48 protein-coding genes (1 of these 48 running past the window's edge) are annotated in these 57,671 nt (G+C 56.8%); 38 read left to right on the forward strand and 10 right to left on the reverse strand.

Annotated features, from left to right (window positions below; translation table 11 throughout):
* The first annotated feature begins 339 nt into the window (after window positions 1–339).
* Window positions 340–1,047 carry a DcrB/PsbP domain-containing protein gene (locus DFP98_RS06335; RefSeq protein WP_116059732.1) on the forward strand — a complete coding sequence of 236 codons (708 nt, stop codon included), beginning with the start codon at window positions 340–342 and terminating at the stop codon, window positions 1,045–1,047.
* A 40-nt stretch (window positions 1,048–1,087) separates the two neighbouring features.
* Here the strand turns inward: DFP98_RS06335 and DFP98_RS06340 are convergent, their stop codons facing one another.
* The gene (locus DFP98_RS06340) at window positions 1,088–1,639 is read right to left on the reverse strand and encodes an ImmA/IrrE family metallo-endopeptidase (protein WP_116059733.1); all 552 of its coding nucleotides are present in this window, start codon (window positions 1,637–1,639) and stop codon (window positions 1,088–1,090) included.
* A gap of 78 nt (window positions 1,640–1,717) precedes the next feature.
* Window positions 1,718–2,110, reverse strand: a complete 393-nt coding sequence (locus DFP98_RS06345; RefSeq protein ID WP_116059734.1) for a helix-turn-helix domain-containing protein — start codon at window positions 2,108–2,110, stop codon at window positions 1,718–1,720.
* Window positions 2,111–2,371: 261 nt separating this feature from the next.
* On the opposite strand from DFP98_RS06345, the gene DFP98_RS06350 reads away from it, so the two are divergent.
* From DFP98_RS06350 to DFP98_RS38940, 21 genes are all read left to right on the forward strand, one after another.
* Window positions 2,372–2,938 carry a sigma factor-like helix-turn-helix DNA-binding protein gene (locus tag DFP98_RS06350; protein ID WP_116059735.1) on the forward strand — a complete coding sequence of 189 codons (567 nt, stop codon included), beginning with the start codon at window positions 2,372–2,374 and terminating at the stop codon, window positions 2,936–2,938.
* 108 nt (window positions 2,939–3,046) lie between these two features.
* Window positions 3,047–3,892 (forward strand): hypothetical protein, encoded by an 846-nt coding sequence (locus DFP98_RS06355; RefSeq protein ID WP_116059736.1) that lies wholly within the window; start codon window positions 3,047–3,049, stop codon window positions 3,890–3,892.
* Between the two features lie 16 nt (window positions 3,893–3,908).
* The gene (locus tag DFP98_RS06360; RefSeq protein ID WP_116059737.1) at window positions 3,909–4,094 is read left to right on the forward strand and encodes a YqzN/YkzM domain-containing protein; all 186 of its coding nucleotides are present in this window, start codon (window positions 3,909–3,911) and stop codon (window positions 4,092–4,094) included.
* A gap of 1 nt (window position 4,095) precedes the next feature.
* On the forward strand, window positions 4,096–5,544 hold the full coding sequence (locus DFP98_RS06365) for a phage tail sheath family protein (RefSeq protein WP_116059738.1): 1,449 nt from the start codon (window positions 4,096–4,098) through the stop codon (window positions 5,542–5,544).
* Between the two features lie 15 nt (window positions 5,545–5,559).
* Window positions 5,560–5,967: a phage tail tube protein gene (locus DFP98_RS06370; RefSeq protein ID WP_116059739.1), complete on the forward strand. Its 408-nt coding sequence runs from the start codon at window positions 5,560–5,562 to the stop codon at window positions 5,965–5,967.
* A gap of 19 nt (window positions 5,968–5,986) precedes the next feature.
* Window positions 5,987–6,391 carry a phage tail assembly chaperone gene (locus tag DFP98_RS06375; protein WP_116059740.1) on the forward strand — a complete coding sequence of 135 codons (405 nt, stop codon included), beginning with the start codon at window positions 5,987–5,989 and terminating at the stop codon, window positions 6,389–6,391.
* A gap of 23 nt (window positions 6,392–6,414) precedes the next feature.
* On the forward strand, window positions 6,415–6,558 hold the full coding sequence (locus DFP98_RS38935) for a hypothetical protein (RefSeq protein ID WP_181917514.1): 144 nt from the start codon (window positions 6,415–6,417) through the stop codon (window positions 6,556–6,558).
* Between the two features lie 4 nt (window positions 6,559–6,562).
* The gene (locus tag DFP98_RS06380; RefSeq protein WP_116059741.1) at window positions 6,563–8,059 is read left to right on the forward strand and encodes a hypothetical protein; all 1,497 of its coding nucleotides are present in this window, start codon (window positions 6,563–6,565) and stop codon (window positions 8,057–8,059) included.
* 38 nt (window positions 8,060–8,097) lie between these two features.
* Window positions 8,098–8,727, forward strand: a complete 630-nt coding sequence (locus tag DFP98_RS06385) for a LysM peptidoglycan-binding domain-containing protein (protein WP_116059742.1) — start codon at window positions 8,098–8,100, stop codon at window positions 8,725–8,727.
* Window positions 8,724–9,689 carry an XkdQ/YqbQ family protein gene (locus DFP98_RS06390; RefSeq protein ID WP_116059743.1) on the forward strand — a complete coding sequence of 322 codons (966 nt, stop codon included), beginning with the start codon at window positions 8,724–8,726 and terminating at the stop codon, window positions 9,687–9,689. The genes DFP98_RS06385 and DFP98_RS06390 overlap by 4 nt, the downstream gene beginning before the upstream one ends.
* On the forward strand, window positions 9,682–10,101 hold the full coding sequence (locus DFP98_RS06395) for a hypothetical protein (RefSeq protein ID WP_116059744.1): 420 nt from the start codon (window positions 9,682–9,684) through the stop codon (window positions 10,099–10,101). The genes DFP98_RS06390 and DFP98_RS06395 overlap by 8 nt, the downstream gene beginning before the upstream one ends.
* Window positions 10,094–10,543, forward strand: a complete 450-nt coding sequence (locus tag DFP98_RS06400; protein ID WP_116059745.1) for a DUF2634 domain-containing protein — start codon at window positions 10,094–10,096, stop codon at window positions 10,541–10,543. The genes DFP98_RS06395 and DFP98_RS06400 overlap by 8 nt, the downstream gene beginning before the upstream one ends.
* Entirely contained in the window at window positions 10,543–11,655 is a 1,113-nt protein-coding gene (locus DFP98_RS06405) for a baseplate J/gp47 family protein (RefSeq protein WP_116059746.1), read from the forward strand. The genes DFP98_RS06400 and DFP98_RS06405 overlap by 1 nt, the downstream gene beginning before the upstream one ends.
* On the forward strand, window positions 11,648–12,217 hold the full coding sequence (locus DFP98_RS06410) for a YmfQ family protein (protein ID WP_425455514.1): 570 nt from the start codon (window positions 11,648–11,650) through the stop codon (window positions 12,215–12,217). The genes DFP98_RS06405 and DFP98_RS06410 overlap by 8 nt, the downstream gene beginning before the upstream one ends.
* A complete protein-coding gene (locus DFP98_RS06415; RefSeq protein WP_116059748.1) occupies window positions 12,217–14,823 on the forward strand; it encodes a hypothetical protein in 2,607 nt (868 codons plus the stop codon). The genes DFP98_RS06410 and DFP98_RS06415 overlap by 1 nt, the downstream gene beginning before the upstream one ends.
* 15 nt (window positions 14,824–14,838) lie before the next feature.
* A complete protein-coding gene (locus DFP98_RS06420) occupies window positions 14,839–15,240 on the forward strand; it encodes a hypothetical protein (protein ID WP_116059749.1) in 402 nt (133 codons plus the stop codon).
* 52 nt (window positions 15,241–15,292) lie between these two features.
* Window positions 15,293–15,400 (forward strand): CD1375 family protein, encoded by a 108-nt coding sequence (locus DFP98_RS39445; protein WP_220377056.1) that lies wholly within the window; start codon window positions 15,293–15,295, stop codon window positions 15,398–15,400.
* Window positions 15,401–15,985: 585 nt separating this feature from the next.
* Window positions 15,986–16,246: a hemolysin XhlA family protein gene (locus DFP98_RS06425; protein WP_116059750.1), complete on the forward strand. Its 261-nt coding sequence runs from the start codon at window positions 15,986–15,988 to the stop codon at window positions 16,244–16,246.
* Between the two features lie 7 nt (window positions 16,247–16,253).
* Window positions 16,254–16,559 (forward strand): hypothetical protein, encoded by a 306-nt coding sequence (locus tag DFP98_RS06430; RefSeq protein WP_116059751.1) that lies wholly within the window; start codon window positions 16,254–16,256, stop codon window positions 16,557–16,559.
* A complete protein-coding gene (locus DFP98_RS06435; RefSeq protein ID WP_116059752.1) occupies window positions 16,498–17,301 on the forward strand; it encodes a glycoside hydrolase family 73 protein in 804 nt (267 codons plus the stop codon). The genes DFP98_RS06430 and DFP98_RS06435 overlap by 62 nt, the downstream gene beginning before the upstream one ends.
* A gap of 298 nt (window positions 17,302–17,599) precedes the next feature.
* Complete coding sequence (locus DFP98_RS38940) at window positions 17,600–18,427, forward strand: hypothetical protein (protein ID WP_181917515.1); 828 nt, start codon at window positions 17,600–17,602, stop codon at window positions 18,425–18,427.
* On the opposite strand, the gene DFP98_RS06445 is transcribed toward DFP98_RS38940, so the two are convergent.
* On the reverse strand, window positions 18,396–19,040 hold the full coding sequence (locus tag DFP98_RS06445; protein WP_116059753.1) for an NUDIX hydrolase: 645 nt from the start codon (window positions 19,038–19,040) through the stop codon (window positions 18,396–18,398). The genes DFP98_RS38940 and DFP98_RS06445 overlap by 32 nt on opposite strands.
* 6 nt (window positions 19,041–19,046) lie before the next feature.
* Window positions 19,047–19,556, reverse strand: coding sequence for a large conductance mechanosensitive channel protein MscL (mscL, locus tag DFP98_RS06450; RefSeq protein ID WP_116059754.1), 510 nt, complete (start codon window positions 19,554–19,556; stop codon window positions 19,047–19,049).
* 109 nt (window positions 19,557–19,665) lie between these two features.
* Here mscL and DFP98_RS06455 point away from each other — a divergent pair, with 109 nt between their 5' ends.
* Window positions 19,666–21,429, forward strand: a complete 1,764-nt coding sequence (locus DFP98_RS06455; RefSeq protein WP_116059755.1) for an ATP-binding protein — start codon at window positions 19,666–19,668, stop codon at window positions 21,427–21,429.
* Here DFP98_RS06455 and DFP98_RS06460 read toward each other — a convergent pair.
* The gene (locus tag DFP98_RS06460) at window positions 21,396–22,316 is read right to left on the reverse strand and encodes a diacylglycerol/lipid kinase family protein (RefSeq protein ID WP_246016438.1); all 921 of its coding nucleotides are present in this window, start codon (window positions 22,314–22,316) and stop codon (window positions 21,396–21,398) included. The two genes, DFP98_RS06455 and DFP98_RS06460, sit on opposite strands and share 34 nt — an antisense overlap.
* Window positions 22,317–22,427: 111 nt before the next feature.
* Here DFP98_RS06460 and DFP98_RS06465 point away from each other — a divergent pair, with 111 nt between their 5' ends.
* Both DFP98_RS06465 and DFP98_RS06470 read left to right on the forward strand, forming a co-directional pair.
* Complete coding sequence (locus DFP98_RS06465) at window positions 22,428–23,540, forward strand: DNA alkylation repair protein (RefSeq protein WP_116059756.1); 1,113 nt, start codon at window positions 22,428–22,430, stop codon at window positions 23,538–23,540.
* Window positions 23,537–24,616 carry an FUSC family protein gene (locus tag DFP98_RS06470; RefSeq protein WP_116059757.1) on the forward strand — a complete coding sequence of 360 codons (1,080 nt, stop codon included), beginning with the start codon at window positions 23,537–23,539 and terminating at the stop codon, window positions 24,614–24,616. Before DFP98_RS06465 ends, DFP98_RS06470 begins: the two co-directional genes overlap by 4 nt.
* A gap of 54 nt (window positions 24,617–24,670) precedes the next feature.
* Here DFP98_RS06470 and DFP98_RS06475 read toward each other — a convergent pair whose 3' ends face one another.
* The 5 genes from DFP98_RS06475 to DFP98_RS06490 all read right to left on the reverse strand — a co-directional run bounded on the left by DFP98_RS06475 (window position 24,671) and on the right by DFP98_RS06490 (window position 28,141).
* Window positions 24,671–24,949: a transposase gene (locus DFP98_RS06475; RefSeq protein WP_116059758.1), complete on the reverse strand. Its 279-nt coding sequence runs from the start codon at window positions 24,947–24,949 to the stop codon at window positions 24,671–24,673.
* Between the two features lie 13 nt (window positions 24,950–24,962).
* The gene (locus DFP98_RS38945; protein WP_181917516.1) at window positions 24,963–25,106 is read right to left on the reverse strand and encodes a hypothetical protein; all 144 of its coding nucleotides are present in this window, start codon (window positions 25,104–25,106) and stop codon (window positions 24,963–24,965) included.
* Between the two features lie 73 nt (window positions 25,107–25,179).
* A complete protein-coding gene (locus DFP98_RS06480) occupies window positions 25,180–25,755 on the reverse strand; it encodes a TVP38/TMEM64 family protein (protein WP_116059759.1) in 576 nt (191 codons plus the stop codon).
* 45 nt (window positions 25,756–25,800) lie between these two features.
* On the reverse strand, window positions 25,801–27,006 hold the full coding sequence (locus DFP98_RS06485; RefSeq protein ID WP_246016439.1) for an MFS transporter: 1,206 nt from the start codon (window positions 27,004–27,006) through the stop codon (window positions 25,801–25,803).
* The gene (locus tag DFP98_RS06490) at window positions 26,987–28,141 is read right to left on the reverse strand and encodes an MGDG synthase family glycosyltransferase (protein ID WP_116059760.1); all 1,155 of its coding nucleotides are present in this window, start codon (window positions 28,139–28,141) and stop codon (window positions 26,987–26,989) included. Before DFP98_RS06490 ends, DFP98_RS06485 begins: the two co-directional genes overlap by 20 nt.
* A 355-nt stretch (window positions 28,142–28,496) precedes the next feature.
* On the opposite strand from DFP98_RS06490, the gene DFP98_RS06495 reads away from it, so the two are divergent.
* The 13 genes from DFP98_RS06495 to DFP98_RS06555 all read left to right on the forward strand — a co-directional run.
* Window positions 28,497–31,913, forward strand: a complete 3,417-nt coding sequence (locus tag DFP98_RS06495) for an amino acid adenylation domain-containing protein (RefSeq protein ID WP_116059761.1) — start codon at window positions 28,497–28,499, stop codon at window positions 31,911–31,913.
* Window positions 31,910–33,010, forward strand: coding sequence for a saccharopine dehydrogenase NADP-binding domain-containing protein (locus tag DFP98_RS06500; RefSeq protein ID WP_116059762.1), 1,101 nt, complete (start codon window positions 31,910–31,912; stop codon window positions 33,008–33,010). The genes DFP98_RS06495 and DFP98_RS06500 overlap by 4 nt, the downstream gene beginning before the upstream one ends.
* Window positions 33,007–35,304 carry a bifunctional Gfo/Idh/MocA family oxidoreductase/class I SAM-dependent methyltransferase gene (locus tag DFP98_RS06505; RefSeq protein ID WP_116059763.1) on the forward strand — a complete coding sequence of 766 codons (2,298 nt, stop codon included), beginning with the start codon at window positions 33,007–33,009 and terminating at the stop codon, window positions 35,302–35,304. Before DFP98_RS06500 ends, DFP98_RS06505 begins: the two co-directional genes overlap by 4 nt.
* Window positions 35,305–35,355: 51 nt before the next feature.
* Window positions 35,356–39,765 carry a non-ribosomal peptide synthetase gene (locus tag DFP98_RS06510; RefSeq protein ID WP_220377065.1) on the forward strand — a complete coding sequence of 1,470 codons (4,410 nt, stop codon included), beginning with the start codon at window positions 35,356–35,358 and terminating at the stop codon, window positions 39,763–39,765.
* A 1-nt stretch (window position 39,766) separates the two neighbouring features.
* The gene (locus DFP98_RS06515; protein WP_116059764.1) at window positions 39,767–41,932 is read left to right on the forward strand and encodes an AMP-binding protein; all 2,166 of its coding nucleotides are present in this window, start codon (window positions 39,767–39,769) and stop codon (window positions 41,930–41,932) included.
* A complete protein-coding gene (locus DFP98_RS06520) occupies window positions 41,922–49,796 on the forward strand; it encodes a non-ribosomal peptide synthetase/type I polyketide synthase (RefSeq protein WP_220377057.1) in 7,875 nt (2,624 codons plus the stop codon). Before DFP98_RS06515 ends, DFP98_RS06520 begins: the two co-directional genes overlap by 11 nt.
* Window positions 49,793–50,548 carry a thioesterase II family protein gene (locus tag DFP98_RS06525; protein ID WP_116059765.1) on the forward strand — a complete coding sequence of 252 codons (756 nt, stop codon included), beginning with the start codon at window positions 49,793–49,795 and terminating at the stop codon, window positions 50,546–50,548. The genes DFP98_RS06520 and DFP98_RS06525 overlap by 4 nt, the downstream gene beginning before the upstream one ends.
* A gap of 20 nt (window positions 50,549–50,568) precedes the next feature.
* A complete protein-coding gene (locus DFP98_RS06530; RefSeq protein WP_116059766.1) occupies window positions 50,569–51,555 on the forward strand; it encodes a helix-turn-helix transcriptional regulator in 987 nt (328 codons plus the stop codon).
* A 107-nt stretch (window positions 51,556–51,662) separates the two neighbouring features.
* A complete protein-coding gene (locus DFP98_RS06535; protein WP_181917517.1) occupies window positions 51,663–52,283 on the forward strand; it encodes an ECF transporter S component in 621 nt (206 codons plus the stop codon).
* Window positions 52,259–54,025, forward strand: coding sequence for an ABC transporter ATP-binding protein (locus DFP98_RS06540; RefSeq protein ID WP_116059768.1), 1,767 nt, complete (start codon window positions 52,259–52,261; stop codon window positions 54,023–54,025). Before DFP98_RS06535 ends, DFP98_RS06540 begins: the two co-directional genes overlap by 25 nt.
* A 14-nt stretch (window positions 54,026–54,039) precedes the next feature.
* The gene (locus DFP98_RS06545) at window positions 54,040–54,846 is read left to right on the forward strand and encodes an energy-coupling factor transporter transmembrane component T family protein (protein ID WP_220377058.1); all 807 of its coding nucleotides are present in this window, start codon (window positions 54,040–54,042) and stop codon (window positions 54,844–54,846) included.
* A 92-nt stretch (window positions 54,847–54,938) separates the two neighbouring features.
* Window positions 54,939–56,777, forward strand: coding sequence for an ABC transporter ATP-binding protein (locus DFP98_RS06550; protein WP_116059769.1), 1,839 nt, complete (start codon window positions 54,939–54,941; stop codon window positions 56,775–56,777).
* A protein-coding gene (locus DFP98_RS06555) for an ABC transporter ATP-binding protein (protein ID WP_116059770.1) crosses the window boundary here: on the forward strand, window positions 56,746–57,671 show its 5' portion. 811 nt of this gene lie beyond the right edge of the window; 926 of the gene's 1,737 nt are visible here — the first part of the coding sequence; it begins with the start codon at window positions 56,746–56,748; its stop codon lies off the right edge, out of view. Before DFP98_RS06550 ends, DFP98_RS06555 begins: the two co-directional genes overlap by 32 nt.

Raw genomic sequence — 57,671 nt, forward strand, 5'->3', positions numbered from 1 at the left:
GAATGGGTCATGAGTCTAGATGACCGGTCAAAATTCTTCTGGCCGAGAAAGAACGTGAAATAAAGAGCATAACTGCGACATGAGTCGGTTTGATATGGAAGACTCCGGAATTAGGGGGTCGCACCGATAAGGCGGAATAACCGCTTTAATTTACCTGAAAATGGAGGGATGCAGGAAATAGGGCGGAATATCCGCTTTAAAAAACTGCTCCTGTCGACCCAATTCCATGAAAAAGGTCGAGTTTTGTTTACATTAGGAGCGAAATCATGTATCCTTGTCGATAATGTCTGAATAAGGCATATATTTCCTAGAGTGGGATAGAGAGAGGTATGGGGAGAAATGAAAAAATCATCTGCTAATCTATTGAAAACGTCGTTGTTTCTGGCTATTCTAGCGTTGGCGCTAAGCGCTTGCGGAGGCAAGGGAGATAAGAACGATGCTTCTCCGTCGGCATCGCCATCCGCATCCGCAACATCGTCCGAATCGCCATCGGCTTCGCCTTCCGAGTCGCCATCCGCATCTCCGTCGGCAAGTCCGTCCGAATCGCCGTCCGCTGAAGCAAGCCAACCGGCGGCTGAAGGCGTTCCGGCAGGCTACAAATTGTTTGAAGATAAAACTTTCGGCACGACTATTCACTATCCGGAAGATTGGACGCTGCAAGAAAATCTGGTCGGTATCGCGATTTTTCTCGCTCCGCTGGAGGGAGCGGATGATAAATTCGCTGAAAACGTCGGCTTCATCATCGAGGACTTGGGCGGTCAAGCGGTTTCCGCAGCCGATTACTTGGAAGTCACCAAACAGCAGCTTCCTAACATGCTAGAAGACTTCGAAATCGTAGAAGAAGGCGCTGCGCCTGCGGAAGAAGGTATCGACGGCTCGTATATTATATATAAAGGCGCTCAAGGCGGCAACGAGCTGAGCTGGCTCCAGACGATAGAGGTAAGCGACGGTAAAGCTTACATCATGACTTACACGGCCAGCCGCGACAGCTTTGATAAATATCTCGATCAAGTCGGAGTAATCGCCGATTCTTGGACTGTACACTAAAACGAAACGTTCTATTATAAGTATAACGCTAGCGCGGCCCTCAACGGGTCGCGCTTTTTCCGTAGGCGTACAGGTTGGCCTGCGTTTCCAGCTTGATCGCTTCCTCCCACAAAATAGCCGCGAATGTGCGTCTTTGCAACTGCTCCAGCCGCTTGCGGGCCAATTCGAACGTAACGCCAAAGTGCAGAGCGATCGTCTCCGCAGCTTCGTCAATTCTAGCCGGAAGCTTCAATTTTCGCAGCATGAAGAAAGGGATGGCGGCGTATAAGACGAAACGGTTAGCCTCGGCCTCCTGGCCTTCGCAGAACAGCTTGGGCATCACGGTCTGATTGCCCGCATGACGAAGAATATGGCACAGCTCGTGCAGAAAGTCCTCCCATTGGGCTTCCCTGCCCAATCTGCGGTCGACCAAAATCGATCTCATCCCCATGTAATCGAGCGCCCGACTCGTATCGTTCATGAAGTGAACCCACACGTCCAGTCGCGAAGCGACCTCCTCGACGTTAAGCTGGGAAGGCGTCAAGATTCCCGATCTGATCCACAAATGCTCGACCCATTGCTCGAACGGAGTCGTTCGGTAATAGTTGTACATGGCTATACCTCGTCTTTTTGCGAATGTATGTTCGTGTGTAAGGCGAAAAGAAAAGCCCGTTAGGGCGGTGGTTGATGGCTAATTTTGCGGATCTCCGGGCTTGCGGCCCTTCTCTTTCTCCATAATAAACTCCCAGAAGCGTCTCATCTCTTCCTTGCGTTCCTCGGGAGCGTTCAAATAATCCTTAAAAAATACGCCATGCTCCGGGTTGCTGATAAACTCCTCGAACGCCGGATATTCACGGGGCGCGCGGACCGCATCGATCGCAGCGTTATCGGTGCGTCCGAGCAAATAATCGGTCGTCGTGCGGTAATATTCCGCGAAGCGCGCAAGCATATCCGGGTCCGGCTTGCGATCATCGGATTCGTAACGGGAAAGTTGGACGTTGCTGATGCCGAGTCCTCGGGCCGCATCCAATTGCGTCTTGCCCAGCTTCTCCCGGCGTTCTCGAAGGCGATTACCAAGTGTCATCCCGATCTTCCTTCTTCAATTAGGTTAACTTTATTATATCATCTATTTCCAAAATGGTAAACAGATTGGTTTACCAAAATGGCAAATATAAGATTGACATTGCCTTAATGGTAAATTATGATGGTTACATCTCCTTTAATACGAACATAAGTTCCTATTAATTAGAAATGGGGAGAAGAAAGATACAATTGGAAGCGACAGTTAGAAGTTCTTTATCTTTTTAGTTTACCAATTTGGCAAAATTATAAAGGGAGTGATTCTATGAAAAGCAACCGTATTACGAATCTTGGAGCGGCGACTTTGGAGAATTACGTAGAGACGAGGCGCCAACTGCTTCGCCAAGCGGACGAGCTGACCGTGCGCATTGCACGAATGGAGCCAATTCGGACGATGGACGAGATGAACGCGCTGCTGGATTTGGATCGGGATCGCGGTTTAGTAATGGAAATGATCGCGAGCTGCTCCTATGTAATCGAGTGGCTGGAGACGGGAAGAAGGCCGGGCAACCGGCGGGGCATCGAAAGGCGGTCCGGCGCCCAGCGCGAAGTGCCGACCGATCCGGCCCGTCTGCCCTCCGCTTCATTATGGGAGAGAGCGGAGGCGGAGCGTCCCTCCGACGAGGCCGAGCGATTTCGCCTCGAAGCCGCCCTTCGAGGACTGACCGAACGCGAGCGCAGCTGCTACACCTTAGCCCGCGGTGAAACCTTCTCCCATTCGGAGATCGCCGCGATGCTGAACATCAGCAAATCGAGCGTCGGCACCTACATCATCCGCGCTCAACGCAAGGTCGACGGCAACATCGGCAGCATCCACATTCTCGTCGGATAGAAAGCTTGTCGTACGATTGCCACCTATAGATGAGAGGAACATTTTGAAAGACCAGGAGGTTGAAAACATGGCCATGATCTCATCTTTCGACAGCCGTGAGGTACTCACATGAGGGCCGGCATTCGAGAGCGGCTGAGTCAGCAGATTCCAACCATCGGAGGGCGCATCTACGAAGCCCACGAATCGGCGGCGACCTTGGACAAGCCTTACATTCTTCTCATCCAAGGAACCGAGTCGACGGATACCGACTGGACGGGATACAGCGCTTTGTTCGAATGCTGGCCGAGCGTTTCGCAACAGTCCGATTTTGCCGATGTGGACGAGCTGGCGAATCTGATTGTTGAAGCGTTGGACGGGCAGGCTCTTGTCGATCCCGTATCGCAGGCCGAGTTCACATGCCGCTATGAAGGCACAGTCGGCGCGGATAAGGTTGATGCCGATCGGGATGTAATCACTCGGGGGCTTCGGTTCTTGGTAATCGGAGCCCGAGCCGCCGAGGAGACCGTGCAGGACGATTGGTTGGACGCTTTGTGCGACTGGACGCTAAGTACGCTGGGAGAGCCAGAATGGCAGGCGTACGGCAACCAGTGGCCGGCGAACTATACGCGTCCTTCCGTCCTCTGGAGATGGGATAGCTTCGAGACGGTTGCGGGCTCCAGGGTTTCTACGGTAGAAGTGCGCAAGAAAGCGATCGGGCACGTGGTTGGTCGATCGCTGAACGAGCAGACGACGACGGTCGCCTCCCTAACGCAAAGCTTGAGCGAGGCTGTAAAAATTCCGCTTAATCCGCTTGAGCGCCGGTTCTTGACCGTAAGCGCGCCGAACGTCGATCTGACGCGGGATGCGGTGACCGAGGGGCAGATTTACGCCACCTTCTCGCGCAAAATCGAACGCTATGCCGAACAAGGCCCGCTGATGCGGGAAGTCAGGATTCAGCCGAATCCAAATTCATAAACGAGGTGGTACACAGATGGCAAACAAGAAGAACCCCGAGGCGGTTTATTCCCGGGACGAACTGATTCATCATGCAGTCGAGCTGTTTCAGGCTAAGCCTGAGGCTGTAATCGGGGCGCTGCACTCTGCAGGCAAAAACGAATTTACCGTCGACGAAGCGAGACGCTTGGTCGGACAATTTCTGAAAGGGAAGGTGCTGTAACATGGCGGGAGGAACTTGGAGCGCGACGGACAAACCGGTATTGCCGGGATTTTATATGACTTTTCAAGCTGCTGCGGCAGCTGCGATTCAACCGGGGGCAAGGGGGACGGCCATCGTTCCGGTGAGGGCGCATTGGGGCCCGGCGAATGAATTTGTGGAGATTTCCAGCGAGGCCGATGCTGCGAAGGCATTCACGCGATCGGAGTCGGACGGCGCAACTGCGTATCGTACCATTCGATTGGCTCTGCTCGGCGGAGCGAAGAAGATCATCGCTTATCGTTTGGCGGCAAGCAGTGCGGTTGCATCTGCACTGACTTTGGCCGATACGGCTGGAACCCCTGCGAATGTGCTGAAGCTGACGGCGAAGTATTCGGGCGCTCGGGGCAACGACTTCAAGGTAACCGTTCAAGCGAATGCGGTCGATGCTGCGAAAAAGGATCTTAAGCTGTTTGAAGGAACGACGCTTCTGCGCACGTTTACATTTGACGGCGATTCGATTCAAGCGGCGGCGGACGCCATTAATGGCGATTCCGGCAACCTGTGGGTCGTAGCCGAGAAGCTGGCCGAGGGTAGCGGTACGCTCGCTAACGTCTCTGGCGTTTCTCTGAGTGGCGGCGACTCCGGCATTTCCGGCGTGTCGAATGCTGACTATTTGGATGCGCTGGCCGCTTTTGAGACTCGTGAGTTTAATGTGATCGCGCTAGATGGCGTATCCGACGCCTCTCTTCACGCCAGCGTTGCGGCTTGGGTAAGCCGATTGCGCAATGAAGGCAAAGGCATTGTTGCGGTTCTCGGCGGCACTGCGGCGGACGATACGGCGGCGGATGCAGTCGCGAAAGCAATCGCTCGCAGCGCTTCGCTGAACCATGAAGGAATCGTAAATGTCGGTACGGGCGCCAAGCTTGGCGACACAGCATACAGTTCCGCTCAAATTGCCGCATATGTTGCCGGCTTGATTGCAGGCCAGGGCTTGAGCCAATCTACCACTTATGCGCCGTCTCCGTTCGAGGACGTTACTCGTCGCTGGACGCGGGCGGAGCAGGAGCAAGCGGTTCGCGGCGGCGTTTTCTTGCTTGTACATGACGGACGTCTCGTTAAAGCGCTCCGGGGAATCAACAGTCTCGTTACGCTGCGCGAGGGCCAGAACCATCCGTGGAAAAAAATCCGTACGATTCGCGTCATGGACAGCATCAACTCCGACTTGCAGCGTACGGCCGAGGATTCCTACATCGGTAAGGTGAACAACACCGAGGAAGGCCGTCTGGCGCTGATCAGCGCTTGTAAGCAATACATGCAGTCGCTGGCGCAAGCCGGCGTCATTGAATCCGATGGTTACGACGTATACGTCGATCCGGAGTTTACTCCGGAGCCGGACCAGGTTTTCCTGAAATGGGAAGCTCGTCTGACCGACGTTATGGAACAAATTTTCAGCACGTTTATCGTGCGATAAGGGGGAACGAGGAACATGATGGATCCGACAAGAGCGATTTTGGGTACGTACGGGCAAGTGTTTATCGACGGGGTGTGGCAGACGAACATCAACAAGCTGGAAGCCTCCGTCGAGGTGGAGAAGCGCGAGCTGAAGCTGGCGGGACAGGAATGGACCGTTCATAAGCTCGGCACGAAGAAGGGCACGGGGACGATGAGTGGTTATAAGCTGACCAGCGATATGATCAGCCGCGGCTTCGTGAAGTTTAACATCATTAACAAGCTGTCCGATCCGGAGTCTTACGGCTTCGAGCGCATCGAGCTGATCAACTGCGTTCCTGACAAAATTCAACTGGCGAACTGGACGGCCGGCGAGGAAGTGACGGAGGAGACTGCGTTCACCTTCGAAGGATATCGTCTGCTTGATCCGATCGTAGCCAATTAAGAAGAGGAGGAACGAAAACATGTCTTTCGAACAATTGACGGAAGAACAGATTTTGCAGCGCCTTCTGGGCGCAGATACGCTTCCTGAACGTGCCGTTCGCTTGGAGCGGCTGGACATTCCGGTTAAGCTGCGTGGCCTGACAGGCAAACAAGTGTTCAGCATTCGCGAACGCTGCACGGAGCGCAAGGAGAAGCGGGGGCAGACGATTGAGCGTTTGGACGAGGAATTGTTTAACGTATCGTTGATCGCCGCTTCGACCATTTCCCCGAACTGGGGTAATCCGCAGCTGCTGGCCAAGTTTTCTGCCAGCGGACCGGAAGAAGTGATCAAGCGTATTTTGCTGGCCGGCGAAATGTCCGCGCTCGGCGACGTCGTGCTTGATCTGTCCGGCTTCAATACAGAGCTGGAAGACGTAAAAAACTAATCCGATCCGGGGCGCTCGCCGGCATGATTCATGCGTTGTGGGTTCGCCACCACCTGCGCCCCGGACAGTTCTGGAACCTGCCTCGCGGCGAGCAGCTGTTCCTAATGGCCAGCATGGAGCTGGAGTGGGAAGCGGAAAGAGCGATGTCGGCGAAGGAAGGAGGATGATGGAATGGCAGGCGAGCAAATTGAAATTATTATAGACGCGAATGGCTTGGCAAGAACGGAACAAGTATTCCGTTCTCTGGACCGATATATGGAGCGGCTGCATGTGCGGGCTTCGCGGCTGGCGCGGATGCAGATCCGCCCTGTCATTCAATTGATCGATCGAGTAACGGAACCGCTGGAGAGAATTAAAAACACATTACAAGCAATATCTTCTACAAATTGGACACCTTTGATTGAGCTAAATCCTAAGATGGACAGTGCGGTTTTTGCTCTCAAAGGCACGGAGGCTGGGATGGCTTTTTCGGACAGCTTCTTAGCCGAATTTGACTCGGACAAGCTTGCGGATAAGGTGAAGCAATCTCTTGAAGGCGTTTCCGTAGACGTAAATGTTAATCCATCTGAGGGTGGCGGCAGTGGTGGCACTAGCGTAGGTGATATTGCTCTAGCTGTCGGTACCGGTGTTGCGGGTTCGGCTATATGGTCTGGACTTGCGAAATACGTTCCTAAAATCTTTGGAGCTATAGTAACTAAAGGAAAGGTCAAGTTTAATCCACCTGTTATAGCACCTCCCCCCTCTAATGGTGGTGTAACTAAAGTACAACAAAAGAAGATCGAAAAAGCAAAACGAAAGCAAGGTAGTTCTAAACGTAATGAAAATAAGAGTGACTCCGGGAAGCGGAATAATGCACAACGAGTTAAGGGGAAAAAAGCGAATACAGCCCGACCCTCAGTGCCAGACGCAAGTAAAGTACCTGAACCTAAAGGTTCGAAGTTTGGAAGAGTTTTGGGTTTGGGGAAGAAGGTGCTGTCCAAATTTGGCGGTGCCAAAGTAAATTCAATCGTAGGCTTATCTGCCGTGAGTAGCTCAGGTATATTAGGCAGCTCTCCGATTGGTAAAGGCACAGCTAAAGCTGCTGGTTCTATCGCTAAAACCGCTCTAAAGATAGGTGGAAAGGCATTTGCTCCGCTTGGTCTAGCCACCAGAGCAATTTCAATCTTCAGTGCCAAACCAGGCAAGGAGAGAAACAAAGCGATTGGCGGCGCACTCGGAGGTTGGGGAGGTGCGGCAGCGGGTGCGGCAGCAGGTGCAGCGATCGGCTCAGTCATACCTGGTATAGGTACTGCAATTGGAGGGGTGGTTGGAGGAGCGATCGGCGGACTTAGCGGATCGGCAGTGGGTGAGAAGATTGGAGAGCTTGCTACAAAGGCTTCTGACACAATTAAAGATATGGGCGGTAAGCTTAAAGGTTTCTTCTTTGGAAGCAAGAAAAAGGAGAAGGAACCGAACCCGGTGGCCTTGCCTACTCCTGCTCCGGTGTATTCGGTAGGATCCTCTCAACCGACTAGCGTCCCTACTTCTGTGCCGATTAGCGTAAATGTTCCATATGGTGCGATACAGATTACTGTGAATAGCGCAGATATCGATTATGAGCAGATTTCTAATCGAATCGGGGGGCAACTGGCCTCCTCCATTCAACAAGCCGTGGAGAACAGAGTTTGATTTTATTACCGGTTTTATGAGAAAGGGGGAAGGCGGCCATGGACATTTACCTCGTTGAATCCTCTGGCGAGAAGTTTCATTTTCCGGTAAATCCGGAGGAAATCACGATCCAGCGAGAAAAACAATTGGAGACATTGAACATTTTATCTTTAGGGGAAGCGGAATTGTCTCAAGGGGAGAAGGTGAAGACGATTTCCTTCTCTTCTTTTTTTCCGGTTGAGTACGACGCAAGTTATTGCAGGTACATCGAACTTCCGCGTCCACACACCGCTATGAATCGATTAACGACTATTATGAATCGAAAGCAGCCTGTTCGACTGCTCATTTCGGATACAGCGATTAACGTATTAGTTAATTTATCTGCGCATAACACGACTATTAAAGGTGGAGAACCTGGCGATGTAAACTATGAAGTCACATTCCGCACACATCGTCCGCTGAAGGTTCGTTCCGTTTCATCATCCAAGAATTCTATCCAAAGAGCGCGCCCCGACAGCAAACCTGTGCCGAAAGTGTACCAGGTGAAGCCTGGAGATTCCTTATGGACGATTGCCAAATTGGAGTTAGGGGATAGTTCAAAGTGGCGTGCAATTTACGATAAAAATAAATCGGTTATCGGGCCAGATCACAACTTGATCAAACCGGGACAAAAGATGGTGATGCCATGAGTTTCGAGGTTGTTCTGGATAACCGTTATTTTTTGAGCGAGTTAGTTCAAGAGATCTCACTCGAAGAATCTTTGGAAGAGATATCTTATAGGGCTAGTATTCGTCTGGTTGTTACACCTGATCTGCCAGGAATTATTCCGGGGCAAGAAATACGAATTTCGGGCATTCCCTATGGTGGAACCGGGATGACCTATCTTCTACACCCGGGAATTGTATGGGAATGCTCAAGCTCGAATAGTGGCACGAAGTACTTGAGTCTCACTGTTTATGATCGCACGATCTATTTAGCTAAATCGGAGGATGAACGTTTGATGCCTTCTGGACAAACAGCTTCCGATCGTCTGAAGTTGTATGCGAAAGAGTGGGGAATTCCGGTTGGCAACTTGCCGGACACTCGAATTTCTCTTGCTAGGAATATCAAGCGTACTCAAACTCTTTACTCCATGATCCAAGAGGATCTTAAGGAAACTGCAGATAAAGGGGGAGAGTTATTCAGGCCGCGAATGACTACGAGTGGGCTGGAGCTGATTAAGCTTGGTGACAATAAGACGAAATGGGATCTGGAAGTGATTGAGGATGTCACCCAGAGCCGTACGTTGGAAGGTGCCGTCACCCAGGTCAAAGTTTTGGGAGCGCAGGCTAGTGATGAGAAGCTTGCACCGGTTTTGGCTGTGGTCAAGAAGGATGTAGAGAAGTTCGGAACGCTTCAAAAGGTGATCCAAGACAGCAAAATCGAGACAATCGATCAAGCTCAAAAAGCTGCACAGAAAACGCTTATCGGCATTCAAGAGACATTCTCGGTTACAGCCCCGGATATTAACTTGATTCGTGCAGGAGACGAAGTGCGATTGAACGGGACAACGTTATGGGTAACACGTGTCACCCATCGGCTTGGTACGCCTGGACATATGGATCTGGAGCTTGCCTTACCTGGTAAAGTCAGGAGGGATTACCTTGTCTGATCCATTCAAAAGTTTGGTTTCGACACTGGAGAGCCGCTTCTCTGGGATTAGCGCGAAGTCGTTATCCGGCATTCCATCAGAACTGGGATTAATCACCTCAAGTGGTTTGAAGTTAGATTCCTTCAAACATGAAATTCCGGATTTCCTTGTTGCCGAATGGGTAGCGGAACTGGAGCTACCCGCCTTTTCCCTAGTTGGCACAATGATCGCTCCGGTGGACGAGACAGGCAACCCTACTGGGGGCGGTGCGCCCTCTCAGCGGACGCGATTTGATTTTGACGAGACAAAAATAGGAGAAGTGCGGCTGAATTGGTCTGCCGGGATTAAGCCCGGAGACCGCGTGCTTGCCGTTCCGGTGAACGGCGGTAAGGATGCCGTCATCGTCTGTAAGGTGGTGAGCTCAGGTGGCTAATTTATTTCCAACGGAATTACCGGTGGAGGAACCGGAGGAGTTGGTAGACTCCGGCGTGTTTTTCGGGCGAAGCTGGCGTTTTGACTTCGAAGCTGGCGAGTTCGTTACGACGCCGACCGGGAAGGTTGCCGTCAGCGAGGGCAAGGATGCTTGGGTCGAATGGTGCAAGAAGGCGTTGCTGACTGAGCGTTATCGTCATCTTGTTTATTCACGGGATTATGGTCAGGAGTTCGAAGAGCTGCTTCGTTCTGGACTGCCTCTTTCCGCGATTGAAATGGAGATTCAAAGAATTGCGACTGAGACGCTGATGAGCGATCCCCGGACCGCGAGTGTTGACGATTTTATGTATGAATGGTCGGGAGATAGCTGTCATTTCAGCTGCGTTGTCTCCAACGTCCATGACGAAACAGCGGAAATTCAAGGAATGGCGGTGAATGTGTAATGGCGATAATGCCGGAATTTTTGCAGGAACAGACGGAAGAAGTAATGCTGTCGAGAATGTTGGAGCGCGTACCCGCGGATCTCGATAAGTCGGAGGGTTCCTACATTTGGGATTCGCTAGCTCCTACGGCTTATCAGTTATACAGGGCTTCCGAGTGGGCGCGTGAGGTGCTGGACCGAGGCTTTGCAATGACGACTTTTGGCCCGTATTTGAGGATGCGCTGCGAGGAACATGGTGTGATTCCAAGGCCAGCCGTTGCGGCAACTGGATTCGTTGTGTTGACGGGGAGTGTGGGCGCCGCTATTCCTCTCGGTTCCAGAGTGGCGACTCCTGCGGATGAGATGACGGAAACATCGTCAATAGAGTACGAGACGACAGAAGCTGGCACTCTTGGCAGTCAGGGTGAGGCGATCTTTCCGATTCGTGCAGTCGATCCAGGCAGCCGTGGCAACGTGCCGGTCGGCGCAGTCAGCTTGCTCGTTCAGGCGATTGCGGGGGTAACGGGAATTACAAATACAGCCGCGATCATAGGGGGAACGGACGAGGAGTCCGATGAAGCTCTGCTCGCTCGCTATCTGTTGAAGGTGCGTCAGCCTGGTACAAGCGGCAATAGGGCGGATTATCAGCAATGGGCGCTGGAAACGCCGGGAGTCAGCCGGGTTCAAGTGGAACCGTTATGGAACGGTCCGGGAACGGTCAGACTCTACGTGCTGGGCGAAGATAAGCGTGCTCCTAGTCAGACAATTGTTGATGCTGTACAACATCACATTTCTCCCGCTGCCGGTCAAGGAGAAGGCAAGGCTCCGATCGGCGCTGCAGTAACGGTGGAAGCTGCGGTCGAAGTACCGCTTCATATAGAAGCTAAACTGACGCTGGCAAGCGGATCGACATTGGAGCAAGCTAGGGAAGATTTTGAAGCGGGACTGGTCGATTATTTGGAGCAGCTTGCTTTTGTCGATCCGCTCATTCGTTATAATCGGATCTCGGCTATTTTATTGGACATTCCGCGAATCGTCGATTTTGAACATTTGTTGGTGAGCGGCGGTGTCGATAATATCGATTTATCGCTTGGCGAAGTCGCGGTAATCGGGACGGTGAGCTTAAGTGAGTAACTATGCGATGACAAGCGTCCGGGGAAAGGAGATGATGTCCTTCCTCCCGGACTATTATGCGACTTCGAGAGTTATGAGCGCCAATATGGAGGCTCAAGGACAGGAATTGGATGCGTTATGGCAGGCGCTTGATGGAACGCTTGAGCAATATTTTGTCTCGACGGCGACTTGGGGCCTAGAGCATTGGGAACGTGAGCTGGGCATTACCATTGATGCTTCCAAACCTGTCGCGCAAAGACGTAGCGTTATTTTGTCCAAGCTGCGTGGGATCGGGACGGTGACGGTCAGTCTCATCAAATCGGTAGCCGAAGCCTATGACGGTGGGACGGTCGAGGTGACGCTTCAGCCGGAGGCCTACACGTTCACGATAAAGTTCGTGGATACAAGGGGGATTCCTCCCAACCTGGACGATCTCAAAGCCGTCATTGAAGAAATCAAACCGGCGCACCTGGCTGTCGAATATGCGTTCACCTATACCCAGTGGAGCGAGCTGAGGCAGAAGACATGGGGAGAACTCAATAACTTCACCTGGGGCGAAGTGATGACAAGGAGTTGGAGCTAATGGCGGAAGTTACACCGAATTTAGGTTTGAAGAAGCCGCTGGAAAGCGAGTTTGTCAGCATTCAAACCCTTAACGAAAATATGGATAAAGTCGATCAGTCACTGGGTCCTGTGGAAGACTTGCCTACTACGGCCAAAAACGCGGCTGGAGCGATATCGGAAATATACGATCAATTGACTGATAAGCCTCATGAGCAGTTGACGTTGACCCCAGGTGTCCAAGTCGTCCAAGGCGGTGACGTTCCCGCTATCCTTCGCTCGACGATGCAGGGGCGGACCCTTGTTAATTTGTTGGGGCGGGATGGGAATTGTGAGGATTTGAGTAAGTGGAGCAAAACGCAAACGAGTGGTACATCATCGCTTAGTACGGACACAACCAACAAGGCATGTGGTAACCAATCCCTAGTTGTGATGGGTTCCGCAGTCAACTCAGTAGCCATGATGTATCTACTAAGCCCGTTGGTTCTGGATATTTCAAAAAATTATTTGGCTGTCGGTTACGCCCGATCCCAGTTGCCCGCCACACTAACAATTGGAACATCTGCTGGTATTACGGCTGGCGGTACAATTTCAAATTCAGTAACAGGTAACTCCGTGGCTTGGAATATGATATATGCAGCGTTTAAACCAACAACGACAAGTCCACTATATGTATCGGGCAACGTGGAAGGCAATGCAACGATGGCCCCAGCAGCAGGGTTTGACGGATTCCGATTGTACGAGATTACTGCCCCCGAAAAAACATACATCGACAGCCTGACGACTACGGCAGCTCAAACGTATATCGCCGCCAACTATCCCTACGTAGACGACATGAAGCACGTTAATGCCGTCTACTTAGAGAATAAGGGGAAGAACCTGCTTCCGCCGTTTTCGGAATGGACACAGTATGCGGGATCGTCTATCATCACGGGTTCCTATAGCGTCACACTGAACGCCGGTTCAACAATTCAGTTTGATATTTCATGTATGCCGAACCAAGTGTATGTTTTTAGCCTGTCAAATACGGGTGGGAAAATCTCAATTGGTACATTTGACGAGAATATGATATTTCTTGCACAGACTAGCAATGTGACAACAGGCTCTACAAGCAAAATAACAGAGGCGAACGCGAAATACTTACGAGTAATAATCGATACAACCGGCTTGAGTGCGAAAAACTTTTCTAACCCTATGCTTAACATCGGCTCCGAAGCTCTCCCATTCGAGCCGCAAAAACCATCCTATCTCTACCTACCAGACTGCAACCTGCGCTCCAATGTAGACGGCAGCGTAGTAGATCGGCTGTATACGGATGGACAAGGCAAACCGAGGGTGATGAGGCGTTTCAGGGAGATAGTGCTGGATGGTTCGTTAGTGTGGGAGTTTGTTGATGGCACAAGCGGTTCTAAACGTGTTTCATTTGCATCAATCCCAGGCAGCAATGCAACGGCTATTAAGTTTGACGGTAAGATATTGAGAGCTGCCGCAGAAACTTACGGAAATCCCGACTCTTTCGCTGCCTCTTCGTCTGGAGCAATGTTTTGTTTATCAAACGATGACACTGGATGGGGAGAATCCTACACACCTACAGCTAATGAGATTAAGGCTTATTTCTATGGGTGGAGGATGTATAACGACTACACAGGTTTGAATTTCAACCAGGGAGATGACCCGATTCATAAAAAGTGGACCCCTGTTCACATGCCTTGGGATGGACAGGGAATAGCTTCAGTCGTGCCAACAAATTTTTCAAGTAGCTATTCTCCCTACCGCCTCATGTACCAACTCGCCCAAAGCATAGACGAGCCAGTCACCTATGAAGGCTCCTTGATGCTGCATGAGGGCGAGAATCATGTCGAGGTCGGAACGGGGATTGTGGTGAGGGAAGCAGTTGCCCCGAGTGGTATTGCTTTAGATAGGTATCATATCAATACAAATGTTAATGGGATTCCGAAGTTATTAAAAAACAGACCTGATCGGATCGCTGAAATGTTCAAAAATTCCGTTGTCGATGATTGGGTCAAGGGAAGACGGAATTCAGATTCTGTTGCACTGTCAGTGTATGGCTACGGGTACGCCTATATTCAAAAAGACAGATTCAACCCAACCGCCGCCTATTCCGTCACCTACCTAGCACTCGACGCATACACACTCGGAATTGCCCCGCAGACGATCAGCGCGGAGTATGCGCCGAATATCCGTGAGTCTATCGAATCTCTTGTGCGTGAAGTCGTCGAAGCTAGGACTGAAACATCCGTCTTGAAAAACACGAAGGCGCAGGAGCAACAGCCGCAATGGATTGCGCCGACGCTGCGGAATGGGTGGGAAAACTATTCGAATACAGGAGGTGTTCTTTATACCAACGCCTCTTATCGTAAAAATGAGCTTGGGTATGTTGAATTAAAGGGACTAGTAAGCCAGGGAACTGTCGGAGTTGCTGCTTTTGTTCTTCCAACAGGTTATCGACCGAGATCATATCGAGTTTTTGCAGTTCATGCTGAAAGCGGCGGAGGTACCATGGTCCACGGAGAGGTTATTGTTTTTCCGGACGGTCAGGTAAGGGTATACGCTAGTTCTAATGTCTACTTCGGCTTCGACGGAGTTGTGTTTGAGGCCGAACAATAAGGAGGTACCGCCAAAATGAAAGAAGCCATAAAAACAGACCTTAACGGCTTTTACGTCGAACCGGTCATCGTACCACTCTCGCAAACAGGCGTAACAGAGATTCTAGAGATAGCGCCATCCGAAATGGAAGAGGCTCTAACTGGCTACATCGTCGCCGAGAAAGTCCCAGAAGGGCTGTTTACGCCCCGATGGGATTTTTCTAACTCGACGTGGATTGAGGGGATGGAACAGGAACAGATCGATGAGATTCGGAATGCGCCAAGGCCGTTGTCGCCCGAAGACAGAATTGCGCAGCTTGAAGCGGAGAGCGTCGAGGTGATGCTAGGACTGACGGAAATCTATGAAGCGCTGGCAGAGACGAATGCGGCGCCGCGGCTGCAGAAGCTGATGAGTGTGTTTTCCTCCGCGAAGCGATAGGCTCCGATAGAATCATACGGCTATCCATCCACAAATAAGGAGATGAAGAAACATGGCCCAAATCTACGCCAATCTGATCCGCAAAGGCATCAAAACGCTTGACGAAGTTCCGGAGTCCAAAAGGGCGGAAGTGGAAGCTATTTTAAACAGCGATGCCTAGTAGAGCGATTCCGAAATAACGTAATGAAATTCACCTGGAGATGTGCAAGACGACTGGCCAAGCTTAGAGCGTCCAACCACGATATTGAACGGCTGCAAGCGTGCTGGCCAAGCTTAGGGAGTCCAACCCGCGATATTGAACGGCTGCAAGAGTGCTGGCCAAGCTTAGAGCGTCCAATCGCTATATTACGCGGCTGCAAGCGTACTAGCCAAGCTTAGAGCGTCCCACCGGCGATGTTGCGCGGCTGCAAGAGTGCTGGCCAAGCTTAGGGCGTCCAACCCGCGATATTGAACGGCTGCAAGCGAACTGGCCAAGCTTAGAGCGTCCAACCACGATATTGAACGTCTGCAAGCGTACTAGCTAAGCTTAGAGCGTCCCACCGGCGATCTTGCGCGGCTGCAAGAGTGCTGGCCAAGCTTGCAGGTTTCCGATGTCTGGATTACGTTGCTTTTGAGTCGCTCTACTAGTCTGCATGAATAGTATCGAAGACCGCTCCGATCCTGTAACCACTACAGGAAAAGTCGGATCGCTGCAACTAGCAGCCTATTTTTACAAAACTACAACTACACCCAGGAGGTGTGACCCATGTCCAGCGAAGAAGCGCGCGTGCTCTCGGAAATTCGGGAGCGCGTCGTTAGGTTGGAGACGAAGATCGATGCGATGACCGATGTCCGCGATACGGCGGAGGCGGCGAGAGACACGGCGCTTGAAGCGCTGCAGTCGACGAGGTCGGCGCATCTGCGGATTGACGAGATTGCCGATAATCAGCGTTGGCTGTGGCGGACGCTGGTCGGGGCGATTATCGCAGCCGTGATTGCGGCCGTGACCAACCTGCAAGGAGGTTGAATACACTATGGACAAACTGATCTCTATGACCGACGAGGTGGCTCTTCTCGCTCCGATCGTCGCCGCCTATGTAGGCGTCGTGAAGGAGTTTCGCGTGCCAAGCCGCTATTATCATCTCGTCAGCCTGCTCATTGCTACTGTATTTATACTCGTTCCCCAGCATGTTCAGCAGACGCTCGCGACGATTTCCATTATCGGACTGACGGCGTCGGGCGTCTATCATTTTACGAAGAAGAGAGAGGTGCAATCAGATGGTCAAGCTCAGCAAAACGGAGTTTATCGCCACACTGGCGCCGATCGCGATACGAGTTAGGAAAGAGGGCTCCCCCCTGTTTCCTTCCGTGCGGCTTGCGCAAAATCTGCTCGAGACCGGGGGAGTCATCCATCCGTGGTACAATCTCGGCGGAATTAAGGTAGGCAGCGGTAAACCGAATGGTTACTGGAAAGGCCAGTATGTGCGCAAAGGGACATGGGAGGTCGAAAATGGGACGAGAGTCGATACGACGGCCCTTTTTCGCGCCTATGACAGTATCTATGATTTTTACAAGGATCAGGATCTGCTATTCCAGCTTGCCCGTTATGAACGTGTGAGAAAATCGACAACACCCGAAATGCAAGCCGAGGCGTTGCGCCTGTGCGGCTATGCGACGGATCCGCAATATGGATCGAAGATCGTCTCGCTAATCAACGCCAACAAGCTCAAGCGGTACGACGAGGAAGCCGCCAAGCCCGATCCGGTAAAGCCGCCTACGAAGCCGCCGGCGTCTGAACCGGAGCCGCTGCCGATTCCCGTTCGTCTGAACGGCGAGCTACTGGCGGAAGGCCGTCTCATTTCCGGTCAGACCTGGGTAGCCGCCAGAGTTGTCGGCGAAGCGCTGCAGCTTAAAATCGGCTTTGCCAACAAAGCCGTCACCGCGAACGGCAAGTCGCTTCCGACATTGTTGTTCGGCAACGTAGGGTATGTTCCGATAAGAGAGTTGGCCGCTGTCCACGACAAGGCGAAGATCGTCTGGAGCGCGGCCGATACGTCAGTCGACATTAAGACGACGAGCTAGGGCGTGTATGCAAACCCGCTCAGAGGTATCTTTCACCGCCTTTTCGCTCCCTGCTTCGTCACTTTTGCTTGACGTACCCCGGTACGCCTTCACAAAAGTTCCTTGCATGGAACGAAAATTCGGCCAAATCTACTATCTTCGGAGTATGCATACTCGCCCTAGTTATATCCCTGCATATTAGGCGTCAGTACCCTCCCAAGCCTCCTCTGCATATGCTATAGGCAATTCTACTGCCCGCAAACTGCAACCGCAATCGCGACCCGCGCAGGCGGCATAACCTGGAGGGGGCTGACCCGATATGTCGCGCATTCCGAATTTTCCGCAGAGCCTGCTCGATGAGCACAAAAACTGGCATCACGCCCGTCACAACGTCGATATTAACAACCCGCCGCCCGGCTATGGGCTGCAATTTTTGCAATTTCACCGGGATTTTATCGGTCGTGCTCAGGCTTGGTATCGCGAGAACGGTTTAGATCCCCGGCTGCTCGAAGCGTGGGTATCCGTTCCCGAAGCGATCCGCAGGTCGCCCTGCTACAATCAGGCGGCGGAAGCAAGAATTCTGTTCCAGCCGGAGTCGTTCGCGAGCGCCGACGAGCTTGGACGATTTATCGAATCATCGAACCTGCACGGCTGTATCCATCAAGAAGCTGCAAGATTGTACGGAGAGCCTGAGCTTAACGATTTCGACTTCGCTCCTCGCTATACGGAGTTTTACAACATTCACAATATGATTGATCGTTGGTATCGCAACTGGGAAGGGCTTGGCCGTTTTCGAGCGGATGGCGGTTACTGGTACGGTTCGTTCGAAGGAAAAGGCGACGAGATTCTGTTGTACAATTCCTTGTTCGGAGACTGGTGGCTAGGAAAGCTGAGCGAAAATCCTTCGGAAGGGGAACGCTCCAATGAAATCCGCGTGGAGTGGAAGTCGATCGGGGATAGCCGCAAATTCGGGCCGATGAACGACGGCCGTCGTTTCCGCATCTGGGATGCGGACGGGGACGGCAAGCTTGAAGTGCTGTTTCAGCATCCGCAGCAGGGCGAATGGGTAGAGGGAAAAGTCCGGAACGGACGGATCGGCTGGGAGCCCGTCCGGCTTATTGCCGAACGAGCGCTTGCAGAAACTTGAATATGGAGACGTAGTAGCTCAAATCCCGCTCGACGAAAGAGCTGCGGGCGACTTCGACTTCCGCTGCCTGCAGCTTGCCCTCGCGCAGGGCAACGCCGCGTGCGTGGACAAGCTCTCGCCGACCTTCTATCAGTTCGATCAGTTCATCTGCATCCGCCTCGTACAATCCGGCGACTTCTTCCTCCTGCAGCCGGAACTCCGTCAGCTTCATAGCTACTTCCAAGCCATAGACGCGGCTGATCTCGTTGTCGATGTAAGCCGCTCCCCTGACAACCCCGGAGCCTTGCTCGCGAACGACTCCGAACTCGCTTAGCCTCTCGAAGCCCACATCCAAGCCAAGCTCTTCCCGCAGTTCTCGAACGATCGCTTCCGGCGATTCGCCGGCCTCCAGATGGCCGGCCGCTGTAATGTCGAAGCAGCCGGCGCCGGTGTCCTTGTTGGCCGAACGCTGCTGAAACAAGATTTTGGCGGCGATCCGGCCCTCCCGGTCCTCGCGGCGAACGAGCCAGCAATGGACCGTATGATGCCATAGCCCCAGCCGGTGAGCTTCCTTGCGTTCGGCGGTGCCAATCCAGACGTCGTGTTCATCGTAGATGTCGAATAGTTCCGTCAACGCTCTTTACCCGTTAGCTGGGGAGGCTTGTCCGACCGGCTTAACCTCAGAGGTACAGTGAGAGCAGCGGGAGGCCGCCTTAGGAATTTCGGACAGGCAATACGGACATTCGCGCGTCTTCGATTCGACAGGAGCCGGCGCTTCCGCTTCCTTTTTACGATTGAGCTTGTTAATCACCTTAACGAGCAGGAATACGCATAGGGCAACTAGCAGGAAATCGATCAGTATGTTGATGAACGCCCCGTAGGCAATGACTGCGGCCCCGGCTTCGCGCGCTTGGTCCAGCGATTGCGGCACTTTTCCGCCATCCAACGTCTTGGACGGATCCAGATTCCAATACAAGTCTTTAAAGTCCACATTTCCCAAAAGCTTACCGATAGGAGGCATAACAATATCGTTGACGAGCGAGGTCACGATTTTGCCGAAAGCCGCCCCGATAATCACGCCGACGGCAAGATCCACGACATTGCCGCGCATGGCGAACGTTTTAAACTCATTGAAAAAAGATTTAATCATACCGTACCTCCCAAATTTTAGGGTTTATTTGAAAAGGAATTCGCTGGCACTCGTCGAAATGCTTATAAAGCAAAAAGCACCTGACGTCAGATTATGCGAGGGGTAAACAATGAACGGTTCCGTAGCCTCATGGCCTCCTTTTTTTCTGCTGCTGGCACTGTTAATTAGCATACTCGCATCTTATACCATGTTTAACTTTATTGGCAACCTCAAACGTTCAAACGGGACGTTCCGCCAGTTCTGGCTGGCAGGGGGGGCTTTCGTGTTCGGGTTGGGGCTGTGGGCGAAGCATTTCGTGGCCTTGCTGGGCAACCAGGAGCCGATTATTTTCACATGGGTGATGCCGGTTACGTTGATGTTCATTATCTTTTTCTCCTTGATGGCTTTCGTGATGTTGACCCTGCAAGGAGTATTGAAGTATCGCTTACTGTACGGCAGTTCGATTCTCGCCTTCGGGATCGCTATTCTGAATTATTTCAGCGTGTTCGGCCCGCGGATCGAGCGTCTGGACATCGAGCCGGGCAAGCTGTTCCTGTCTCTGCTCATGCTGTTCGTCGGTACGTTTCTGGCGTTCATGGTGGCGGAATCGACGTTCAAGTTTCGGGAACTGATGGCAAGCTTGCTTCTGGGGACGTTGGTCGTCGCGCTTCAATTGTTGGGGACGCAGGCGCTCAGGGTGGAGTACTCCTCCGGCATCTACAGCACTTCGGACAAGCTGACTCAGGATATTAACTTCCTGGCGTTGATTCTCGGTTTGGGGGCGCTGCTCATCCTCGTCTCCACATTGATTACCTGGTACATCGATAAGAGGCTGAACCAGATGGACGAACGGTACAGGCTGCTGGTGGAAAATTCTCTCGATACGATCGCCATACTAAAAGGCAATCGCTGGGGCTTCGTCAACGCTGCCGGGTTAAGGATGTTCGAAGCGGAGAGCGCAAGCGATCTGATCGGCAAGTCCATCTACGCGTTCCTGCCGACGGCCGATCATAACACGATCAAGGACAGACTGCATAACCTGGTGTTCGTGGGCAGCAGCAAGCCGATCGAGCAGGAATGGTTTACGTTAAAAGGGAAAGTGCTGCACACCGAAATCGTGGAGACGATGACGACGCTCGACAACGAGCCGGCGATTCAGATCATCATTCGCGACATTTCGGAGCGCAAGAAGAACGAGGAACTGCTGATCAATTCGGAGAAGCTGTACGTGGCGGGACAATTGGCTGCGGGCATCGCGCACGAAATCCGCAATCCGCTGACCTCGCTTAAAGGCTTCTTGCAATTGATCGTCTCGGGGAGAAGAAACAATAACAGCTATTACGATATTATGAATGCCGAGCTGGATCGGATCGAGGACATCGTAAGCGAGCTGCTGATGCTCTCCAAGCCGCAGGTGTACGAGCTGACGTATCAGGATTTGCGCGTGATGATGCGCGACACGGTCACGCTGTTGGAGGCTCAGGCGATTTTGCACAATATTGCGATTGAAGCGGAATACGGCACGGAGCCGCTCTGGATTTACGGGGTGGAAAATCAGGTCAAGCAAGTGTTCATCAATGTGATCAAAAACGCCATCGAGGCGATGATAGACGGAGGCTGGATTCGCATCAATCTGTCGCGCGAACACGACGGCGTATTCGTTCGCATACGAGATGAGGGACCCGGCATCGGGGAAGACCAACTGGCGAAAATGGGCCAGCCTTTCTACACGACGAAGGAGAAAGGGACGGGACTCGGACTGATGGTCAGCTACAAAATCGTAGACAACCATCAGGGCAAGATCGACGTGAAGAGCGAGCTTGGCAAAGGCACGTTGTTCGAGATTACGTTGCCCTTCCGCTATCCGGAGGCCGAGATCAAGAAATCCAGCTGACCTGGGCGAATCGCTGTGCGGAGCGGGGTTTGCCCGGCGGGTTCCCCGTCTCCGAAGGCAAGCATAGGAGGCGAGGCTTCGATCGCGGCCTCGCTTCCGGACAGCTGCGTTACATATTGCGTCCAACGCACATGTTTGCCAAAGAGCACAGTGGGGAAAATCATGAGAAAACGGGGCACGCTGCAGGCGTGCACGACGCATAGATGGATAAGCCCGTCGTCCGGTTGGGCGGACGGGCTTATTCGCAATCCGCCGCCGTAGGTTGGAACGTTGGTGATGGCGGACAGCCAGCATCTCTTAAAGCGGCGGGTCTTTCCGTCAACCGTAACCGTTACGTCGCGGGGCTTGAACCTGCCAAGCGTGCGCAGCAGGCCGATGACGTAAGCGAGCGAGCCTAGGCCCAGTCGATTGCACCACTTTTTGTATGCCGATCCGTTCACGTCCGCCGCCACGGCCGCATCCAGCCCAATGGCGACGGCGGTCAACGTGAGCTGAGATTGTTCATTCTTGGCGGTCGTATCCAGCAGATCGATTTTTTGCGTATGTCCGTTCAAAATCAGCGCCAGGGCACGGTCGGCGTTCTTCGGAATGCCAAGAGCGCGAGCTGTGTCGTTACCCGAACCGGACGGAATAAGGCCAAGCGGTACGCCTGAGCCCGCAAGGGCGGGAAGCAGGCCGTGCAGCGTGCCGTCGCCGCCGACTACGGCCACGGCGATCAAGCCGCCCCGTTCGATGCGTTCGCGAACGAGCCCGCGGGCCTGCTCGGCGGAAGAAGTCGAGACGCGCTCATAGGCGACGCCTTGCAGAACAAGCCGGGCCTCAAGGCGCTTCCATATGGAACGGCTGCGGCCATTGCCGGAGGTTTCATTGACGACGAACAGTATCAAGCTGCCAAATCCTCTCTGAAGAAAGCTGATCAAATCTCATTATAAGGGGAGGTCGGGCGGACGGGAAGGCGGACGTGCTATAATGAATTTATTTGGTTGGAGGAGTTCGTGATGGCAGAGCCGCTTAAGGCAATTTACAACGCTGCTTTTTTGAAGGCGTTCGGCGATAAAGTGAAACAAGCTTACGAAAAATTCGATGTCGAAGGGTTCCTTGCTCTCGTTCTCGGCGAGGGATGGGAGGGGCTGGAGCTCAAGCAGCGAATGCGCAGAATTACGGAGAGTCTGCGGAGGACGCTGCCCGAAGACTACGGCAAGGCGCTTGATGTGCTGGATGCAATTGCGGACAAATGCCGCGGTTTTCCGTATTTGTTCTTTCCTGATTTCGTAGAGAAGTATGGGCTAAACGACTGGGAGAGGTCGATGCGGGCGTTGGAACGCTACACCAGCGGCTCCAGCGCCGAATTCGCCGTACGGCCGTTCATCAAACTGGATCAGGAGCGGATGATGGCGCAGATGCTGGAATGGAGCGCGCATCCCGACGAGCATGTGCGCAGGCTGGCCAGCGAAGGCTGCCGACCTCGCCTGCCTTGGGGAGAGGCGCTTGGCGCGCTGAAGCGGGACCCTGCTCCGATCTGGCCGATTTTGGAACGGCTAAAAGCGGATCCGTCGGAATACGTCAGACGCAGCGTGGCGAATAATCTGAACGACATCTCGAAGGATCACCCTCAGTTGGTGCTGGACCTCGCGAAAGCTTGGCAAGGCGTCGATCAAGGGACGGATTGGATCATTCGTCATGCCTGCCGCGGGCTGCTGAAAGCCGCCAATCCCGAAGCGATGGCCCTGTTCGGTCTGGCTCCGTTGGGGGATATAGAGGTGCTGGAATGGGAGATTCATCCCGCCAGGCTCTCGATCGGAGAGGCGGTGGAGTTCCGATACGGGCTGCGCGCTCCCACAGGGGACGAAGTGAAGCTGCGGCTCGAATTGGCCGTATTCTTCCCGCGCTCGAACGGCAAGCTATACCGCAAACTGTTTAAGCTTAGTGAGAAAAGTATTCCAGGCGGTGCGTACGTTCAAGGCGGGAGAGGGTTTTCCTTCGCCGATCTGTCGACTCGCCGACACTACCCGGGCGTACACCGAATGGCGCTTGTCGCGAACGGACGGGAAGTCGCCCATGCCGAGGTAGAGCTGACGGCCGACACGGAGCAGGGAGGGGCGCAAGCATGACGATCGGAGCACGCGTGCTGAAGACCGGCCTTGCGGTCGCCATCGCGCTGTGGGTCGGCCAACTGATCGGCCTCGAATCCCCGCTTATCGCGGCCATTGCATCGATCTTCACGATTCAGCCCTCGATCTACCGTTCGTGGATGCAAATGCTGGACCAGGTTCAGAGCAACGTACTTGGCGCGATTATCGCGATCGGCGCGGTGTGGCTCGTCGGCAATACGCCGATTCTTGTCGGACTTGTCTGCATTGGCGTCATTCTAATCTGCATTCGCTTGAAGGCCGAAGACACGATCGCGTTGACGCTGGTCACCGTCGTCGTCATTATGGAGGCTCACTCCCAAGGCTGGATGGTCGCCTGGGATCGCTTGGCCGCTATTTTGACCGGTATGGTATCCGCATTTGCCGTGAACGTCAGCATTGCTCCGCCTCGCCATCGTTCGCGATTCGTGAAGCAGGTCGGAGAAGCTCAGGCGCTGCTGTCCCGGCTGCTTCGCACCGTAATCTCCAACGAGCTGAAGGAGAGCGTGTACCGGAAGGAGCAAAGCGAGCTGCGAACGAAAATTCGCAAGCTTGAGGATTACTACGATATGTTCGCGGAGGAGAGAGTTTGGCGGAAGGAGGCGCGGCTGAAGCGGGTCCGGCTGCTTGTCGTGTACAAGGGGATGCTCGCCGCTCTGGAGCGGGGCTACGCGCTGATCGAAGCGGTGGAGGAGCAGTACTGGGCCGTGTCCACGCCGAAATCCTGGAACCGGCTCATCGATCGGGAGATCGAAGCTCTGTGCGCCTATCACGAGCAGCTGCTGTGGAAATGGGACGGGAAAATAAAGCCCGGAGCTTCCTCGGCCGCACCTCCGCCCGAGGCTTCGATTTTGCTGACGGAGCTAATCGACGGGCAGATGGAGAACGACCGGCCGGCTCGTTGTCGTATGCTGGTGATTTCCGGGGCGCTGTACAGCTACGAGGAACGGCTACGGAGGCTGGACAAGCTGATGGAGCAGTGGTTTCAGCGCGGGCTGGAAACCGGCGATCAAGAGGACAGTCAGGAGCGGTCGTTATTCTCCCGCTTGAGCGAATAGCTATACGAAACGCCCAACCGGCGGAGATCATTCATAGCCGGTTGGGCGTTTGATTTACTTCTTGCCCGGAGCCATTTGGCGGCGGGGATGGTCGATCTTGCCGATCTTGTCCGTATCGTTCTCCTTCGGAACGAGCCGGGGGTCCGTTCGGCCTTCGTGGTGATTATCGAAGGCGAATTCGGTGAGCGTCCATTCCGTCTCTCCGAGAATAAGATCGGAAGGGAATACGTCTCCCCGCTGCAGCTTCTGCGCTTGCCCGGCTTCGTTCTCGTACACGCCGTCCACTTCTACTTTTTCTCCCGACATCGGGTCCATTCTTTTCGCTTCGCTCATCGCGTATGCCCCCTCACAATCCGTGCTTCGGAACGGCGGCTCTGTCGGCCTCGGACTGCAGCCGCTTCGCCGCTTCCTTGCCTGCTCCGGTCCGATCCGCCTCAGACTGGGCTTTGCTGGCCGTTTTCTGCTTGTCGGAAGGCTGTTTGCCGGACATGACCATTCCCTCCTTTGACATTCGAAATGCCTGTTTAGGATTCCACGGGAAGAGGGACGTTATGCTATCTCGTTCACTGATAACGGCTTTCCAGCTTGCGTCCCCCCAGCCACATCAGGAAGACGAAGGAGACGGCAAAGACGATGCGCCACGGCTGATCGGCCATCGCCTGCAGATCGTGTCCGAGAAAGCTCAGGGTGAAGATCATGACGGCTTTGCCCAGACCCATTGCCGTAAGGAACGTATGGAACGGAATTCGCGACATGCCCGAGGCGATATTTACGATGACGGAAGGAGAGAACGGGAAGCAGGCCAACAGGAAAATCGGGGTAAAGCCTTTGCGCTCTATGTACTCAAAAAATTTTTTAGATTTCGGAAATCTCGCGCGAATCCGGTCGCCGTAGCGATTGCCCAGACGCCGGGCCAGCGAGAAGACGAGCAGCGCGCCAAGAGTGACGCCGATCCAGGAGTACAAGAAGCCCCACCACATGCCGTAAGCGGCCGCGTTGGCAACGATAAAGACGACAAGCGGCAGGACCGGAAGAAGCGCTTCGAGAAAAGGAAGCGCAATGCCCGGCAGCGGTCCGAATTGCGAATAACGGTGCAGCAGCAGCTCGATCTCTTCGAGATTGAAATTTCCATTAAACATTGCACAAGCAGCTCCATTCGACTCGTCTGACGGACTTCAATTCGACTATTGCGCCTCCTTCGCTGCAGCGGGCGAAGCTTCGCCCCTGAACAGTCGGAAAGGAAAGAATACATAAAAGACGCTGATGACGATAAATAACACTCCGGCGATGCCGATGACCGAAGCTTCGCTGTAACGGGTGGCAATCAGTCCGCCGACGACAGGACCGATCATACCGCCAATGCCTTCCACTGTAGAGAAGACGCCCCATCCGAGCCCCTGCTGACCTGGCGGAACATAAGCGGCCAGCAGAGCGTTCCATGCGGGCAGCACGGCGGAATAAGAAACGCCGAGCACAAACGCCCAGAACAAAGCAAGTCCAAGCGGAGGATGCAGGGTGAGCGCGAACAGAACCAGGCCGAACGCCAGAAAGCCGACGATCAGGAACCACTTCTTGCCGAACATATCGGAAAGCTTGCCCATCGGGATTAGCCCGATGACCGTGCAGCCTCCTCCGATCATCAACAGAATGGAGTAATGCGTGGCGGTCATATCAAGCGCGTTAACCGCAAAGCTTGGCAGAATCGGAAGCAGCATGCCCGCCCCGAGCGTCTGCAGAACCATTCCCGGAAGCAGCGGCTTCATTTCCCTCAGGCGTTTGCCTAGAATGGAGAGCTGCTTGCGGAACGGTACGACGTCGATATGAACGTTGCGGCCTCCCTTGATCATTAGCGACAGCAGCCAGGCGGCCAGAGAGACGCCGACCATCACCCAGTAGCTAACCGTCAGATCGTAGTCGAGCAGCAGGTTGATGACGACGGGGCCGCTGCCCATGCCGACGAGCCAGATCGTATACAGAAAGCCCATCTGTGTAGCGCGTTGGTCCTCGTTGATTTTGGTCAAACAAACGATCCAGACCGGCGATATGCCGATTCCGTACAAGGCCGCCGCCGTAATAAATACCCAAGGGATGTCTGCGAACTGCATGGCGGCGATGCCGATCAGGGAGCATAATGCGCCCACGCTTATAACCGTGCGAACGGACAGACGATCCAATAAGTAGCCGATTGCCAGCTTTAGTCCTGTGTCAGTTAAATAATGTGCGGTTATGGCTGCTCCGATAACATCCAAATTAAGGCCGAGCGCTTTATCGCCATAGATCGGCAGAAAGCTGATCAATGCCGCGCCCCTGACGAATTCGATTAAATACAGAATGGTCAGATAGAGAAGCATATCCGTGTGAAGCAGCGATTTAAGGGATGACTTGCTCACAAGCAGTTCTCCTTTTCATAACGGGGACATCTTCCATTATATTCAATTGTTGAACAATATCCAAGGCGATCGTGTCCGAGGCGTTCGGTTTGCGCAGCGAACGGACCGCTTGAAGCATCTGCTCGCGAAGCCGGGAGTTCTCGAATCGTTCCGCTATCGCATTCGTTAATTGACCGATCGATCTACAGATGACGGCGGCCCCTTTGTTCTCCAAATAGCGAGCGTTGTTATACTCCTGTCCCGGTACGGGACGATAGAGGAAAATCGGCAGCCCGGCGGCTATGGCTTCCGATAAAGTCAATCCGCCCGGCTTGGTAACAATGCAGGAGGCCGCAGCCATCCAATCCTGCATTCGCTCTACATAACCCAGTACGGTCACGTGGGGATTTCCTTCAAACTGAACCTCAAGCGCCTGACGGAGCGCTTGATTACGACCGCATATCAGGACGACGCGAACGCCGCATCGAGCGGTCAAGCTCCTGCACAGTCCTGCTACGCTCACCGGCGACATTCCGACAGAAGCCATAAATAGCACGGTCGGTTTTCCGACAGGGGGCCTCGTTTCGGCAGACAATGACTGAAATTCGGGGCGGATCGGAATGCCGGTCGCGGCAACCCTCCGCTGCTCGACGCCCAGTTCGCAAAGCTGTCGGTGCATGTCGTCCGTCGCGACGTAGTACTTATCGATCTCCGGATGAACCCAGCGCAGATGCAGATCGAAGTCCGTAATGACGTTAAACATCGGAATTTTTCGGCGCATTTTATGCATGACCTGCGGGCAAGCCAGGGTCGGAAACGTATGAATGATAGCGTCCGGACGCTCCGCCTCCACCATTTTCAACAATGCGGGTACTCCAAACGAATGCAGCCAGGAAGCGAACAGGGAATCCGGCTTCATCGTTTTGGTGCGCTGATATACCCAGCCGTATGCTTGGGGGAGCACGGAATAGCTTTTGTGATAGACGAAACGGCTTACCCCGTTCAGAACGGGATGCGATTCCTCCAGCAGATCGACCAGCTTAATCTCCGCGATGCCAAGCTTGGCGAAGCTTTGTTGAAGCGCGGACGCGGCCTGCCAATGTCCTTCTCCGAAACGGGCATACAAGATGAAAAATTTGCGCGGGTCGTTCATCATGCTCGCACCTCGTTTAGTCTCGTTAGTCGATGATATCGTTCTCCGTCCACTGTAACTCCCCAATGTAAAGTCGGAATAAAGGCTTAGGAGAAGGCACGTCAAAAATGTTGAAAACCCGTACTTATCATTTTGGGCGGAGGATCGAGGCGTTATGCGTCATTATGAAAAAAACGCTCTCTTGCGTGAGGAAAGGAAATGAGGGATCGGAGGTTGATCATTCGCGAAATTTAATATACTTTGACATAAAAGTAATAATGTTGTAATTTTATACTAGGATGTTTATTGATAATGATTATCAATTTCATTCAAATGATATCATATCATTTACCATAATTTATGGGAAGGGGGATAATGATTGGTTATAGGAAGAACAACGTGGGAGCGTATTCGGGGAGCTTCGCTATCGCATGGGGTTGCGCCGATATCCGCGATAGTGTCCGCTTGTGCCGAGGTATTGGAGAGATGGGGGAAGGGCGGCGGAAAATTCGTTGTCGAGCTTCGGGAATTGGCGGACGAATCGACGCTGCCGCTCGAAATCAAGCCGACACAGAACGGCACGTGGCTGGAAGCATGTTTGGGCATTCAACGGCAGCTTGAGACAAGGGCCGGATGGTCCAGCGGAGAGCTTGAGTCGATTAGGCAATTCAACGTCCAAGCGTTCGACTCGGAAGCGCGGGATTCGATCGTAGTAAGCTTTCAGGCAAACGTGTGCGATGAATCCGTCCAAATCGATTGGCAGGCGGATGAAAGGCTGCTTCCTCCGAGCAAGACCGATGCGATGTTCCAGGCTTATATCGATTTGCTGATCTGGGCTGCCGATGGTGCATGGGAGGGGGAAATTCCGGATGTTATGCCGATCTCGCAGAGGGCGGTTCGGGAGCAAGCGAACAGGTCTGCGGTTGCCGTGAAGGAGCAATGCCTTCATCATGATTTTTTTGCCAATGCACGGCAAAACCCCGATCGGCAGGCGCTATTGTGGAACGAGGACGGCATTCGAAGGTCGATGACTTACGGCATGCTGTCCGATCGTGCGCTGCGGCTGGCTTCACTGCTGGTCGGCAAAGGCGTGCGGCAAGGGGACGCTGTCGCGGTAACCTTGCCGCGAGGGCCGCTTCAGGCGATCGCTGTCCTAGGCATATTGGCGGCCGGAGCCGCTTATGTGCCGGTAGGCGTGAACCAGCCCGCCGCGCGCAGAGACAAGATTTATCGGACGGGAGACGTTCGCTGCCTCGTATCGGCTGGCTCCATAGCGGCCGGACAAGCTTGCTCGGCAGATATTCCCGTAATTTCGGTCGACGACGACCTGGACCTCGCTTCTCCGCTTTCGCATCCGCAGTCTGTCCTCGCCGATTCTCTGGCTTATATCATTTTCACCTCGGGCTCGACGGGAGAGCCGAAAGGCGTGGAGATCACGCATAAGTCGGCCTATAACACGATTCGGGATATCAATACGAGATTTTCATTAAACGAAGCCGACAAGGTTCTTGCCGTCTCGGCTCTCGACTTTGATTTGTCCGTATACGATCTGTTCGGCCTTCTATCCGTGGGAGGCGGGGTCGTTCTGATTGATGAACGGGAAAGCCGCGAGGCGCCCGTCTGGCGCGAGCTCGTTCGCAGCATGCAGATTACCGTCTGGAACTCCGTGCCTGCGCTGCTCGATATGCTGCTGGCGAGCGCCGATGTCGACGAGGCTTTAACGTCTCTGCGTCTAGCGCTTGTTTCCGGCGATTGGATTGGGCTGGATCTGCCTGTTCGGCTACGCGGCAAAACGAAGGAGTGTCGTTTTATCGCGCTTGGAGGAGCGACGGAAGCTTCCATCTGGTCGAATTTCTTCGAGGTGCGCGAGGTCGATCCGTCCTGGCGTTCCATTCCGTACGGCAAGCCGCTCGGCAATCAGAGCTTTCGAATTGTCGACGGGCGCGGCCGGGATTGTCCGGATGGGGTAACCGGAGAGCTGTGGATTGGAGGCATGGGAGTTGCCCGGGGCTATCGCGGCAATGACAAGCTGACCTCCAGCAGCTTTGTCGATGCGGCCGGCTGTCGTTGGTACCGTACGGGCGATCTGGGCCGCTACTGGCCGGACGGCAATATCGAATTTCTCGGCAGGGCCGACCGGCAAGTGAAAGTAAACGGGTATCGAATAGAGCTTGGCGAAATCGAAGCTGTGCTTCGCCAATGCGAAGGAGTCCGTCAAGCGGCGGCCGTCGTATGCGAAGCCGGAGGGACGGCGCATCTTGCCGCGGCCGTCGTCGTAGGCTCGGAAGGCGTTTCCGATTGCGCCGTTTTGGACGAATCGATTGGCATCGAGGATCGGGCCGGCGAAAAAGAAGCTTATGAAGCGCAAGCGAGGATAGTTGAAGCTGCAATCGTTCGAATTATGAATATCGCCATTTGGCCGGATGCAGGGGCGACGATAACGGGTTTGGCGGGCTTCTTGCAGATCGCGGAGGAGTATCGGCCGCTGCTTGAATTGTGGCTCGAATGGCTGATTCGGCGGGACGTCTTGACGGAGAAAGGCGGCGTGTGGCGCGCAGGGCGAAGAATGGGACAGGTTCTGAACGACTCGGGCGGCCTGGCAGACAACGATGCGGTGGTGAAAAGCGTAGAACGGCGCCTATCCGAACGGGAGGAGGAATATCGAAGCATACTGCGAGGCGAGCTGTCTGCGGCCGTGCTTCTTGAGGATGCCATCCTCTCGCCGGAAAGCTTGTCCGTGCGGGACACCGGAACGATAGGCGGTCTCGAACGAATTGCCGACGCCGTCAAGAAGAGGGCATCGTCCGCAGGGAAACCGGTTGAGGCGGCGCTTGTCGGCGGCAGAAGCGGCGTTGCGGCAGTCAAACTGCTGGCTCATCTTGAGCCGCAGCATATTCGGCTTACGCTTCTGGACGCTTCGTCCTCTATGGCGGAGGCGGCGCGCGTCCGATTAGCTTCGACGTCGCATCATACCGTGAGATGCGAGAGGCTTCCGGACGGCCGCGTCCCCGAGCCTCACCTTTATCGCTACGATGCGGTTATCGCCGTTCACTCGCTGCACCGCTATCGCGAGCCAGGGGCGGGCGTATCCGCGGCCGAGCTGCTGGCTCGACGGGGAGGGACGTTGTTTGCGCTGGAGCATGACGCGCTTTCTCCGATCGCGCTGCTGACGGCCGCGGTGCTGGATAGAGGCTTTGCGGATTTGGATCAGACCCGCCGCGAGGCGAGGAGCCCGATGCTGCCGGCGCGACGCTGGGCGGAATTATGCGCGGGGGCGGGATTCGAGAAGATCCGCTTCGGGCGGGTCGACGGTTCGAATTCGTTCCTCATCGAAGCCCTCTGTTCGGAATCCAGACCGGAGCTGCGTGCGGACAACCTTCTCGGCTATGCGGCAGGCCAGCTTCCGTCTCATATGCTGCCGGAAAAAATCGAAATCCTGCCATGGCTGCCGCTGAGCGCCAACGGCAAGGTGGATCGCAACGCGATTGCCGAAGCGTTCGAATTCCGCGTTGCGTCGACGGATGGGGAACGGCCGCGCGCAGGGATGGAGCGGGAGATTGCGGCGATATGGGAAAGACTGCTGTCCGTCGAATCGTTCGGGCGCGACCGGGGGTTTTTCGAGCTGGGCGGAGACAGCCTGCTGGCTACCCGCTTTCTGGCCGAGACGAAGTCGAGGTTCGGGGTAGTGCTGCCGCTCAGACAGATGTTCGAATCGCCGTCTCTCTATCAAGTCGCCTCTCTCGTTGAAGAATTGCAGACGGAAGTGGAAGCGGACATGGAGGAGGGCGAATTATGATCGGCGTAATCGGAGGTTATGGAGATGTAGGCGCGCAAGCCTCCCGCTTTTTGCTGGAGTGGGGAAAACGGCCGCTGCGGATCGGCGGCAGGAGCCTCGAAGCGGCGAAAGCCGGACTCGGCGACTTGTTCCCGCAGGCGGAATGGAGGAGAGCGGACCTCGAGGATACCCGGAGTCTGGAGTCGTTCATGGACGGCTGCGAGCTGATCATCAACTGCGCAGGACCGTCGTGGCGGTCATCGGCGCGCGTTGCCGAGCTGGCTTTGTCCAGAGGCTGTCATCTGGTGGATGCCGGTATGGATCCGGGGTTCGAGCGGCTGCGGGGGGGATACCGGCATACGGCTGTGCTGTACGGAGCCGGCGCCACGCCCGGCCTGTCGGGATTGCTGCCGCGCTGGCTGGCGCGATCGTTCGATTCGGTACAAACGATGAGCTATTATTCCGGGGCGTTGGGCCGGTTTACCGCCTCCGCTGCGGAAGATTATCTCGCTGGCGCAACAGGGAAAGACAACGAAGCGCTGACCGCATGGAGAGATGGAGGACGACGCCCGGCGGCGTTAAGCAGAAAACCGGGAACGACGCTTCCCTTCTTTGCCCGCGAAGTGACCTTATATCCTTATTTGGACGGGGAAGCCGAGTTTGTAGCGGAGGCATTGTCGCTCCGGGATGGCGAGTGGCATATCGCCATCGACGGCGAGCGGGTGCCGCTTGTTCTGGAGGAGGTCAGTGCGCAGTTTCTGACCGACAGGGATAGCGCCGTAAAGCGTCTCTGCACGGCAACCGAGCTGGATTCGGCGGGCAGGCAGCCGTATTTCAACATGCTCGTTCAACTCGAAGGTTTAGTGCGCGGCGAGAATATAACGCGCACATCGGTCTTGCGGGCGGAGAGTCCTGCTGCTTTGACGGGGGCAGTCGTCGCGGCTGCCGGAATGGCGCTGGCGGAAGGGGCGATCGGTCCCGGCGTCCGACCGCTCGCGGAGATTCCCGAACCGGATGCGGTGATGAAGGCGTTAAGCCGGATGCCGGCCGTGTGCGACTTGAAGGTGCTGGAGCAATCCGTGAACGAACTGCTGCAAAACGTGGAGGGAGAGCTGTGAAGGACGGAAAATTGCGCGTGCTCGTATGCGGCTCTACGTTCGGGCAGTTTTATCTGGAGGCGCTTCGGTTGGCGTCCGATCGATTCGAACTGGTAGGCTTGCTCGCCAAGGGAAGCGAAAGGTCGCAGCGATGCGCGGCCTATTACGGAATCAAGCTGTATACCGACGCGAACGAGCTTCCTGCAGACATCGATCTCGCCTGTGTCGTGCTGCGATCCGGCGTGCTGGGCGGTCGCGGGACAGAGCTGTCGCTGAGCTTGCTTGAACGGGGAATCCATGTCGTTCAGGAGCAGCCCGTTCATCATGCCGATTTGGCGGCATGTCTGCGCAAGGCGCGCCAGAAGGGCGTGATTTTCCAAACGGGCGATTTGTACGTTCACCTGCCTGCGGTCAGACGGTTTATCGCGTGCGCCAAGGCGATGCTGGACAGACAAGGGGCGGTCTATATCGACGCCGCTTTCGCCTCGCAGGTGTCTTACCCCATGGTGCATATTTTTGCAAAAGCATTGCCGGCCATTCGGCCGTGGCGGATTGAGCGTTCGGCCGATAGCGCCGGGCCGTTCCGGGTGCTGACGGGAACGATTGGCCATACTCCCGTCGTTATGACCGTTCATCAGGAGGTCGATCCCGACGATCCGGACAATTATCTTCATCTGCTTCATCGCATGACGATCGGCTCCGCGGGCGGGAACCTGTCGCTTACCGATACGCACGGTCCGGTCGTATGGCGGCCGCGGCTGCATATTCCCGACCATCCGGACGTTCTTGGAGAATTGGCGTCCGATCATCCAGCGTATTTGCTGGACAGCAGCACGGAGACGCTGGGGCCGGCATCGGCCGCGAGCTACAAGGACATTCTTACGGCGCAATGGCCGCGCGCGATCGCCGACGACCTGTCGGCCATGCGGGAGCGTATCCTCGGCCGGGTGAACTCGGACATGATTGCGCAGCAGGAGTTGACGTGCTCTGTGCAGTGGCAGGAGCTGACATCGGCCTTGGGTTATCCGGAGCTTCGCGCGGGTAGCGGTCACCAGCCGTTTCCGCTGCGAATTTTGCGGGATGCCGCCGCGGGAATTCGCGACGACGGCGCTGCAGAGCTCCGGGAGTCTGGAGTGGTTCATGTCGCCGCTGCGCTGGAGGATGTCGAGGTCGATATCGCCTCATGCGGCGAATATGCGGAGAGCGAGCTTCAGGGCATCGATGCCGCTAGCGTGAACGCTTTTGTCGCGAGGCTGGACGAGGCGGTGCTTGACTCGATGCTCTATACGCTACAACAGCAGGGAACGCTGCTGGGCAGCGAGCGGTTTTACGACAGAGAAGAAGCGATAGCGGCATCAGGGACGAGCCCCAAGCATCGCGGCTTGCTTGGGCGCTGGCTGGAATTGCTGGCGGAGCGGGGCCGCGTCAAGCGAAGAAACCATGAAATATCCGGAGCGAACGCGGTAACTCAAGCGGAGCTGGACGAACGCTGGCAGGCAGTTAGGGAAATCTGGGACGACAGGCTCGGCTCGCCGCTAGTAATGGACTATCTGAGCGACAATGTCCGGCAGCTTCCCAGACTCATCAGCGGGGAGCAGCAGGCCGCGTTTCTGCTATTTCCCGAGGGGAGGATGGAGTACGCCCGCGCGTTGTACCGCGAGACGATTATAGCCCGTTATCTGAACAAGTCGCTGGCGGAGGCGGTTGTTCGTATCGCCGCTGCGAAGCGGGGCGCGCTGGCCGACAAGAGCAGACGAAAGCTGCGGATCGTCGAGATCGGCGCGGGCACAGGGGCGACTACGGAGGCGATCATTCCGCGGCTGATGGAGCTGCAGGGCGCATGGGATACGGAATATCGCTTCACGGATGTATCTCCGTTCTTTTTTGCGGACGCGAAGGCCCGGTTTAAGCATTGTCCTTGGATGCAGTTCCAGGTCGTCGATATCGACAAGGACCCTGTCGGACAGGGGTTAAGCGCTGAAGGATCGGACGTAGTCATCGCGGCGGGGGTGCTGAACAATGCGACCGACACCGATCGAACCGTCGCGGGACTGATGCGGCTTCTGGCTCCCGGAGGCTGGATGCTCATTACGGAGCCTGTGCGAGAGTTTCCGGAAATTCTGATTTCCCAGGCCTTTATGATGACTCAACCGGAAGATGACAGGAGAAACACGGGAACCGCTTTTCTATCTGCGGAGCAGTGGAGAAAGGTTTTTGCAAAAGCGGGCGCGACAGAAATAAAGGTGCTTCCGGCCGAGGGGCATAGGCTTGCTCCGTTGGGTCAAAAGTTGTTCGCTGTGCGCAAACACGGATAGTCGGCGCGCCGTAATCGAGCAAAACGACGAAAGGGGAGAAGTGAAGACGTGATGAATATGAGCAATTCAGCGGCCGTCGATCTGATGGCGCGTCTGCGCAAAGGAGGAGCGGCTTTATGGGAGGAAAACGGGAAATTGCGTTATCGGGCGCCGCAGGGCGTTCTATCCGAAGACGACCTGAGGGCGTTAAAGGAGCATAAGGAGAATATTCTGTTTGCGCTTCAAGCGGAGGCCGATCCGGCGGCGGTAGTTGCTGCTGCGTATCCGGAATCCCGGTTCGAGCCGTTCCCGCTCACGGATGTGCAGTCCGCTTATTTGCTGGGCCGAAGCGAAGCGTTCGGATACGGCGGCGTAGCGTGCCATATTTATTTGGAGATCAATTATCCGGAGCTGGACCGCGAGCGCGTGGAGGAAATATGGAATAAGCTGATCGCTCGCCACGACATGCTGAGGGCGACGATCGACAGGAACGGTTATCAGCAGGTGGCGGATCAGGCGCCCCGATTCTCCGTGACCGGTATCGACGCAAGCGCATGGGATGCGGACAGAACGGAGGCAAGGCTGGATGAAGTTCGCGAGTCGATGGGCCATCGCGTCTACGATCCGGGAAGCTGGCCGCTGTTTGACATCGCTGTGACGCGGACGGCCGAAAGAGCCGTTCTGCATTTCTCCATCGAGTTTCTCATTGCCGACTGGGCAAGCATCTGGCTGCTTCTCTCGGAGTTTGAGCGGATGTACGCGGATGGGCACACGGTTCTTCCGGAGCTTCGACTCACGTTCCGCGATTATTTGTTGGCCGAGCGGAGCTTGAGGGAAGGCGCCGCGTATGCCAGAGACAAGCAGTATTGGCTTAGCCGCATCGAGGATCTCCCGCCGGCGCCGGATTTGCCTGCGGCAAGGCGATCTTCCGAATCTGCGCAGGCACGCTTCTCTCGTCGTTATTTGCGGTTGAACGCAGACGCGTGGAACGGCTTCAAGCGGAGGGCGCAGCAACGCGGCATTACGCCGACTACGGCTGTCCTGGCGGCGTATGCCGCAGTGATCGAGAGATGGAGCCGCAGCCGTTCCTTTTGCTTGAATCTTACGGTGCTGAATCGGCTGCCTTTGCATCCCCAAGTTCGCGACATCGTAGGCGACTTTACCTCGATCAGCTTGCTGGCCGTGGATTGGAACAGCGGCCGCTCGTTCGGCGAACGGGCCAAGGCGATCAACGGGCAACTGTTCGAGGATCTGGACCATCGGCTGTTCTCCGGCGTCGAGGTGCTGCGGGAAATTTCCCGCAGGAAGGGCAGAGAAGCGGCGCTTATGCCGATCGTGTTTACGAGCGCGATCGGGCTTGCCGGTCAGACGGAAGGGAGCGGACTCACCGGGCAAGTGGAAGGACAAGGCATCAGTCAGACTCCGCAGGTGTTTATCGATTGCCAGGCGATGGATCGCGAAACAGGGCTGCAAGTTAACTGGGACATTCGAGAGGGCGTGTTCCCGGAAGGCATGACGGACGATATGTTCGCAGCGTTCGAAGCGCTGCTGCGCCAGCTTGCCGAAGCGGACCGACACTGGGAGGAGAGCGAGTCGGTGGAGCTGCCCGCGTGGCAGATGGACGAGCGGAGCCGGATCAACAGCACCGCGATGCCGCTGCCGACCGGCACGCTGCACGGCGGCGTATTCGCCCAGGCGGCGGCAGATCCCCGACGGATTGCTATTATCGACGGCGAGGAGCAGGTAACTTACGGAGAGCTTGCGCGCAGAGCGGCGGGAATCGCCGCGAGGCTGCAAGGAGCGGGCTGCGGCAAGGGAGACCGGGTGGCGGTAGCGATGGAGAAATCCGCGCAGCAGGCGGCGGCCGTGCTCGGGGTTCTGGCGCTTGGGGCCGCTTATGTGCCGATCGACCCTGCGCAGCCGACCGCGAGGCGAACGGCCATCCTGGAGAAAACGCAGGTGCGCCACCTGTTGACCGGCAGGGCGATTCGCACGGAATGGCCGGAGAATGTCGAGACGATCGAGATCGACCGGATCAAGCCCCTGGAGAGAGAGTGGACGGAAGCGGAGTCCGACGCGGATTTGCCGGCTTATATTATTCATACTTCGGGCTCGACCGGGCAGCCCAAAGGCGTTGTCATTACCCACCGGGCGGCTGTCAACACGATTCATGCGATCAACGGCTGCTTTGACGTCGGCCCGGAGGACACGGCGCTCGGACTGGCCCAGCTCGGCTTCGATCTGTCGGTGTACGACCTATTCGGCGTGCTGTCGGCCGGGGGAACGCTGGTATATCCTGCCGCCGACCGGCAGACCGATCCGTCCCATTGGGCGGAGCTGATCGTCCGGCATCGCGTGTCGATCTGGAATTCCGTTCCGGCGATGATGCAGATGCTGCTGGCCTATTGGCGCTCAGAGCCGGGGGGCGGCTCGGCCAAGCTGCGGCTTGTTCTGTTATCCGGAGACTGGATACCGCTTCATGTGCCCGATTCGCTGGCCGCCCTCGCCCCTTCGGCGCAGCTTGTCTGTCTTGGCGGCGCTACCGAGGCTTCCATATGGTCGAACTATCACATTTATCAAGGCCTGCATCCGAACTGGAGCAGCATTCCGTACGGCCGGCCGCTGCCGAATCAAAGCTTTCGCGTGTTGGACGGACAGCTGCGCGATTGCCCGGTATGGGTGCCGGGCGAGCTTTACATTGGCGGCGAAGGGTTGGCCGATGGGTATTTCGGCGATCGGCAAACGACGGAGGCGAGCTTCTTCCCTCATCCGTCCGACGGACAGCGATTGTATCGGACGGGGGATATCGGACGCTACATGCCTGGCGGGGAAATCGAATTTCTCGGCCGCGAGGACAATCAGGTGAAAATTCGCGGGTATCGAATCGAGCTTGGCGAGATTGAAGCCGCGCTGCAAAAGCATCCTGCGGTTGCGTCCGCTGCGGTTGTCGCGGTTGGCAGCGGAGACGACAAAGCGTTGTTCGGCGCGGTGGAGACGGTTCCCGGCCAATCCGTGCGGGCGGCGGAGCTGATCGAGCTTCAATCCGGTTATTTGCCGGGATATATGGTCGTTGCCGAATTGCGGATTGTCTCCGCTCTGCCGTTGACGGGCAACGGCAAAGTCGACCGGAAGGAAATTGCCGGATGGCGGCTTATGTCCGAATCTTCCATCCATATGGCGGAGGAGTCGGGCGAGATCGGCGACTCTTTGGAGAGGGAGCTTTCGCAGGTTTGGGCGGAAGCGCTCGGCTTGCCGGCGATCGGAAGGGCGGATAATTTTTACAGCCGCGGAGCCGATTCGCTAATTATGGCGCAGGTGGCGGGCAAGCTCCGGGAAGGGATGTCCGGCGAACCGTCGGGAAGCTCGATCCCGTTCGATGCGCTGCTCCGACAGATGCTCAATTATCCGACGGTGGCCGCGTTGGCCGAATTTGTACGCACGCATAGCGGACGAGCCGGCGACCGTCCCGCCGCCGAAGCGGCGGCCGTACGGAGTCGGGGCGCTTCCGGCAATGCGGCGCTTGCTTCTTATGGCGGCGGAACCGCGGGACCGTTGCGGGTCGTATTTCATGCCGGACTGGGGACGATGAACGATTTTCGGCTGCTGCTGGCTCATCTGGACAAGCAGCAGGCCGGCCCGGTCATCGGCATCACTGTAGCGGATGCCTCCGTCTATTGCTCCGCCCGACATGACGAATTGATCGAGCGGCTGGCCGACGACTACGCCAAGCGGCTGATCGAAACCGGACATGCAAGGATGCAACTGATCGGCTACTCCCTGGGCGGAGTTATCGCCGCCGAAACGGCGCGGCGCCTGCTGGAGACGGGAATCGAAATCGTCGATCTTGCGCTGATTGAGAGCCATCCCGTGCCCTATGCCATCGACGACGATTTGGTGACGGAAGCGCTGTTTGCGACGAATCTGAACCTTTCGCTGGAACAGGTCGGCTTCAGCGGCGTTCATCCGGACGATCTTCATCGCGGCTTGCGAAAAATGTTCGAAGACAACAATCAAAGCGTGCCCGCAGGGGCCTCGCTGAGCATTGGCGGCGACGAAGGACTAGACCGGGTAGGAGAGCTGTTCCGCAGATTGTCTCAAATTACTGCAAGAGAACGATTTACGGCGTATGTGGATGCGATAGCCGGGTTGAGCGGCGAAAAAATGCCGGTCGAGATGGCGGAAAGCCTGTTTCAAGTGTTCCGTCAAAGCCTGAAGGCGGCCCGGTTTACGCCGCGGCCTTACATGGGCGATATGCGTCTGTTGTTGGCCAAGGAGCCCTTTGCTTTGTTGCCGGGAACGAAGGAGGCGACGCTTGGCTTCTGGCGGGAAATTTGTCTCGGCGACCTGACCGTGGAGGAGATCGAGGGCAATCATCTGACCAGCATTGCGGTCGAACCGAACGCAAGCGCTCTTGCCGGTTTGCTGGGTCAAGCGCTCGCTGCCGCAGGCGGTGTTCTTACTTTTCGAGGAGGAGAACGATAGCATGATCGACATGGATAAAAAAAGGCGGCACGACGTCGAATCCATCCATCGCATCCTGGAGCTGCGAGCGCGGCGCACTCCGAACAAACAAGCTTACGGTCTGTTGGACGAGAACTTCCGTCTGACGGAAATCACATATGCGGAATTGCTGGAGAGAGCATCTGCGCTCGCTTCCTGCCTTGCGGAGCGCAAGCTGGCCGCTGGCAGCCGCTGCTTGCTGATGTTCCATCAAAGCATCGAATTTATTGTCGCCTTCTTTGCCTGCTTGCGCGCAGGGACCGTTCCCGTACCCGTCAATATGCCGGGGAGGAACCGGCCGCTGACCAAATGGGAAGGCATCGCCCGGAACGCGCAGGCCGACTGCATTCTGACAGACCGCCTCCTGGTGGCTTCCTTGGGTGAGACTTTGCAAGGCTCGGATACTCTGGCGGCTTTGCCGCTCTATGCCGAAGAGGAGGGGCCTCACGAGGAAACGACTGCTGCGTGCCATGCGCTGGCCTTTTTGCAGTATACCTCCGGCTCGACCGGAGAGCCGAAAGGCGTAATGGTTACGCACGCCGCGCTCTTGAGCAATTTGCGGCAGCTTGAAGCCAAGTTCGCCTTCGACGAAAACAGCGTCATGGTAAGCTGGCTTCCGTTTTACCACGATATGGGCCTCATTCTCGGTATTCTACAGGGCGTCTATTCCGGCTATAAAGTGATTTTAATGAAGCCTGCGGACTTCATGCAGCAGCCGGCGGCTTGGCTGAGAGCCGTCTCCGTCTACGGCGCTACGCATACCGGCGCGCCTAACTTTGCCTACCGGCTTGCTGCAGACAAGCTGGAAACATGGGATCGGGACGGGGAGGAGCCGATTGCGCTGAACGGCTTGCGAAGAGCTTTTTGCGGCGCGGAGCCGGTCGATCTTCAGACGCTGACCCGCTTTGCCAACGTCGCGAAGCACTATGGCTTCGACAGCGGCGCGTTATCTCCCGGTTACGGCTTGGCCGAGGCGTCGCTTGTAGTTGCGACCTATGGAACGAGACAGCGCGTCGGTTGGCTGAAGCTTGACCGGGCCAAGCTGAAGAGCAATGTCGTTCAGGTGCTGGACGGCGGGAGCCTGGACAACGCCCCAATCGCAGCCGAATCGGAAGAAGCGGAAGAATCCGGGTCCGGCGCGGTTTATTTGGTGGGAAACGGCTTTGTCATCGACGGACATCGCTTGTCGGTGAGGCATACGGAGAATAGACGCGAGCTCGGCGAAGGTCAGATTGGCGAGGTGGTCTTCTCCGGGCCGTCCGTGACGCAGGGCTATTGGAATCGTCCGGTGGAGACGGACCTCGCTTTTCCATACGATGAGCGCAGCGGACGGATTGAATTGCATACAGGCGATCTCGGGTTCAAGACGGCAAGCGGCGAGCTCTACATTACGGGCAGAATGAAGGACTTGATCATTATCCAAGGCATGAATTATTACCCGCAGGATATCGAGAGAACGGCATTCGAAGCCGATCCCGAGCTCCGCCCGGACGGAGCTGCCGCTTTCTCCGTCGATCGGGGCGGGGAAGAAAAGCTGATTGTGATCCAGGAGGCGAATCGTTCGGCGGTCCGAAATCCGCAATGCGAGAGATGGGCGGCGCGCATTAGGGATCGGGTGCGAAGCGTGCACGACATTTCCGTAGAAGCCGTCGTCTTTGTGCCGCCGATGCACATCCCCCGGACGACAAGCGGCAAGATACAGCGAGGCAAGGCCAAGCTCATGTACGAAAACAACGAATGGGCCAAAACGCTGGGCATCTGCGTGTTCGATCGAGAACCGGGCTATACGGAACGAGTCGGCGCGGAAATCTCCAGCGAGCCGCTGCTGGAGCGGTATATCGTCGAGCTTGTCGCGGAGCAGCTTGCCGTTTCCAGCTCCGTGATCGACGGGGAGCTTCCTTTTATGGAGCTGGGCCTGACTTCCGCGATGGCGCTGTCCGTGCGTCATTCGTTGGAGCGGGCTACGGGTCTGAGCATCTCTGCAACGGCGCTGTTTAACTATAATACCGCCGGACGGATGAGCCGTTATTTGTTTGCGCTTCTTCGCGGCGGCGATGTCCCGGGCGACTCCGCTCTTGATGAGCGCTCGGAGTCGGAATGGCTGGAGCTGTTGAAGCGGGAGCTGGGGGGTGAAGCGCGTGCCAACTGAGCTGACCGATACGGGGCGGGTAATCAAGGAAGCGCTGATGGAAATCAGAAGGCTAAAGCGGCAATTGGATGAACAGCGGCTTATCGCTCGTGAGCCTGTGGCCGTTATCGGCATGGCCTGCCGTTTTCCGGGAGGGATAACGGGGCCGGAGTCGTTCTGGAAGGTGCTTATGGAGATGCGGGATATGATCGGAGAAGTTCCGGCGCACAGGTGGCAAAGCCGAGCGGCTTCCGCAAGCGCTGATTCCCCTTATTTGCGGAAGGCGGGTTTTCTGACCGAGGATATCGAGGCGTTCGACCATCGGCTATTTCAGTTCTCGCCAAGGGAGGCGGAAAGAACCGACCCGCAGCAGCGCTTGTTTCTGAAAGTCGTGTGGGAGGCGCTGGAAAACTCGGGTTATGCGCCGAATACGCTGAAGGGCTCCAAAACCGGTATCTACGCCGGGATCAGCTTGCCCGACTACATGTACGCCTTGCATCTCGATCGGCAAACAAGCGGAACGACGGAGCCTAACGATGTCGCCGGCAGCGGCTTTTCGTTCCTGTCCGGCAGAGCGGCCTACTTTTTCGGGTTTCAGGGTCCCGGCATTACGGTGGACACTGCCTGCTCCTCTTCGCTCGTGGCCGTCGATCAGGCATGCAAAGGCTTGATGGCCGGTGATTGCGAGATGGCGGTCGCCGGCGGCGTAAATCTGATGTATTCGCCGCAAACGACGGAGCTTCTGTCGGCCTTGGGCATCTTGTCGTCAACGTGCCAAATGCGCAGCTTCGACGCGGGAGCGAATGGAACGGTCAGAGGCGAGGGCTGCGGCGCGGTCATACTGAAACGGCTCTCGGCCGCCGTAAGAGACGGGGATTCCATTCATGCCGTAATCAGGGGAAGCGGAGTGAATCAGGACGGCCTCAGCTCCGGCCTGACCGCTCCCTACGGCCCGGCTCAGGAGGCGCTGCTCGCGGACGTATGGGAGCGGTGCGGTCTGGACTCGCACGATCTGGGCTATATCGAGGCTCACGGGACGGCTACGGCGCTTGGCGATCCGATTGAATTGTCGGCACTGGGGAACGTTGTCGCCAAGGACAGGGAAAGCCGGCTCTACGTGGGAACCGTCAAAGCGAATATCGGCCATCTGGAAGCGGCTGCGGGGATTGCCGGGCTGATCAAAGCGATTATGGCCGTTGAGCGCGGTCGCATTCCGGGCAATCCGCATTTTGAAACCCCGTCGCCGCATATCGAGTGGGAGCGGCTTCCGCTGGATGTGCCGAAAGAGACAATCGCCTGGGAGAGCGGCGGCAAACCGAGAGCGGCCGGGGTCAGCTCGTTCGGACTGAGCGGCACCAATGCTCACGTCGTCGTGGAGCAATACCGCGGCGAACGGCAAGATGACCGGGAGCCGGGGGCCCGCGACAACGGAGGGAAGCGATGGCCGTTCAAATTCAGCTCCGTTACCGAGGACGGGCTGCGCGAGCAGCTTGCGGTTTTCCTTGAGGCTTTGGAGCGGCAGGGGCGGGACGCGGCTCCCGGCTTGCCGGACCTGGCTTACAGCCAGAACATCTCGAAGGCCGACCTGAAGATCAGGCTGGTCGTGTGGGCGGGCTCTCGCGAAGAGCTTGCAGCCGCGATAAACCGTGCCCTTGCGGGAACGCCCCACGCCTCCGTTAGCCGCGGCGTCCGGGACAAAAAGGTCGTCTTTCTGTTCACGGGCCAGGGCTCGCAATATCCGGCCATGTTCACGGAGCTGTACCGCGATAATCCGATATTCAGAGAGGGCATGGACCGCTGCAGTGCGGTTTACCGGGAAATTACAGGTCATGATGTGATGGAAATAATCGCTTCGACCGGACATGACTTGAACGAGACGCGTTATACGCAGCCGGCGCTGTTCGCCGTAGAGTATTCGCTTGCGCGGATGTGGATGGCATACGGCGTCGAGCCGGCCTGCATGATCGGTCACAGCGTCGGAGAATATGCGGCGGCATGCATCGCCGGAGTGTTCGAACCGGAGGACGCGATGAGGCTCATTACGGCACGAGGCGAGTTGATGCACAGGCTGGCCGAGCGAGGCAAGATGGCCGCAGTATTCGCCGGAAGGGAACGGGTGAGGAGGCTGCTGGGAAGTAGAACCCGCGTAGCCGTTGCCGCTGCGAATACACCCGGGCAGACGGTCGTTTCGGGCGCGGCCGAGGAAGTGGACGAGGTGTGCCGGGAGTTAAACGGCGAGGGGGTGCGAACCGTTCCTCTGCAGGTGTCGCACGCTTTCCACTCCCCCCTTATGGCGCCGATGCTGGCCGAGTTCAAAGCGATTGCGCGAACAGTGAAATACAATGCTCCGAAGAAAGCGATAATTTCCAGCGCGACAGGTCGGCCGATCGACAGCGAAATGGCTTCCCCTTCCTATTGGACCTGGCAGATCCAGGAGGAGGTGAAGTTTCTGGATTGTATCCGCTCGCTGGACGATGTCGCGGATTACGTGTTCTTGGAGGTAGGGCCGTCCCCTGTGCTGACCTCTATGGTGGAGGACATTTGCGGCGGTCGGACGGATTGCGCGGCATCCCATATTCCACAGCGGGACGCGGCGGAGCAGATCGAGAGAAGCTTCGTTCATCTGTATGGTCGAGGCGTTCCCGTGAAGTGGAGAGCGCTGTATGCGCATGCGAATCTCCGCAAGATAGCGGTGCCCAATTACCGGTTCAGCGAAAGACGCTTCGGTCTGGACGGCCCGCAGGAGCATTCGCGACCAGTTGAAGAGAAGCGGTCGATTGTTCTCGCAGCGGCTTCGTCCGGTCCGCTTCCCTTGACTCCCGAAGAGCGGAAAGCCTATATCCGACAAGCGCTGATTCGGGAATTAAAGCTGGAGGAGGACGAGCTTGCGGATGAACGGAATCTGCTCCTGCACGGATTAAACTCGATTGTCGCCGCCAGGCTGGCGGCGCAGTGGGGGAACGAGCTGGGGATCCGGCTGAATCCGGGAAGGCTGCTCGGCCAGTGCACGATTGCTCAGTGGGCGGATATGCTCGGCGAGCAGACGGAGCAGTCGGCCGGAGCGGAGCCGGAGACCGCCGCCGCGTTCCGTATGCGGCCGGAGCAGAGGGGCGAGCCCTTCCAGCTAAACGAAGTGCAGCTCGCTTACTGGGCGGGAAGGAACGCCGAGCTGGAATGGGGAGGCGTTGGTTGTTACGCCTATTTCGAGATAGACGCCGGGGGGCTGGATCCGGTCAGGTTCAAGCAGGCGCTGGTCGCGCTTGTGCGACGGCACGAGATGCTCAGAGCGGAGATCTCCGCGGACGGCATGCAGCGCATTATGCCGGACATCGAGCTGCCGCTGGCGGTATACCGGCAAGAGGAGATTGCCGATCTGCCCGCACATCTCGGTCTCGTCAGAGACGAAATGTCCGCACAGGTGCTTCCGCTCGGCCGACCGATGTTCGATCTCCGTCTGACGGAAATGGGCGAAGACAGCTGGCGCGTCCACTTCGGCATCGACTTTTTAATTGCCGATGCGCTTAGCCTGCATATTTTCTGGAGCGATTTGGACCGCTTATACAAGGGCGAGCCATTGCCTGAGCTTAAAGCTTCCTTTAAAGATTATTTGCAGTATGTTTCCGAACGCAAGCAAAGCTCGCAGATTCGGCGGGACAGAGCGTACTGGCTGGGCAAAGCCGAGGGCTTCCCGTCCGCTCCGGAGCTGCCGGTCAATCTGTCGCAGGCGACCTTGGATCGGAGAAAGTTCGTCAGGCGTCAACAATGGCTTAGTCCCGAAGCTTGGCATGCTTTCGCGCGCGCGGCGGCCGAACGTCGTCTGACGCCTTCCGCTGCTCTGCTCGCGCTGTACGCAGAGGTGTTATCGGCTTGGGGAGGGGGCGGCAGGTTCGCGGTTATGCTGACGGTTTTCAACAGGGAGGCCGTTCATCCCCAAATCCACGAGGTCATCGGCGATTTTACGCAGCTTGCGCTTGTAGACATCCGGCGCGAGCAGACGACGGCAGGCCGAAACGCGGACAGCGTTCAGCGGCAAATGCAGGCCGATCTGGCGCATGTCGGCTATTCCGCGATCGATTTCGTCAAGGAGTTGAACAACAGAGACGGAGCGCAGGGGCGGATGTACCCGGTCGTATTTACGAGCGCGCTCGGCATGGAGCAGCTTGGGGGCGGCTCCTCGACGGCCTTTATGAACAATCTCGGGTGGTCCGTCTCGTCGACCCCGCAAGTATGGCTGGACCATCAGGTCTATGCGGAAAGAGACGGGGTTACGCTCTCCTGGGATACGCTCGATGCGGTCTTTCAGCCCGGCGTCGTCGATGCGATGTTCGCCAAGTATGTCGAATTGGTCGAGAGAGCGGCAACCGAGCCGGGGTTCTGGTCGGAGACGCTGACGGATCTGCGCACGGACAGCCAGAGACGCGTTCATCGGCGCGTTAATTGCACGGACAACGCGTATACGGGCGAACTGCTGCACGGCCACATTCAATGCAGGGCTTATACCGACGCGGACAGAACTGCGATGATATGCGCCGATCATTCTTACAGCTACGGGCAGCTTATGGCCCGGGCCGACCAAGTGACGGAGCTGCTGCAGGAGCAAGGCGTGAAGCCGGGAGATAAAGTCGCGATCCGGATGGACAAGTCCTTCTCGCAAATTGCCGCGGTGCTTGGCGTTGTCCAGGCCGGAGCCGCCTATGTGCCGTTGGCATGCGATCAGCCGGTCGGCCGGATGCTGGACATTGTACGTAGAGCCGGGATTTCCATCCTGCTGGCCGACCGTGCAGAGCCTGCTATCGGGACGGAGATCGCGCAATTCACGGCGGCGGATTGGGAGGGCAAGCAGGGCATTCGGCAAGCCGTCGATCTTGATCCGGCAGAGCTGGCCTATGTGATCTACACGTCGGGCTCGACGGGAACGCCTAAGGGCGTGTGCATTGCGCATGGCGCCGCGATGAACACGATTATCGATGTCAACAGTCGCTTGGGCGTGACGGCTGACGATCGGATTTTAGGCGTGTCCGCCTATAACTTCGATCTTTCGGTCTACGATATTTTCGGCGTGCTGTCGGCCGGAGGAACGCTGGTGCTGCCCTCGGAGGAGGAGCGAACGGACCCGAAATGCTGGAGAAGGCTGTCGATGCAGCATGGCGTCACGCTGTGGAATTCGGTTCCCGCCTTGCTCGATCTCTATACGGATTATTTGCTCGAATGCGGCGAATCGGCGGTCGACGGCGGAATCAGGCATATTCTGCTGTCCGGCGACTGGATTCCGCTAGGCTTGTTCGAGAAGGCCGGGAAAGCCCTGCCGAACGCTGCGCTGACCGGTATGGGCGGGGCGACGGAGGCGTCGATCTGGTCGAATTTCTATCCGATACGCGGCATCGATCCGGACTGGACTTCCATTCCATACGGCTACCCGTTGGCGAATCAGGCGTACTACATTCTCGACGAATTCGGCAGGCCGTGCCCGGATGGGGTGAAGGGGCAGCTGCATATCGCCGGGAAAGGACTTGCGGACGGTTACCTGAACGAAGAGGCGCTGACAAGCAAAGTCTTCTATCGCCATGCCGAACTGAACGAAAGGCTGTACAGCACCGGAGATTATGGTCGCTATATGAAGGACGGGGCGATCGAGTTTCTCGGCAGAATGGACAATCAGCTCAAGATTAACGGCTACCGGATTGAAGTCGGGGAAATTCAGGCGGCGTTCGCCAAATGCGGCGTGGCCGGGGACGTTATCGTTGTGCCCGTCGGCGAGCGAATGGAGAGCAAGAAGCTCGTTGTGTATATCAAAGACGATGGCGCGACGTTGCCGGAGCCGGAATTGAAGCAGCTTCTTAGAGGATACTTGCCGGGCTACTCCATTCCGGAACGCATGATCGCCGTGCCTGCTTTTCCAATGACCGCCAACGGGAAGATCGACCGGAAGGCGCTAGTCCGAAGCTTCATCGATATCGACGGGCAGAATCCTTCCAAGGCGGCTTCCGATAGAGCAGAACAGCCTCCCGAACGATCTTCCGAATCGCCTCAGGAACTGCATTCGGTATTTCCCGAACCGCCTCAGGAGCTGCATCCGGTGTTGCGGACGGTTCGCGAGGTTTTGCGTATGCCGGAGTTGAAGCCGGCCGATCGTCTCGGCGATCTGGGCGTATCGTCCGTCGATATGATTCGTCTTGCCAACCGTCTGGAAGCCGAATATGCGGATAGGCCGTCCGTTGGAGAGATAATCGGACACGAGTCGGTACAAGAGCTGCTCGATTACTACGGGGAGCGGGCCGGGAAGGCGAGCGAGCCGCAGGAAACACCGGAGAGCCTGCCACAGCCGATCGAGCCGGAGGAGCGCCGGGAGGATACGGAGGCCGAGCGGCTGATCGAGCGATGCCGTTCGCTGGGAATTCGGCTGCGGGCGGAGGACGGCCGGTTGACCTACAAGGCTGCCGCCGGGGTTATGACGCCGGAGCTGCAGGCCGAGCTGAAGTCGTGCAAGCAACAGTTGCTCGACTACATCCGGGAGAGAGGGGACGAAGCGGAAGGCGCGGCCTGGCAGTCGGGAAGCCGGGCGTTCCGTCTGACTCCGATACAGCTCGCTTATGTGCTGGGCCGGGGGGCGGATTACGAGCTTGGCGGCACCAGCGCGCATTATTATGCGGAGTTCGAGTGCAGACATATCGATGCCTACAAACTTGAACAGGCCGTAAACGAGGTCGTCCGCAGGCATGACATGCTGAGGACCGTTATCTACGAGAACGGCACGCAGGAAGTCTTGGCTCACACGCCCGTTTTCCGCGTCCCGGTTCGACAAATCGGGGACAGGCGGGAGCTGGAGGCCATACGCAGCGAGTGGTCTCATCATGTCTACGACCTTGGGGAATGGCCGATGTTTCATGTGCAGATCAGCCGTCTTGACGACGAATTGTCGCGGCTTCACTTCAGCTTCGATTGCTTGATCGTGGACGGCTGGAGCGCGGAGATGATGTTCCGGGAAATTTTCAAGGCCTACAACGGCAAACCCGTTTACGAGCCCGAGTTCACCTTTCGGGACTATATTCGCCAAGAAGCGGGCTGGCTGGAGCGGAAAAACTATCATAAAGCGTCCGCGGATTATTGGGAACGGAAGCTTGCCGATACTCCCCCGGCGCCGCAGCTTCCGTTCCAGACGCCTCTCCAGAACATCGCCGCACCGCGCTTCCGCAGATTAAAGCTGGTACTGACGGAGGCGCAGACCCGCATTCTCGAAGAGCGCATAAGAAAGCATCGGTTCACGCCTTCCGCCGCCGTCTGCACCGCTTATATGAAGGTGCTGTCGCACTGGAGCAGCCGCAAGGACATCGCGCTTAATCTGACGCTGTTCAACCGCCTGCCGCTGCACCCCGATGTGCCGCACATGCTGGGCGACTTCACGAATATTGCGCTGATCTCCTATGAGCCGGAGGACGGGGCTTCCTTTGTCCAAGAGACGGAACGGATTCAGGCGCAGCTATGGCAGGCGGTCGAAAACCGCACGCATGACGGCATCGGCCTGCTGCGCAGGCTTGCCAGAGACGCGCCCGGCAAGGCGGTGATGCCGGTCGTGTTTACAAGTCTGCTGTTCGGTGAGTCTTCGGCCTTCGAGGACGACGATTTTCCGCCGGACATGAAGGAAGTATTCGCCATCAGCCAGACGCCGCAGGTCGTCATCGATCATCAGGCGTACAAACGCAACGGCTCCATGACGCTGATCTGGGATTATGTCGAGGAGGCGTTTCGCTTGGCGGAGATCGAGGCGATGTTCCGGGCGTACACGGAGCTGATCGAGCGATTGATCGCCGATGGAGACGACTGGCGGCGGGAGATGGCCGTTTCCGGTGAAGGTTATGCCGGCTGGCGAGAGGAGCTGAAGCGATGAAACGGTCGAACAACTGGTTCCCGTTCGGCTGCGGCGAAGAGACGCCCGGAGCGGACAAAATGTTCATCTTCCACTATGCGGGCGGAAGCTCGTCCGCATTCCGGCATTGGGCCGCGCACCGCCGTCCGGTCGCGTGCATTCCCGTGGAGCTGCCCGGCAGAGGGACGCGGGTATCGGAGAGCTGTCTGGAGCATATCGATGAGCTGATGGAGCGGCTGCTGCCGGAGCTGGCCGCCGCAATCGCAGACGCCCCGTTTTACTTGTACGGGCACAGCATGGGGGCGGCCATTGCCTTTGAAGCGGCTTGCCGCTTGCGCAGCGAATGGGGCTTGCGGCCGGAGAAGCTCTTCGTCGCCGGACGGCATGCGCCGCATCGTCCCGATCCATCTTCGTTCAGAATCGAGATGGGTGATGATGCGCTCATCGCGGAGCTTCGGCGCTTAAACGGAACGCCGCAGGAGGTATTGGACAACGAGGAGCTGCTCCGGTTTTTGCTGCCGACGATCCGCAGCGACTACAGGCTGCACGAAAGCTGCCGTTACCGGGGGCAGAAGCTGGACGTTCCCCTTGTCGCGCATGCCGGAAAGCTGGATTTCGAAGCCGGTCCAGAGACGATGGCGCATTGGCGGGATGCGACGGACAAAGCGTTCGAGCTGAAGGCGTTTGAAGGAGATCATTTTTTTGTGCAAAGGCTGGGAGAGGATTACGTGTCGGAACTGCTTCGAGATGCCACGTATCGGCTTCGCGCCTAAAGAGGGGGTTTGTCCGGGAGATGAACGACGATTTTCATGAGCACTTTAATCGGTATTTGCATGATTTCCGGTCTGCCGGCGGCGGGGGACTGTCGCCGGACCTCATCGACCTTCCCGAGTTTATGGGACAAGGTACGATTACGCGGACGAAGCTGCGTCCGGGGATGGAGCTGATCGTGGCGAACTGCCGGCTGAATGACGACCGCACGATAAGGTTTCATTCGGAGACGCCGATGATCGAGCTGAGCTTCTGGCTAGACGGCAGCATCAAGTGCAGCCTGGGAGGCGAGCGACAGGCCGCCGGCCTCCCCCAGAGTCGGCTCCTCTTCGCGCGAAGGATGCGCTCGGAAACCCGCTACAAGGGGGGCCAGACGATCGAAACGTGCGGAATCCGCTTGTCGGAGTCCGCATTCGCTAGTCTGATCGGGTCGCTTGGCGGCGACGCCCCGTTGAACTGGAAGCGGTTATTGGCGGAGGGGGAAATGTCGGCTCGCGTATTTTGCCAGGCGATCGATCCCGCGGAGCAGCTTCATATCCGCCGCTTGCTCGCTTGCCCGTATGTTCCCGCCCTGCGGAACATGTACTTGGAGGGAACGGTGCTGGAATTGCTGGCCGGTTATTTGCAGCGGTATTTGTTCGATGATCGGGAAGCTTGCCGCAAGGATGCGAAGAAGCTGGGCCGAACGGTTGCGGCGAGCATCCGGTCGGCTGCCGATACGCTTGTCCGCCGCATGGACGATCCGCCAAGTCTGCCCGAGCTGGCGCGTCTGGTTCAGCTTAGCGAGTTCAAGCTGAAAGCTGGCTTTAAGGAACTGTACGGGACAACGGTGTTCGGATATTTGCGCGAGAGAAGGATGGAGCGCGCATTGCAGCTGCTGGAGCAGGAGAAGATCAGCATTTACGAGGCTTCCTTGATGACGGGATATTCCAATCCGAGCCACTTCGCCGCCGTATTTCGCGATAAATTCGGCTTGAATCCGAGCCGATGGAGAAGGGACAAATCTTGAAATCGCCGGGAATTGGCCAATATCGCCCGCAATCGGTAGATGCAATTCGATCTAAATGATAATCTTTCTCAATGACGGCATATATAACGATTGGGAGGATGCGAAGCATGAAGGATATTGCTGTTGAACAACGGGGAGCACCCGTTGCGTTCAGCGGAAGAAAAAAAAGATGGACCACGAAAGATATCCTGGTATCGGGAATGATTGGAATCGTGTTTGCTTTTGTCCAGCTCGGCCTGACTTACGCATTTATGGCTGCCGCCGTATCCGCGGGGCCTGTCGTTGCCCGGCTGCTGAACGGATTCTTTTTTCTGTCCGGTTTTATGGCTTTGGCCATCGTGCGCAAGCCGGGAATCGGCTTGCTGTCGCAGACGATCACCGGCCTTGTAATGACGCCGCTTACGCCGTTTGGCATCTTGATGCTGTTCGGCTGTCTGATTAACGGCGTGCTGACGGAGCTAATGTTTGTACCGACCCGCTATCGTAAATACTCGCTGGCCGTTTTTGTCATCGGCATGGGCGTGATCAGTATCGTGTATACGCTGCTCGAATACGGGATGTCCGGCTATGGCGGATTGGCCGTTAGCGTCCAGGTCGGGATCATGGCGGTCAGCGCGATCAGCGGCGCGTTCTGCGGCTGGCTGTGCAAACGGCTGGTCGACGCGCTGATGCGAACAGGACTGTTGTCGGGATATGCGGCTGAATGGCAGTCCGGAAATCCTCGATGACGAAGATCGAGTGCGACCGGGTTTCGTTCGCGTATCCCGGACAGCAGCAAGATGCGGGAATCGGGTTCAGCCTGAAAGTCGAACCGGGGGAAACCGTGCTGCTGCTCGGTCCCTCCGGCTCAGGCAAGAGCACGCTTGCGCTCTGCCTGTGCGGACTTATTCCGCATGCCGTCGTGGGAAGGCTGGACGGAGAGGTGCGCATCGACGGCCTGGATACGCGGCTTATCGAGCCGGGCGAACTGGCCTGTACAGTCGGGACGGTATTCCAGGACCCGGAGGCGCAGTCCATTATGGCGACGGTGGAGGAAGAGGTGGCGTTCGGGCTGGAAAATGTCGGCGTGCCGACGAGCGAGATGCGGGGACGAATCGCCGATGCGCTTCATGCGGTTTCCTTGTCGGGATTCGAGGGCGAGCCGGTCGACCGGCTGTCCGGCGGCCAGAAGCAGCGGCTGGCGCTGGCTTCCGTGTTGGCCATGAAACCGGAGATTCTCGTGCTTGACGAACCGACCTCTAATCTGGATCCCGTCGGAACGGAGGATCTGTTCCGCAAGCTGGGCGAGTTAAAGAAAACGGGCCGCTATACGATGGTTTTGATCGAGCATAAGCTGGACGAACTGCTGGAGCTTGTCGATCTCGTCGCGGTTATCGACGAGAAAGGGGGGCTGCTATGCAGCGGCGCGCCCTCCGACGTATTTTACGAGCATGCGGAGGAATTGGCTCATCTGGGCGTATGGGTGCCTGTCGCGGTGGAGCTTGCCCGAGGGCTGAGCGGGCACGGTCTTCCGCCGGAGAGCAGGCCGCTGTCGATCCGACAGCTGGCCGATGCGGTGCAGTCGGTTCTACCTGCGGGTTTGTCGGCCCCGGCGAAGATCGGGCGCAGGCAAGCCGCGGACTCCTCGCCGCTGCTCGATATCCGCGCAACGGGCCCGTTGTCTCCAGGCAACGGCTGGCTGCAGCCGTTCTCTCTGGAGGTGCGAAGAGGACAATTCTGGGCCGTTGTCGGCGGGAACGGCGCAGGCAAGACGACGCTAGCCCGTCATCTGGCCGGTCTGCTGCCGATAAGATCCGGAGTCGCCTTCCTTGAAGGGAGGGACTGCGGGACCTATTCCGCGCGCGAGCTTGCCGGAAAAATCGGCTATGTCTTTCAAAATCCCGAGCACCAATTCGTGACTGAACGGGTCGGAGAGGAAATCGCGTTCGGGCTTCGGGCTTCGGGCATGCCCGAAGCCGAAGTCGCGGAGACGGTTGCTCGTTATCTGGCGCGGTTCGGATTGTCCGACTATGCGGACGTTCATCCGTTCCGTCTGAGCCACGGCGAGAAGCGGAGGCTGAGCGTGGCGGCGATGCTGGTTGCGGGCCAGGAGCTGATGATTCTCGACGAGCCGACCTTCGGGCAGGATCGGCGGCATGCGATCGAATTGATGGAAATGATGAAGGAGCTGCAGCGGGAAGGGCGAACGATTATGATGATTACTCACGATATGTCGCTGGTTGCGGAATACGCCGAACAGGCTGCCGTGTTCGGGCGTGGCGAGCTGCTGTCGGCCGGTCCGGTCGAGCGCTTGTTTGCCGATTACGGCCTGTTGGGCAAGGCGGGGCTTAAGCTTCCGCCCGTCGCAGAGCTGTGGAGCCTGCTGGCGAACAAAACGGCTTCCGTTCACGCTCCCGCCGTATGGACAAGGCGGCAATGGCAGATGAGCTGGGACAACGCCTGTTCCATTCGCGCGGGGACCGTCTCGTGAACGGTGGTTTCCGCATGCGAAGGAGCAGCCTGCTTCATCGCTTGAACCCGCTCACGAAGCTGATAGCGATTACGCCGATCCTATTTTTCGTCACGATGACGACCGATCCGTGGACCCCGCTGCTGCTCGTTGTCGTCAATGCCGCAGCCGCCATGCTGGTCGGCGGGGCTTCGCCGGCGAAATACGCCAGAAAGTCGTTGCCGATGCTGATTATCGGGGTGGGAGTCGCAGCGGCCTATCCTTTTCTGGTCAGCTCCCGGGTAACGGAAGGATCGCCGATTCTGCTATCGTTCGGAGGGGTGGACGTTCATGAGGCCGGCGTTGTTTACGGGGCTGCCGCGGCGCTGCGCCTGCTCGCGATTTTCAGCCTGACCTTTGTTTTTGTGGCGACGACGGAGCTGTCCGATTTCATTCAGGCGATGATGCAGCAGTGGAAGGTGAGCAGCCGGTTCGGGTACGGCGTGCTGGCCGTGTGCCGCTTCGTTCCCGATCTGCAAAAGGAATTGAGGACGATACAGGCGGCTCACAGGGTAAGGGGAATGCTCGGGGATCGGCGCATCGGCGGACTGGCGGAGCGGGTGAGGCGCTACATGCTGCCGCTGCTGGCCGCTGCGATTCGCCGCGCCGAGCGGACCGCTCATGCGATGGATGCCCGCGGGTTCGGTTCAAGCAAACCTCGTACGTTTTATCGCCCGTTTCGTTTTGCCGCGCGGGATTGGTTTGGTCTGGCCGTCTATTGGCTTATTATCGCCGTTGCCGTCGCGACGATCTACGAGATGGATTACATGGGCGATCTTTCTTTCTTCAAATTATACGGATAGGGCTAGGACGTGTCTGCAAACCCGCTCAGGGGCATCTATCATCTGTTGTCCTCGGAGTATGAAGACACGCTCTAGGAGAGGGGAGCAACCGGATGGCAAAACAACCTGCGGGCGTGGCCCGCTTGCTGCAAATCGCCGGCGAGAAACGAAGCCTGCTGATCGCGGCCGGATTCTTCTCCGTACTAAGCGCGGTCGGGATGCTGGTGCCTTATGTATCGGTTTATTTTATCGTTCGCGAGCTGTTGGAGCATGCGGCCGATCCGGCTGCCGCCGACGGCGGGGCAATGGTCCGCTGGGGATTTATCGCTTTGCTCGGCCTAATCGGCAGCTTGCTTACGATGTACGCGGGCGGAATGGCGGCGCATGTGGCCGCTTTTCGCATTTTATACGGCCTGCGGGTGAAGCTGTCCTCCCATACCGGGAAGCTGCCGCTCGGCTGGATTAACGGCGCTTCGATTGGCGGAGTCAAGAAGACGCTGGAGCAGAACGTGGAGAAGGTGGAGACATTTATCGCGCATCAGCTGCCGGATCTCGTTCATGTGACGGCTTCGACGGTGCTGATGATCGTTGTGATGTTCTCGATGAACGTGTGGCTGGCGCTCGCTTGCGTATTGCCGATTGCGATCGTCCTCGGCATCCAAATGAAGCTGATGACGGGAGAGTCGGCGAAGGAGAATATTCGGCAATATTACGACGCGTTGGAGCGGATGAACGCCTCTGCGGTTCAGTACGTACGAGGCATGCCCGTGATTAAGGTGTTCGGACAGACGGTATACTCCTTCCGCAAGTTTTATGCCGACATGGTGAGCTACCGGGATCACTGTCTGAAGTATACGGATCAGTTTCAAAACGGCTACCTGATCTTCAAGGTCATTGTCGGCTCGTTCGGGGCGTTCGTGCTGCCCGTCGGCGTCTGGCTGTTCAGCAAGGAGCCGGACAGTGTCGCCTTCGCCGCCGTCCTGCTGTTTTTCCTCGTGATGGCTCCGGGCGTAGCGGCGCCGTTGTTCAAAATGATGTTCCTGTCGTCTACGCTGCGGGACATTAACGAAGGCGTCGAGCGCATCGACCGCATACTGGCGGAACGGCCCGTTCCGGAGCCGGCCTCGCCCAGGAAGCCGGCCGCTTTCGATATTCGATTCGATCGGGTTTCTTTTTCTTACAATGGAGGCAGGGCAGGAAATGAGGCGTTGTCGGACATCTCCTTTGTTGCTCCGCAAGGGCGGGTAACGGCGCTGGTCGGACCGTCGGGAGCGGGGAAGTCGACGGTAGCCAATCTGGTGCCGCGCTTCTGGGACGTGTCGGGGGGAGCGATTCGCATCGGCGGGATCGACCTGCGGGAGATGGCGACCGGCGAGCTGATGGACACGGTCGGATTCGTCTTCCAGGAGACGTTCCTGTTCTATGACACGGTATACAACAACATTGCGGTCGGGAGGCCGGATGCGTCGCCCGAGGACGTGCGAGCAGCCGCGCGAGCCGCGCAATGCCATGCGTTTATCGATCGTCTTCCGGAAGGCTACGACACGTTGATCGGGGAAGGGGGCGTCTACTTGTCGGGGGGCGAAGAGCAGAGAATCGCCGTGGCAAGAGCGCTGCTGAAAAACACTCCCGTGCTTGTGCTGGACGAAGCGACCGCCTTCGCCGATCCCGAGAACGAGCATGAAATGCAGCTTGCTTTGAAGGAATTGGTCAAGGGCAAGACGGTTATCGTGATTGCGCATAGATTGCCGACGATTCGCGAGGCCGATCAAATTATCGTGCTGCAGAAGGGGCTGATCGCGGAGCGGGGAAAACACGACGAGCTGGTTGCCGCAGAAGGGCTGTATGCCCGGATGTGGCAGGCCGCCGCGGATTCGAGCAACTGGCAGATCGGGAGGAAGCGAGAGGAGATGACGGGCGTTGGGGATGCTGGACAACATTACGGCGGGTAATCCGCGCATACTGATCAAGCCGGCGCTGTACACGACAATGGCCAATGTGGCGGGCATGCTGCCTTTCGCGCTGATGGTGGAGGCGGCCAGGCTGATCTTCGAGCCTTTCGCCTATCCGGGGGAGCCGCTGAATACGACCCGGCTCTGGCTCGTATGCGGAGCGCTGGCGCTCGCCATGATCGTCTCCTACGCGTTCGAGCGTCCGGCGTATCGCTCTCAATTTCGCGGAGCGTACAGCGCGGCGGCAACGGGCCGTTCCCGGTTGGCGGAGCATCTGCGACGATTGCCGCTCGGCCTGCTGAACAAGCGCGATCCGGGGGACCTTGCCGGCATGATGATGGGGGACATCACCTTGCTTGAGCACGGTATCTCTCATCTCGTGCCGCAGATGATCGGAGGCTTGGTGCTGCCGATTATGGCGATGATCGGTCTGGCGTTCGTCGACTGGCGCATGTCGCTCGCCCTGTTTGCCGCGCTGCCGGTCGTGATCGCGCTTGTGCTGTTCACCTCCGGCGTACAGCGGAAGCTTGGCCGCAGCCACATTCGGGCGAAGCTGAACGCGGCCAACCGCATGCAGGAATACTTGAGCGGTCTTCGCGTCATTAAGGCCTACAATTTGACGGGCGAACGCTTCGTCCGCCTGGAGCGATCTTTCCACGAATTGATGCGTCACAGCATTCGCATCGAGGGCTGGCTGGGTCCGATCGTCTTAATCGCAATCGCCTGCGTGCGGGCCGGTCTGACCCTCATGATTCTGGCGGGCGTCCATCTCTTGCTCGGCGGCAGTCTGGGCTTGACCGAGTTTGTCGTCTTTCTGATCGTAGGCACCCGCGTGTTCGATCCGCTGTCGGCGGCGCTTGTCGGCTATGCGGAGTTTCGGTATCAGGAGCAGGC

The organism is Cohnella phaseoli (assembly GCF_003386235.1).
GTDB classification, from domain to species: Bacteria; Bacillota; Bacilli; order Paenibacillales; family Paenibacillaceae; genus Cohnella; species Cohnella phaseoli.

Coding starts and splice junctions, on each gene's coding strand:
- DFP98_RS06525 (WP_116059765.1), top strand. CDS start 49,793: ATGAAACGGTCGAACAACTGGTTCCCGTTCGGCTGCGGCGAAGAGACG.
- DFP98_RS06480 (WP_116059759.1), bottom strand. CDS start 25,755: ATGTTTAATGGAAATTTCAATCTCGAAGAGATCGAGCTGCTGCTGCAC.
- DFP98_RS06430 (WP_116059751.1), top strand. CDS start 16,254: ATGGACAAACTGATCTCTATGACCGACGAGGTGGCTCTTCTCGCTCCG.
- DFP98_RS06350 (WP_116059735.1), top strand. CDS start 2,372: ATGAAAAGCAACCGTATTACGAATCTTGGAGCGGCGACTTTGGAGAAT.
- DFP98_RS06465 (WP_116059756.1), top strand. CDS start 22,428: ATGGCAGAGCCGCTTAAGGCAATTTACAACGCTGCTTTTTTGAAGGCG.
- DFP98_RS06550 (WP_116059769.1), top strand. CDS start 54,939: ATGGCAAAACAACCTGCGGGCGTGGCCCGCTTGCTGCAAATCGCCGGC.
- DFP98_RS06515 (WP_116059764.1), top strand. CDS start 39,767: ATGATCGACATGGATAAAAAAAGGCGGCACGACGTCGAATCCATCCAT.
- DFP98_RS38935 (WP_181917514.1), top strand. CDS start 6,415: ATGATTCATGCGTTGTGGGTTCGCCACCACCTGCGCCCCGGACAGTTC.
- DFP98_RS38940 (WP_181917515.1), top strand. CDS start 17,600: ATGTCGCGCATTCCGAATTTTCCGCAGAGCCTGCTCGATGAGCACAAA.
- DFP98_RS06375 (WP_116059740.1), top strand. CDS start 5,987: ATGTCTTTCGAACAATTGACGGAAGAACAGATTTTGCAGCGCCTTCTG.
- DFP98_RS06415 (WP_116059748.1), top strand. CDS start 12,217: ATGGCGGAAGTTACACCGAATTTAGGTTTGAAGAAGCCGCTGGAAAGC.
- DFP98_RS06455 (WP_116059755.1), top strand. CDS start 19,666: ATGAACGGTTCCGTAGCCTCATGGCCTCCTTTTTTTCTGCTGCTGGCA.
- DFP98_RS06365 (WP_116059738.1), top strand. CDS start 4,096: ATGGCGGGAGGAACTTGGAGCGCGACGGACAAACCGGTATTGCCGGGA.
- DFP98_RS06420 (WP_116059749.1), top strand. CDS start 14,839: ATGAAAGAAGCCATAAAAACAGACCTTAACGGCTTTTACGTCGAACCG.
- DFP98_RS06390 (WP_116059743.1), top strand. CDS start 8,724: ATGAGTTTCGAGGTTGTTCTGGATAACCGTTATTTTTTGAGCGAGTTA.
- DFP98_RS06355 (WP_116059736.1), top strand. CDS start 3,047: ATGAGGGCCGGCATTCGAGAGCGGCTGAGTCAGCAGATTCCAACCATC.
- DFP98_RS06475 (WP_116059758.1), bottom strand. CDS start 24,949: ATGAGCGAAGCGAAAAGAATGGACCCGATGTCGGGAGAAAAAGTAGAA.
- DFP98_RS06435 (WP_116059752.1), top strand. CDS start 16,498: ATGGTCAAGCTCAGCAAAACGGAGTTTATCGCCACACTGGCGCCGATC.
- DFP98_RS06500 (WP_116059762.1), top strand. CDS start 31,910: ATGATCGGCGTAATCGGAGGTTATGGAGATGTAGGCGCGCAAGCCTCC.
- DFP98_RS06540 (WP_116059768.1), top strand. CDS start 52,259: ATGGCAGTCCGGAAATCCTCGATGACGAAGATCGAGTGCGACCGGGTT.
- DFP98_RS06340 (WP_116059733.1), bottom strand. CDS start 1,639: ATGTACAACTATTACCGAACGACTCCGTTCGAGCAATGGGTCGAGCAT.
- DFP98_RS38945 (WP_181917516.1), bottom strand. CDS start 25,106: ATGTCCGGCAAACAGCCTTCCGACAAGCAGAAAACGGCCAGCAAAGCC.
- mscL (WP_116059754.1), bottom strand. CDS start 19,556: ATGATTAAATCTTTTTTCAATGAGTTTAAAACGTTCGCCATGCGCGGC.
- DFP98_RS06510 (WP_220377065.1), top strand. CDS start 35,356: ATGAATATGAGCAATTCAGCGGCCGTCGATCTGATGGCGCGTCTGCGC.
- DFP98_RS39445 (WP_220377056.1), top strand. CDS start 15,293: ATGGCCCAAATCTACGCCAATCTGATCCGCAAAGGCATCAAAACGCTT.
- DFP98_RS06370 (WP_116059739.1), top strand. CDS start 5,560: ATGATGGATCCGACAAGAGCGATTTTGGGTACGTACGGGCAAGTGTTT.
- DFP98_RS06380 (WP_116059741.1), top strand. CDS start 6,563: ATGGCAGGCGAGCAAATTGAAATTATTATAGACGCGAATGGCTTGGCA.
- DFP98_RS06385 (WP_116059742.1), top strand. CDS start 8,098: ATGGACATTTACCTCGTTGAATCCTCTGGCGAGAAGTTTCATTTTCCG.
- DFP98_RS06470 (WP_116059757.1), top strand. CDS start 23,537: ATGACGATCGGAGCACGCGTGCTGAAGACCGGCCTTGCGGTCGCCATC.
- DFP98_RS06425 (WP_116059750.1), top strand. CDS start 15,986: ATGTCCAGCGAAGAAGCGCGCGTGCTCTCGGAAATTCGGGAGCGCGTC.
- DFP98_RS06535 (WP_181917517.1), top strand. CDS start 51,663: ATGAAGGATATTGCTGTTGAACAACGGGGAGCACCCGTTGCGTTCAGC.
- DFP98_RS06405 (WP_116059746.1), top strand. CDS start 10,543: ATGGCGATAATGCCGGAATTTTTGCAGGAACAGACGGAAGAAGTAATG.
- DFP98_RS06335 (WP_116059732.1), top strand. CDS start 340: ATGAAAAAATCATCTGCTAATCTATTGAAAACGTCGTTGTTTCTGGCT.
- DFP98_RS06545 (WP_220377058.1), top strand. CDS start 54,040: ATGCGAAGGAGCAGCCTGCTTCATCGCTTGAACCCGCTCACGAAGCTG.
- DFP98_RS06490 (WP_116059760.1), bottom strand. CDS start 28,141: ATGATGAACGACCCGCGCAAATTTTTCATCTTGTATGCCCGTTTCGGA.
- DFP98_RS06345 (WP_116059734.1), bottom strand. CDS start 2,110: ATGACACTTGGTAATCGCCTTCGAGAACGCCGGGAGAAGCTGGGCAAG.
- DFP98_RS06530 (WP_116059766.1), top strand. CDS start 50,569: ATGAACGACGATTTTCATGAGCACTTTAATCGGTATTTGCATGATTTC.
- DFP98_RS06360 (WP_116059737.1), top strand. CDS start 3,909: ATGGCAAACAAGAAGAACCCCGAGGCGGTTTATTCCCGGGACGAACTG.